This is a genomic window from Escherichia sp. KTE52 (genome assembly GCF_000408325.1).
In the GTDB taxonomy this organism is placed as follows: domain Bacteria; phylum Pseudomonadota; class Gammaproteobacteria; order Enterobacterales; family Enterobacteriaceae; genus Escherichia; species Escherichia marmotae.
In genome coordinates this window covers 807,410-864,421 of sequence record NZ_KE138677.1, presented here as the reverse complement: position 1 = coordinate 864,421, position 57,012 = coordinate 807,410, and the positions used below count along the sequence as shown (strand labels likewise).

General features: G+C 51.0%; 56 protein-coding genes, 6 tRNA genes and 1 pseudogene (2 of these 63 only partly in view). 37 read left to right on the top strand and 26 right to left on the bottom strand.

The annotated features are described in order from the left end of the window. The 5 genes in view from eutB to eutR are tightly spaced (at most 45 nt apart) and all read left to right on the top strand, a layout consistent with a single transcriptional unit that may run on beyond the window. Positions 1-604: the final stretch of an ethanolamine ammonia-lyase subunit alpha gene (gene eutB, locus A1SC_RS12955; protein WP_001516843.1), read on the top strand. 758 nt of this gene lie to the left of the window's left edge; only the last 604 of its 1,362 coding nucleotides appear in the window; its start codon lies off the left edge, out of view; the stop codon is at positions 602-604. A 20-nt stretch (positions 605-624) separates the two neighbouring features. Next, a complete protein-coding gene (eutC, locus tag A1SC_RS12960; protein WP_000372306.1) occupies positions 625-1,512 on the top strand; it encodes an ethanolamine ammonia-lyase subunit beta in 888 nt (295 codons plus the stop codon). Positions 1,513-1,521: 9 nt separating this feature from the next. Continuing rightward, on the top strand, positions 1,522-2,181 hold the full coding sequence (gene eutL / locus A1SC_RS12965; protein ID WP_001111029.1) for an ethanolamine utilization microcompartment protein EutL: 660 nt from the start codon (positions 1,522-1,524) through the stop codon (positions 2,179-2,181). Between the two features lie 12 nt (positions 2,182-2,193). After that, positions 2,194-2,682, top strand: a complete 489-nt coding sequence (gene eutK, locus A1SC_RS12970; protein ID WP_001516840.1) for an ethanolamine utilization microcompartment protein EutK — start codon at positions 2,194-2,196, stop codon at positions 2,680-2,682. A 45-nt stretch (positions 2,683-2,727) separates the two neighbouring features. Beyond that, positions 2,728-3,780, top strand: coding sequence for an HTH-type transcriptional regulator EutR (gene eutR / locus A1SC_RS12975; RefSeq protein WP_001516839.1), 1,053 nt, complete (start codon positions 2,728-2,730; stop codon positions 3,778-3,780). Positions 3,781-3,785: 5 nt separating this feature from the next. Here eutR and hemF read toward each other — a convergent pair whose 3' ends face one another. Together hemF and amiA are read right to left on the bottom strand one after the other, a co-directional pair. After that, a complete protein-coding gene (gene hemF, locus A1SC_RS12980; protein WP_016262236.1) occupies positions 3,786-4,685 on the bottom strand; it encodes an oxygen-dependent coproporphyrinogen oxidase in 900 nt (299 codons plus the stop codon). 3 nt (positions 4,686-4,688) lie between these two features. Continuing rightward, positions 4,689-5,558, bottom strand: coding sequence for an N-acetylmuramoyl-L-alanine amidase AmiA (amiA, locus tag A1SC_RS12985; RefSeq protein WP_000102901.1), 870 nt, complete (start codon positions 5,556-5,558; stop codon positions 4,689-4,691). A 213-nt stretch (positions 5,559-5,771) separates the two neighbouring features. Here amiA and A1SC_RS12990 point away from each other — a divergent pair, with 213 nt between their 5' ends. From A1SC_RS12990 to yfeX, 4 genes are all read left to right on the top strand, one after another. Then, complete coding sequence (locus A1SC_RS12990; protein ID WP_000405994.1) at positions 5,772-6,197, top strand: GNAT family acetyltransferase; 426 nt, start codon at positions 5,772-5,774, stop codon at positions 6,195-6,197. Continuing rightward, entirely contained in the window at positions 6,184-6,633 is a 450-nt protein-coding gene (locus tag A1SC_RS12995) for a DUF2919 domain-containing protein (RefSeq protein ID WP_010379003.1), read from the top strand. Before A1SC_RS12990 ends, A1SC_RS12995 begins: the two co-directional genes overlap by 14 nt. Positions 6,634-6,693: 60 nt before the next feature. Further along, the gene (locus A1SC_RS13000; RefSeq protein ID WP_016262235.1) at positions 6,694-7,269 is read left to right on the top strand and encodes an RpoE-regulated lipoprotein; all 576 of its coding nucleotides are present in this window, start codon (positions 6,694-6,696) and stop codon (positions 7,267-7,269) included. A 93-nt stretch (positions 7,270-7,362) separates the two neighbouring features. Next, positions 7,363-8,262, top strand: a complete 900-nt coding sequence (yfeX, locus tag A1SC_RS13005) for a porphyrinogen peroxidase (RefSeq protein WP_000084587.1) — start codon at positions 7,363-7,365, stop codon at positions 8,260-8,262. Positions 8,263-8,527: 265 nt separating this feature from the next. Here yfeX and murQ read toward each other — a convergent pair whose 3' ends face one another. Beyond that, entirely contained in the window at positions 8,528-9,424 is an 897-nt protein-coding gene (gene murQ / locus A1SC_RS13010; RefSeq protein ID WP_001175637.1) for an N-acetylmuramic acid 6-phosphate etherase, read from the bottom strand. A gap of 229 nt (positions 9,425-9,653) precedes the next feature. Here murQ and ucpA point away from each other — a divergent pair, with 229 nt between their 5' ends. The 6 genes from ucpA to cysM all read left to right on the top strand — a co-directional run bounded on the left by ucpA (position 9,654) and on the right by cysM (position 15,459). After that, a complete protein-coding gene (gene ucpA, locus A1SC_RS13015) occupies positions 9,654-10,445 on the top strand; it encodes an SDR family oxidoreductase UcpA (protein ID WP_000517453.1) in 792 nt (263 codons plus the stop codon). Positions 10,446-10,602: 157 nt separating this feature from the next. Further along, positions 10,603-11,619 carry a thiosulfate/sulfate ABC transporter substrate-binding protein CysP gene (cysP, locus tag A1SC_RS13020; protein ID WP_016262234.1) on the top strand — a complete coding sequence of 339 codons (1,017 nt, stop codon included), beginning with the start codon at positions 10,603-10,605 and terminating at the stop codon, positions 11,617-11,619. Continuing rightward, positions 11,619-12,452, top strand: coding sequence for a sulfate/thiosulfate ABC transporter permease CysT (gene cysT / locus A1SC_RS13025; RefSeq protein WP_000458417.1), 834 nt, complete (start codon positions 11,619-11,621; stop codon positions 12,450-12,452). The genes cysP and cysT overlap by 1 nt, the downstream gene beginning before the upstream one ends. Then, the gene (gene cysW, locus A1SC_RS13030) at positions 12,452-13,327 is read left to right on the top strand and encodes a sulfate/thiosulfate ABC transporter permease CysW (protein WP_016262233.1); all 876 of its coding nucleotides are present in this window, start codon (positions 12,452-12,454) and stop codon (positions 13,325-13,327) included. Before cysT ends, cysW begins: the two co-directional genes overlap by 1 nt. After that, positions 13,317-14,414, top strand: coding sequence for a sulfate/thiosulfate ABC transporter ATP-binding protein CysA (gene cysA / locus A1SC_RS13035; RefSeq protein ID WP_000021087.1), 1,098 nt, complete (start codon positions 13,317-13,319; stop codon positions 14,412-14,414). Before cysW ends, cysA begins: the two co-directional genes overlap by 11 nt. A gap of 133 nt (positions 14,415-14,547) precedes the next feature. Then, the gene (gene cysM, locus A1SC_RS13040) at positions 14,548-15,459 is read left to right on the top strand and encodes a cysteine synthase B (RefSeq protein WP_001516829.1); all 912 of its coding nucleotides are present in this window, start codon (positions 14,548-14,550) and stop codon (positions 15,457-15,459) included. Between the two features lie 196 nt (positions 15,460-15,655). On the opposite strand, the pseudogene A1SC_RS24530 reads toward cysM, so the two are convergent. Then, a pseudogene (locus A1SC_RS24530) lies at positions 15,656-15,745 on the bottom strand (WGR domain-containing protein); the annotation flags it as partial. A gap of 32 nt (positions 15,746-15,777) precedes the next feature. Then, positions 15,778-16,152: a YfeK family protein gene (locus tag A1SC_RS13045; RefSeq protein WP_016262231.1), complete on the bottom strand. Its 375-nt coding sequence runs from the start codon at positions 16,150-16,152 to the stop codon at positions 15,778-15,780. Positions 16,153-16,256: 104 nt separating this feature from the next. Here A1SC_RS13045 and pdxK point away from each other — a divergent pair, with 104 nt between their 5' ends. Then, positions 16,257-17,108 (top strand): pyridoxine/pyridoxal/pyridoxamine kinase, encoded by an 852-nt coding sequence (gene pdxK, locus A1SC_RS13050; protein ID WP_016262230.1) that lies wholly within the window; start codon positions 16,257-16,259, stop codon positions 17,106-17,108. Between the two features lie 42 nt (positions 17,109-17,150). On the opposite strand, the gene crr is transcribed toward pdxK, so the two are convergent. From crr to cysZ, 5 genes are all read right to left on the bottom strand, one after another. Further along, a complete protein-coding gene (crr, locus tag A1SC_RS13055) occupies positions 17,151-17,660 on the bottom strand; it encodes a PTS glucose transporter subunit IIA (RefSeq protein ID WP_000522247.1) in 510 nt (169 codons plus the stop codon). A 40-nt stretch (positions 17,661-17,700) separates the two neighbouring features. Further along, positions 17,701-19,428, bottom strand: a complete 1,728-nt coding sequence (gene ptsI / locus A1SC_RS13060; protein WP_000623129.1) for a phosphoenolpyruvate-protein phosphotransferase PtsI — start codon at positions 19,426-19,428, stop codon at positions 17,701-17,703. Positions 19,429-19,472: 44 nt separating this feature from the next. Further along, on the bottom strand, positions 19,473-19,730 hold the full coding sequence (ptsH, locus tag A1SC_RS13065) for a phosphocarrier protein Hpr (RefSeq protein ID WP_000487600.1): 258 nt from the start codon (positions 19,728-19,730) through the stop codon (positions 19,473-19,475). Between the two features lie 382 nt (positions 19,731-20,112). Continuing rightward, positions 20,113-21,084, bottom strand: a complete 972-nt coding sequence (gene cysK, locus A1SC_RS13070) for a cysteine synthase A (protein ID WP_000034402.1) — start codon at positions 21,082-21,084, stop codon at positions 20,113-20,115. Positions 21,085-21,267: 183 nt separating this feature from the next. Further along, positions 21,268-22,029 (bottom strand): sulfate transporter CysZ, encoded by a 762-nt coding sequence (gene cysZ, locus A1SC_RS13075; protein WP_000626012.1) that lies wholly within the window; start codon positions 22,027-22,029, stop codon positions 21,268-21,270. Positions 22,030-22,258: 229 nt separating this feature from the next. Between cysZ and zipA the strand changes: the two genes are divergently transcribed. The 3 genes from zipA (at position 22,259) to A1SC_RS13090 (ending at position 25,557) form a co-directional block, all read left to right on the top strand. After that, positions 22,259-23,251, top strand: coding sequence for a cell division protein ZipA (gene zipA / locus A1SC_RS13080; RefSeq protein ID WP_016262229.1), 993 nt, complete (start codon positions 22,259-22,261; stop codon positions 23,249-23,251). Positions 23,252-23,321: 70 nt separating this feature from the next. Further along, a complete protein-coding gene (gene ligA / locus A1SC_RS13085; RefSeq protein ID WP_000443718.1) occupies positions 23,322-25,337 on the top strand; it encodes an NAD-dependent DNA ligase LigA in 2,016 nt (671 codons plus the stop codon). A 1-nt stretch (position 25,338) separates the two neighbouring features. Next, positions 25,339-25,557 (top strand): DUF3820 family protein, encoded by a 219-nt coding sequence (locus A1SC_RS13090; protein ID WP_000410201.1) that lies wholly within the window; start codon positions 25,339-25,341, stop codon positions 25,555-25,557. Here the strand turns inward: A1SC_RS13090 and A1SC_RS13095 are convergent. Next, positions 25,554-26,549, bottom strand: coding sequence for a bile acid:sodium symporter family protein (locus tag A1SC_RS13095; RefSeq protein ID WP_000765619.1), 996 nt, complete (start codon positions 26,547-26,549; stop codon positions 25,554-25,556). The two genes, A1SC_RS13090 and A1SC_RS13095, sit on opposite strands and share 4 nt — an antisense overlap. An 89-nt stretch (positions 26,550-26,638) precedes the next feature. Between A1SC_RS13095 and A1SC_RS13100 the strand changes: the two genes are divergently transcribed. Next, positions 26,639-27,565 carry a LysR family transcriptional regulator gene (locus A1SC_RS13100; protein ID WP_001109778.1) on the top strand — a complete coding sequence of 309 codons (927 nt, stop codon included), beginning with the start codon at positions 26,639-26,641 and terminating at the stop codon, positions 27,563-27,565. A gap of 38 nt (positions 27,566-27,603) precedes the next feature. On the opposite strand, the gene A1SC_RS13105 is transcribed toward A1SC_RS13100, so the two are convergent. Beyond that, on the bottom strand, positions 27,604-28,368 hold the full coding sequence (locus tag A1SC_RS13105) for a nucleoside-specific channel-forming Tsx family protein (protein ID WP_016262228.1): 765 nt from the start codon (positions 28,366-28,368) through the stop codon (positions 27,604-27,606). A gap of 248 nt (positions 28,369-28,616) precedes the next feature. Between A1SC_RS13105 and xapA the strand changes: the two genes are divergently transcribed. From xapA to xapR, 4 genes are read left to right on the top strand one after another with little or no spacing between them, the layout of a single operon-like run. Beyond that, complete coding sequence (xapA, locus tag A1SC_RS13110; protein WP_016262227.1) at positions 28,617-29,450, top strand: xanthosine phosphorylase; 834 nt, start codon at positions 28,617-28,619, stop codon at positions 29,448-29,450. Between the two features lie 59 nt (positions 29,451-29,509). Beyond that, a complete protein-coding gene (xapB, locus tag A1SC_RS13115; RefSeq protein ID WP_016262226.1) occupies positions 29,510-30,766 on the top strand; it encodes a xanthosine/proton symporter XapB in 1,257 nt (418 codons plus the stop codon). A gap of 52 nt (positions 30,767-30,818) precedes the next feature. Beyond that, positions 30,819-30,977, top strand: coding sequence for a DUF1427 family protein (locus tag A1SC_RS0121600; RefSeq protein ID WP_000651752.1), 159 nt, complete (start codon positions 30,819-30,821; stop codon positions 30,975-30,977). A 40-nt stretch (positions 30,978-31,017) separates the two neighbouring features. Beyond that, positions 31,018-31,902, top strand: a complete 885-nt coding sequence (xapR, locus tag A1SC_RS13120) for a DNA-binding transcriptional regulator XapR (RefSeq protein ID WP_001516822.1) — start codon at positions 31,018-31,020, stop codon at positions 31,900-31,902. 109 nt (positions 31,903-32,011) lie between these two features. Here xapR and A1SC_RS13125 read toward each other — a convergent pair. From A1SC_RS13125 to A1SC_RS13140, 4 genes are all read right to left on the bottom strand, one after another. Beyond that, positions 32,012-32,087: transfer RNA gene (locus tag A1SC_RS13125), tRNA-Val, on the bottom strand. A 46-nt stretch (positions 32,088-32,133) separates the two neighbouring features. After that, a tRNA-Val gene (locus A1SC_RS13130) sits at positions 32,134-32,209 on the bottom strand. Positions 32,210-32,253: 44 nt separating this feature from the next. Next, positions 32,254-32,329: transfer RNA gene (locus A1SC_RS13135), tRNA-Val, on the bottom strand. A 46-nt stretch (positions 32,330-32,375) separates the two neighbouring features. After that, a tRNA-Val gene (locus A1SC_RS13140) sits at positions 32,376-32,451 on the bottom strand. 258 nt (positions 32,452-32,709) lie between these two features. Between A1SC_RS13140 and gltX the strand changes: the two genes are divergently transcribed. Next, positions 32,710-34,125 carry a glutamate--tRNA ligase gene (gene gltX / locus A1SC_RS13145; RefSeq protein ID WP_001516821.1) on the top strand — a complete coding sequence of 472 codons (1,416 nt, stop codon included), beginning with the start codon at positions 32,710-32,712 and terminating at the stop codon, positions 34,123-34,125. Positions 34,126-34,182: 57 nt separating this feature from the next. Here the strand turns inward: gltX and A1SC_RS13150 are convergent, their stop codons facing one another. Then, the gene (locus A1SC_RS13150) at positions 34,183-34,575 is read right to left on the bottom strand and encodes a MerR family transcriptional regulator (protein ID WP_000826489.1); all 393 of its coding nucleotides are present in this window, start codon (positions 34,573-34,575) and stop codon (positions 34,183-34,185) included. A gap of 1 nt (position 34,576) precedes the next feature. Beyond that, on the bottom strand, positions 34,577-34,936 hold the full coding sequence (locus A1SC_RS13155) for a YfeC-like transcriptional regulator (protein ID WP_000472019.1): 360 nt from the start codon (positions 34,934-34,936) through the stop codon (positions 34,577-34,579). Between the two features lie 220 nt (positions 34,937-35,156). Between A1SC_RS13155 and A1SC_RS13160 the strand changes: the two genes are divergently transcribed. The 3 genes from A1SC_RS13160 (at position 35,157) to A1SC_RS13170 (ending at position 37,744) form a co-directional block, all read left to right on the top strand. Next, positions 35,157-35,232: transfer RNA gene (locus A1SC_RS13160), tRNA-Ala, on the top strand. A gap of 39 nt (positions 35,233-35,271) precedes the next feature. Continuing rightward, positions 35,272-35,347, top strand: a tRNA-Ala gene (locus tag A1SC_RS13165). Positions 35,348-35,554: 207 nt separating this feature from the next. After that, positions 35,555-37,744 carry a bifunctional diguanylate cyclase/phosphodiesterase gene (locus tag A1SC_RS13170; RefSeq protein WP_001516819.1) on the top strand — a complete coding sequence of 730 codons (2,190 nt, stop codon included), beginning with the start codon at positions 35,555-35,557 and terminating at the stop codon, positions 37,742-37,744. 53 nt (positions 37,745-37,797) lie between these two features. Here A1SC_RS13170 and nupC read toward each other — a convergent pair whose 3' ends face one another. After that, positions 37,798-39,000, bottom strand: a complete 1,203-nt coding sequence (gene nupC / locus A1SC_RS13175; protein WP_001516818.1) for a nucleoside permease NupC — start codon at positions 38,998-39,000, stop codon at positions 37,798-37,800. Between the two features lie 338 nt (positions 39,001-39,338). Here nupC and A1SC_RS13180 point away from each other — a divergent pair, with 338 nt between their 5' ends. Then, positions 39,339-40,577, top strand: a complete 1,239-nt coding sequence (locus A1SC_RS13180; protein WP_000186376.1) for an Nramp family divalent metal transporter — start codon at positions 39,339-39,341, stop codon at positions 40,575-40,577. A gap of 142 nt (positions 40,578-40,719) precedes the next feature. On the opposite strand, the gene ypeC is transcribed toward A1SC_RS13180, so the two are convergent. Both ypeC and A1SC_RS13190 read right to left on the bottom strand, forming a co-directional pair. Next, complete coding sequence (gene ypeC, locus A1SC_RS13185; protein WP_000490087.1) at positions 40,720-41,046, bottom strand: DUF2502 domain-containing protein YpeC; 327 nt, start codon at positions 41,044-41,046, stop codon at positions 40,720-40,722. Positions 41,047-41,160: 114 nt separating this feature from the next. After that, positions 41,161-42,417 carry an ion channel protein gene (locus A1SC_RS13190; RefSeq protein WP_000903162.1) on the bottom strand — a complete coding sequence of 419 codons (1,257 nt, stop codon included), beginning with the start codon at positions 42,415-42,417 and terminating at the stop codon, positions 41,161-41,163. A gap of 203 nt (positions 42,418-42,620) precedes the next feature. On the opposite strand from A1SC_RS13190, the gene glk reads away from it, so the two are divergent. From glk to ptsP, 6 genes are all read left to right on the top strand, one after another. Further along, a complete protein-coding gene (glk, locus tag A1SC_RS13195) occupies positions 42,621-43,586 on the top strand; it encodes a glucokinase (RefSeq protein WP_000170363.1) in 966 nt (321 codons plus the stop codon). A gap of 218 nt (positions 43,587-43,804) precedes the next feature. Continuing rightward, positions 43,805-44,131, top strand: coding sequence for a PTS fructose transporter subunit IIB (locus tag A1SC_RS13200; RefSeq protein ID WP_000038452.1), 327 nt, complete (start codon positions 43,805-43,807; stop codon positions 44,129-44,131). A 20-nt stretch (positions 44,132-44,151) separates the two neighbouring features. After that, positions 44,152-45,399 carry a PTS fructose transporter subunit IIC gene (locus tag A1SC_RS13205; protein WP_016262225.1) on the top strand — a complete coding sequence of 416 codons (1,248 nt, stop codon included), beginning with the start codon at positions 44,152-44,154 and terminating at the stop codon, positions 45,397-45,399. Positions 45,400-45,413: 14 nt separating this feature from the next. Beyond that, positions 45,414-46,499: an aminopeptidase gene (gene ypdF, locus A1SC_RS13210; RefSeq protein ID WP_016249032.1), complete on the top strand. Its 1,086-nt coding sequence runs from the start codon at positions 45,414-45,416 to the stop codon at positions 46,497-46,499. Further along, positions 46,499-47,536: an aminopeptidase gene (gene ypdE, locus A1SC_RS13215; protein WP_000366068.1), complete on the top strand. Its 1,038-nt coding sequence runs from the start codon at positions 46,499-46,501 to the stop codon at positions 47,534-47,536. Before ypdF ends, ypdE begins: the two co-directional genes overlap by 1 nt. Before the next feature lie 24 nt (positions 47,537-47,560). Next, positions 47,561-50,056 (top strand): phosphoenolpyruvate--protein phosphotransferase, encoded by a 2,496-nt coding sequence (ptsP, locus tag A1SC_RS13220; protein WP_016262224.1) that lies wholly within the window; start codon positions 47,561-47,563, stop codon positions 50,054-50,056. A 2-nt stretch (positions 50,057-50,058) separates the two neighbouring features. Here the strand turns inward: ptsP and A1SC_RS13225 are convergent, their stop codons facing one another. Genes A1SC_RS13225 through ypdA form a run of 3 tightly spaced genes read right to left on the bottom strand, consistent with a single transcriptional unit; the run spans position 50,059 to position 53,376 of the window. Continuing rightward, positions 50,059-50,916, bottom strand: coding sequence for an AraC family transcriptional regulator (locus tag A1SC_RS13225; protein WP_000648321.1), 858 nt, complete (start codon positions 50,914-50,916; stop codon positions 50,059-50,061). A gap of 13 nt (positions 50,917-50,929) precedes the next feature. Further along, the gene (gene ypdB / locus A1SC_RS13230; protein WP_001516812.1) at positions 50,930-51,664 is read right to left on the bottom strand and encodes a two-component system response regulator YpdB; all 735 of its coding nucleotides are present in this window, start codon (positions 51,662-51,664) and stop codon (positions 50,930-50,932) included. 14 nt (positions 51,665-51,678) lie between these two features. Next, on the bottom strand, positions 51,679-53,376 hold the full coding sequence (gene ypdA / locus A1SC_RS13235) for a two-component system sensor histidine kinase YpdA (RefSeq protein WP_000544386.1): 1,698 nt from the start codon (positions 53,374-53,376) through the stop codon (positions 51,679-51,681). Between the two features lie 376 nt (positions 53,377-53,752). Here ypdA and alaC point away from each other — a divergent pair, with 376 nt between their 5' ends. Next, complete coding sequence (gene alaC / locus A1SC_RS13240; RefSeq protein ID WP_000785926.1) at positions 53,753-54,991, top strand: alanine transaminase; 1,239 nt, start codon at positions 53,753-53,755, stop codon at positions 54,989-54,991. Positions 54,992-55,054: 63 nt separating this feature from the next. Here alaC and ypdK read toward each other — a convergent pair whose 3' ends face one another. After that, entirely contained in the window at positions 55,055-55,126 is a 72-nt protein-coding gene (ypdK, locus tag A1SC_RS24520; protein ID WP_010723117.1) for a membrane protein YpdK, read from the bottom strand. A gap of 355 nt (positions 55,127-55,481) precedes the next feature. Beyond that, positions 55,482-56,402, bottom strand: coding sequence for a kdo(2)-lipid IV(A) palmitoleoyltransferase (gene lpxP / locus A1SC_RS13245; RefSeq protein WP_000484419.1), 921 nt, complete (start codon positions 56,400-56,402; stop codon positions 55,482-55,484). A gap of 385 nt (positions 56,403-56,787) precedes the next feature. On the opposite strand from lpxP, the gene A1SC_RS13250 reads away from it, so the two are divergent. After that, positions 56,788-57,012: the 5' portion of a YfdY family protein gene (locus A1SC_RS13250; RefSeq protein ID WP_000639873.1), read on the top strand. Its footprint extends 18 nt past the window's final position; 225 of the gene's 243 nt are visible here — the first part of the coding sequence; it begins with the start codon at positions 56,788-56,790; the stop codon falls past the right edge of the window.

Here is a 57,012-nt window from a genome sequence, read left to right as displayed (position 1 = left end):
AGGGCTGAAAGAGTTCGGCGTGGAACTGGCAATGCTGGACGAAGCCCGCGCAGTGGGCGCAGAGTTCAACCGTATCGCCGGGGAAAACTGCCTCTACTTCGAAACCGGACAAGGTTCTGCACTCTCCGCTGGTGCCAACTTCGGTGCAGATCAGGTGACGATGGAAGCGCGTAACTACGGGCTGGCGCGTCATTACGATCCGTTTATCGTCAACACCGTGGTCGGTTTTATTGGGCCGGAGTATCTCTACAACGACCGGCAGATTATCCGTGCGGGCTTAGAAGATCACTTTATGGGCAAGCTGAGCGGCATTTCTATGGGCTGTGACTGCTGCTACACCAACCACGCTGACGCTGACCAGAACCTCAACGAAAACCTGATGATCCTGCTCGCTACCGCAGGCTGCAACTACATCATGGGGATGCCACTGGGTGACGACATCATGCTCAACTACCAGACCACGGCGTTCCATGACACCGCTACTGTGCGTCAGTTACTGAATCTGCGTCCGTCACCGGAGTTTGAACGCTGGCTGGAAAGCATGGGCATTATGGCAAACGGTCGCCTGACCAAACGGGCGGGCGATCCGTCACTGTTCTTCTGATGACGCGGAGATAACACATCATGGATCAAAAACAGATTGAAGAAATTGTACGCAGCGTGATGGCGTCAATGGGACAAGCGGCCGCCGCGCCGTCAGAAGCAAAATGCGCCACCACAACCTGTGCAACACCGGTGACCTCGGAAAGCTGCGCGCTGGATTTAGGTTCTGCTGAAGCGAAGGCGTGGATTGGCGTTGAAAATCCGCATCGCGCAGACGTATTAGCCGAACTGCGCCGCAGCACCGTGGCCCGCGTCTGTACCGGTCGTGCCGGTCCGCGTCCGCGTACCCAGGCGCTGTTGCGTTTCCTGGCCGACCACTCGCGCTCTAAAGATACGGTGCTGAAAGAGGTGCCGGAAGAGTGGGTGAAAGCGCAGGGGCTGCTGGAAGTACGTTCTGAAATTAGCGACAAAAACCTTTATCTGACGCGCCCGGATCTGGGACGTCGTCTGTGTGCGGAAGCCGTCGAGGCTTTGAAAGCGCAATGTGTCGCCAATCCTGACGTGCAGGTCGTTGTCTCCGATGGTCTGTCTACGGATGCCATCACTGTGAACTACGAAGAAATTCTGCCGCCGCTGATGGCGGGCTTGCAACATGCGGGGCTAAAAGTCGGCACGCCGTTTTTTGTGCGTTATGGTCGCGTGAAAATTGAAGACCAGATTGGCGAGCTTCTTGGCGCGAAAGTGGTGATCCTGCTGGTGGGCGAACGTCCGGGGTTAGGGCAGTCAGAGAGCCTCTCCTGCTACGCCGTTTACTCACCGCGTATGGCAACTACCGTGGAAGCCGATCGCACCTGTATCTCTAACATTCACCAGGGCGGCACGCCGCCGGTTGAAGCCGCAGCCGTCATTGTGGATTTGGCGAAACGTATGCTGGAGCAGAAAGCATCCGGCATCAACATGACCCGATAAGGAGGCATCATGCCAGCTTTAGATTTGATTCGACCGTCGGTCACTGCCATGCGGGTGATTGCCTCCGTTAACGCTGATTTTGCGCGTGAACTGAAATTGCCGCCGCATATTCGTAGCCTCGGGCTGATTTCCGCCGATTCTGATGATGTCACCTACATTGCGGCTGATGAAGCGACAAAACAGGCGATGGTTGAAGTGGTGTATGGTCGCTCGCTGTATGCCGGCGCGGCGCACGGCCCGTCACCGACTGCCGGTGAAGTATTGATTATGCTCGGCGGGCCAAACCCGGCGGAAGTGCGTGCCGGTCTGGATGCGATGGTCGCGCATATTGAAAACGGCGCGGCGTTCCAGTGGGCGAACGATAAGCAAGATACGGCATTCCTCGCTCATGTGGTTTCGCGTACCGGTTCTTATCTCTCTTCCACTGCAGGCATTACGCTCGGTGATCCGATGGCGTATCTGGTGGCACCGCCGCTGGAAGCGACCTACGGCATTGATGCTGCGTTGAAATCTGCTGATGTGCAACTGGTGACTTATGTTCCGCCACCGTCAGAAACCAACTATTCAGCGGCATTTTTGACCGGTAGCCAGGCAGCGTGTAAAGCGGCCTGTAACGCCTTTACTGATGCAGTGCTGGAAATCGCGCGTAATCCAATCCAACGTGCGTAACGGAGGTTGCCGATGAACAATGCACTGGGTTTGTTGGAAGTTGACGGCATGGTCGCCGCAATCGATGCGGCAGATGCCATGCTGAAAGCGGCAAACGTGCGTCTGCTCAGTCATGAAGTGCTTGACCCCGGTCGCTTAACGCTGGTGGTGGAAGGCGATCTGGCGGCGTGTCGTGCGGCGCTGGATGCCGGTTATGCCGCCGCAATGCGTACCGGGCGAGTTATCAGCCGCAAGGAAATTGGTCGACCTGATGATGACACCCAGTGGCTGGTTGCTGGCTTTAACCGACAGCTAAAGCAACCTGGCGCGCCAGCGATCGTCACGGAATCTGCCGACGAGTTGTTGGCGTTGTTAACATCAGTACGTCAGGGAATGACGGTCGGAGAAGTTGCCGCCCACTTTGGCTGGCCGCTGGAAAAAGCCAGAAATGCGCTCGAACAGCTCTTTTCTGCCGGGACGTTGCGTAAACGCAGTAGTCGTTATCGTCTCAAGCCCCATTAACCTGTCGGAGGTGCCGGGTGTCATATAACACCCGGCATTAACATCATGAAAAAGACCCGTACAGCCAACTTGCACCATCTTTATCATGAACCCTTACCCGAAAATCTGAGGCTCACGCCGAAGGTTGAAGTGGATAATGTTCATCAACAACAGACAACAGATGTCTATGAACATGCTTTGACAATTACCGCCTGGCAGCAGATTTATGATCAACTGCATCCGGGAAAGTTTCATGGTGAATTTACGGAAATCCTGCTTGATGATATTCAGGTTTTCCGTGAATACACCGGTCTGGCGCTGCGCCAGTCGTGTCTGGTCTGGCCGAACTCATTCTGGTTTGGTATTCCGGCGACGCGCGGTGAACAGGGATTTATCGGTTCGCAATGTCTGGGAAGCGCAGAAATAGCCACGCGGCCCGGCGGCACTGAGTTTGAATTAAGTACGCCGGACGATTACACCATTCTTGGCGTGGTGATCTCGGAAGATGTCATTTCCCGTCACGCAAACTTTCTGCATAACCCGGAAAGGGTGCTGCATATGTTGCGTAATCAGTCGGCGCTGGAAGTGAAGGAGCAGCATAAAGCCGCACTGTGGGGCTTTGTTCAACAGGCGCTGGCGACGTTTTGCGAGAACCCGGAGAACTTACATCAATCCGCTGTGCGTAAAGTGCTTGGCGATAACTTGTTGTTGGCGATGGGAGTGATGCTGGAAGAAGCGCAGCCAATGGTGACGGCGGAAAGCATCAGCCATCAGGGCTATCGACGATTGCTTTCCCGCGCCCGCGAATATGTGCTGGAGAATATGTCCGAACCGGTAACGGTGCTGGACTTGTGCAATCAACTGCACGTCAGTCGCCGCACCTTACAAAACGCATTTCACACTATTTTGGGCATTGGCCCGAACGCGTGGCTGAAACGCATTCGCCTGAACGCCGTGCGCCGCGAGCTGATAAGCCCGTGGTCGCAAAGTCTGACGGTAAAAGACGCCGCCATGCAGTGGGGATTCTGGCATCTTGGGCAATTTGCGACGGATTATCAGCAACTGTTTGCCGAGAAGCCATCACTGACGCTGCATCAGCGGATGCAGGAGTTAGGGTGATGAAATTACACCCAATCCCTGACCTGAATAAATTTACTCAACGCCGCTTCCGGGCTGCCTTCTTCCGGTTGATAATCGTACTCCCAGCGTACCAGTGGCGGCATTGACATCAGGATTGATTCGGTGCGCCCGCCGGTTTGTAAGCCAAACAGCGTACCGCGATCCCAGACCAGGTTGAATTCGACATAACGACCGCGACGGTAGAGCTGGAAATTGCGCTCGCGCTCGCCATATGCCATTGCTTTACGTCGCTCAACAATCGGCAAGTATGCGTCGGCGTAACCTTTGCCTACCGCCTGCATAAAGGCGAAGCAGTGGTCGAAGTCTGGCGTGTTCAGGTCATCAAAGAACAGCCCGCCAATGCCGCGCTGTTCATTGCGATGTTTAAGGTAGAAGTATTCGTCGCACCACTTTTTGTAGCGTGGATAAACATCTTCGCCAAATGGCAGGCACAGGTCGCGGGCGGTGCGGTGCCAGTGAATGGCGTCTTCTTCAAAGCCATAGAAAGGGGTTAAGTCAAAACCACCGCCAAACCACCAGACGGGATCGACACCCGGTTTTTCGGCAATAAAAAAGCGCACATTGGCGTGGCTGGTGGGAACATACGGATTATGCGGATGCACTACCAGCGATACACCCATCGCCTCGAAACTGCGCCCGGCAAGTTCCGGGCGATGAGCAGTGGCAGAAGCGGGCATCGCGTCGCCGTGGACGTGAGAAAAGTTGACGCCCGCCTGTTCGAAAACACCACCATTACGCAACACCCGGCTACGCCCGCCGCCACCAGCTTCGCGCTGCCAGCTATCTTCGGCAAACTGTGTGCCATCTACGGCGCTCAGTTGCTGGCAAATTGTATCCTGAAGGTTGAGCAGGAACTGTTTAACCTGGTGTGCGTCGGGCTTCATAACTTACCGTTTTTTCGAGTGTGCTTTCTGGTTGTCAAACCAATGGAAATAACTGATCACGCCTTCGGCAATGGCAGAGGCGATTTTCTGACGAAACGCCGCCGTGCCTAACAGTCGCTCTTCTTCCGGGTTGGTGATAAATGAGGTTTCCACCAGCACCGAAGGAACCGACGGTGATTTCAACACCACAAACGCGGCTTGTTCGGTGTTGCGGCTGTGCAGCTTATGCACTGGTTTAATCTTCTTCAGAATATGCGAGCCAAGCGTCAGGCTGTTTTTAATGGTATCTGTTTGCACCAGATCAAACAGCACTTGCTGCAATAGATGATCCCTGTCAGTCGCTTTTTTCCCGGCGACTTCATCAGCGCGGTTTTCGCGTTCCGACAAATATTTTGCCATCGCACTACTCGCGCCACGGTTGGAGAGGGCAAAGACCGATGCCCCCGCGGCTTTCGGGTTGGTGAAGCCGTCGGCGTGAATTGACATAAACAGATCTGCGCCATGCTTATGGGCGATTTCAACGCGATCGTACAGTGGAATAAACGTATCGCCAGAACGCGTTAAACGCGCATCAATGCCATGATTGCGCAAAATAGAACGGACATTTTTGGCGATTGCCAGCACCACGTGTTTTTCTTTTGATCCGTTGCGACCAATCGCACCGGTATCAATCCCGCCGTGACCTGGATCGAGAACGACTACCCGTTTGCCTCCGGCTTTTTTGGCTTTCGGCTTACTGTGTCCGTTACTGGTTTTTAAAGGTTCTTCTTTGGCGATGGCTTGCGACATTCCTGACAACGTCAGGGCAGCCAATCCGGCTTTCAGCACCTGGCGGCGCGAAGTGAGTGTTTTTAGTGGTTTAAAAGTGCTCATACGGCCTGAGTTGTAATAATAAAGTTCCAGATGTTATATCGTATCGCGTAATCCGTTACGACGGTTTGCTGGTGAGAATTGTTTTACTTTTCATTTCAATAAATGACAACGCGTCATTATGCCACTTTTTCAACCGATTTTCGTCAGATATTGGCTAATTCGGTCGTTCACGCCATAATCACCCTTTTAACCCCCAAAAAGGTAACTCATACCATGGAGATACGCGTATTTCGCCAGGCAGATTTCGAAGAGGTCATCACCCTTTGGGAGCGTTGCGACTTGCTGCGTCCGTGGAACGATCCGGAAATGGACATCGAGCGCAAGATGAACCATGACGTCAGTTTGTTCCTGGTCGCGGAAGTTAACGGCGAAGTAGTGGGAACGGTGATGGGCGGTTATGACGGGCATCGCGGGTCTGCTTATTATCTTGGCGTGCATCCGGAGTTTCGCGGGCGTGGAATTGCCAATGCATTGCTTAATCGGCTGGAGAAAAAGCTTATTGCTCGCGGCTGTCCGAAAATTCAGATCAATGTACCGGAAGACAACGATATGGTACTCGGAATGTACGAACGCCTGGGATATGAACACGCCGATGTGCTGAGTCTGGGTAAGCGTTTGATTGAAGATGAAGAGTACTGAGTTTCATCCTGTCCATTATGATGTGCACGGACGCCTGCGTTTACCCTTCCTCTTCTGGTTTGTGCTATTGCTTCAGGCGCGAACCTGGGTGCTGTTTGTCATTGCCGGTGCGTCGCGCGAGCAGGGCACTGCGCTGCTGAATCTGTTTTATCCCGATCACGATAATTTCTGGCTGGGGTTGATACCGGGCATTCCGGCGGTGCTGGCATTCTTACTGAGTGGTCGGCGGGATACGTTTCCCCGTATCTGGCACGTGCTCTATTTTCTGTTGCTGTTGGCGCAGCTCGTTTTGCTTTGTTGGCAACCGTGGCTGTGGCTAAATGGTGAATCCGTCAGCGGTATCGGTCTGGCGCTGGTTATCGCGGATATTGTGGCGTTAATCTGGCTGTTGACCAATCGACGTTTACGCGCTTGTTTTGTGGAAGAAAAAGAATAACGGCACTTTTTTGCAAATTCGCACTCCAAGCAACGTTATTGAATAACCAAAGGAAGTGACATGAAATCGCTGCGTTTAATGTTATGCGCTATGCCGTTGATGCTGACCGGCTGTTCCACCATGTCGTCAGTTAACTGGTCTGCCGCTAATCCGTGGAACTGGTTTAGCTCGTCCACTAAAGTGAGCGAGCAAGGCGTTGGCAAATTAACGGCGTCCACGCCACTACAAGAACAAGCCATTGCCGATGCGCTTGATGGTGATTATCGGCTGCGCAGCGGAATGAAAACCGCGAACGGTAATGTGGTGCGCTTTTTTGAAGTGATGAAGGGCGACAGCGTGGCGATGGTTATCAACGGTGATCAAGGTACAATCAGCCGCATTGATGTCTCAGATAGCGATATTCCTGCTGACACGGGGGTTAAAATCGGTACACCGTTTAGTGACCTTTACAGCAAAGCATTTGGCAATTGCAAAAAAGCAGACGGTGATGATAATCGTGCCGTCGAATGTAAAGCCGAAGGCAGTCAACATATTAGCTACCAGTTTAGCGGTGAGTGGAGTGGTCCTGAAGGGTTAATGCCTTCTGACGATACCCTGAAAAACTGGAAAGTCAGTAAAATCATCTGGCGGCGTTAATTTGCGTCTGAACAAACCGTCGCCACAAAAAACACGTAAAATAGCGCTCAACAATGCCACGGATTGCGTGGCATTCTTATTTCAGGAGGAACAATGTCTCAGGTTCAGAGTGGCATTTTGCCAGAACATTGCCGCGCGGCGATTTGGATCGAAGCCAACGTAAAAGGGGAAGTTGATGCCCTGCGTGCGGCCAGTAAAAACTTTGCCGATAAACTGGCAACCTTTGAAGCAAAATACCCGGACGCGCATCTTGGCGCGGTTGTCGCCTTTGGCAACAACACCTGGCGTGCTCTGAGCGGCGGCGTGGGAGCCGAAGAGCTAAAAGATTTTCCGGGTTACGGAAAAGGTCTTGCGCCGACGACCCAGTTCGATGTGTTAATCCACATTCTTTCTCTGCGTCACGACGTAAACTTCTCCGTGGCCCAGGCGGCGATGGAAGCCTTTGGCGGCTGCATTGAGGTAAAAGAAGAGATCCACGGCTTCCGTTGGGTGGAAGAGCGTGACCTGAGCGGCTTTGTTGACGGCACGGAAAATCCGGCGGGTGAAGAGACGCGTCGCGAAGTGGCGGTCATCAAAGACGGTGTGGATGCGGGCGGCAGCTATGTGTTTGTGCAGCGCTGGGAACACAACCTGAAGCAACTCAACCGTATGAGCGTTCACGATCAGGAAATGATGATCGGCCGTACTAAAGAGGCCAACGAAGAGATCGATGGCGATGAGCGTCCGGAAACTTCTCACCTGACCCGTGTTGATCTGAAAGAAGATGGCAAAGGCCTGAAGATTGTTCGCCAGAGCCTGCCATATGGCACCGCCAGCGGCACGCACGGCCTGTACTTCTGCGCTTACTGTGCACGTTTGCATAACATTGAGCAGCAGTTGCTGAGTATGTTTGGCGATACCGATGGCAAACGTGACGCAATGTTACGTTTTACCAAACCAGTCACTGGCGGCTATTACTTTGCACCGTCGCTGGACAAACTGATGGCGCTGTAAGTTTTACTCACGCACTTGTAGCGTCTTGCCGGATGCGGCGTAAATGCTTAATCCGGCGTGTAAGATCGTTCAAACTTAATAAATTGCAGTCAACCTGTAGGCCCGATAAGCGTAGCGCATCGGGCTGTTTTGTCTCTAAGCTACTGCTTAGTCCAGATTGACGTTATGGCAGCCAAAGAGCGTGGTGTAAACAGCACGGCACAACTGAGCGGATCACTGCTCAGGTGTATGAACAGCCAGGAGATGTCTTCAAATTTGTCATGGGTTATTCCCTGTCTAAAACCTGACGAATAAAGCCATTGTATTGATCCAGTTGTTTTTTCGCTTCTGCGGCATCGAGATTTTTCAGCACCATCACAATGGCCGTTTTGCAGTGACGGTCGCAGGCAATCAATGCCGCTTCCGCTTGTTCCTCGCTACATCCGGTCGCGTTTTTGACGATATTGATCTGGCGCACGTGCAATTTTTCGTTGGTGGCGACCACATCGACCATCAGGTTGCCAAACACTTTGCCTGACTTAATCATCAGCCCGGTGGAGAGCATGTTGAGCACCAGTTTCTGCGCCGTACCTGCTTTCATCCGCGAAGAACCGGTAACCACTTCAGCCCCGACGACTGGCGTAATAGCAAACTCTGCGGTGGTGGAAACCGCGCTTCCCGGATTACAGGAAATACCGACCGTACGGCAACCCAACTGGCGCGCGTATTCCAACCCGGCAATCACATATGGCGTGCGTCCACTGGCGGCAATACCAACCACCACATCCTGCGCCGTTAAAGTAATATTTTTCAGATCGTTGATGCCGCCTTCCCGGCTGTCTTCCGCGCCTTCCACCGCGTGCTGGATGGCATATTCGCCGCCAGCAATCAAACCAACGACCAGACCTGGTTTCACGCCGTAAGTGGGGGGGCACTCGCTGGCATCGAGAATACCCAGACGACCGGAAGTTCCCGCGCCGAGATAAATCAGACGACCGCCGCCGCTCACCTGGGTGTGGATAACATCAATCGCCGCTGCGATATCCGGTAGTACGCGCTCAACGGCGAGCGGTACGGTTTTATCTTCTTCGTTAATGATCCGACACATTTCCAGCGTCGATACGCGGTCAATTTCAGCAGAGGCATTGTTGGAGCCTTCAGTAATCATCTTTTCAAGTTGCATAGGCAATCACCTTAAATATTTGTCTTCAAATAATTTCATCTGGCGTGAATCATATCTCCCTGCCTGATTATGTACAGCAGTGAATTCGCGCAATGGCTGAGTTGTGGTTATGGGTGATTTTACTTAAGATTTCCCTGAATTTAGATCCACTCCTCAGCATTGATCTGTCATTCAGGTATGGTAGGGACAATAGGGCGTAATGCTCTGTATTCAAAAGGAGAAACTTGAAATGGGTAAACTCACGGGCAAGACAGCACTGATTACGGGCGCATCGCAAGGTATTGGCGAAGGTATTGCCAGAACCTTTGCGCGTCATGGCGCAAACCTAATCTTGCTGGATATCTCCCCTGAGATTGAAAAGCTGGCAGACGAGCTGTGTGGTCGCGGTCATCGCTGTACGGCGGTAATTGCCGATGTACGCGACCCGGCGTCGGTTACGGCAGCGATCAAGCGCGCGAAGGAAAAAGAAGGGCGCATTGATATTCTGGTGAATAACGCAGGTGTTTGCCGTCTGGGTAGTTTTCTGGAAATGAGCGATGACGATCGCGATTTCCATATTGATATCAATATCAAAGGCGTGTGGAACGTCACGAAGGCAGTTCTACCGGAGATGATTGCCCGCAAAGATGGTCGCATTGTGATGATGTCTTCGGTTACTGGCGATATGGTGGCCGATCCGGGCGAAACGGCGTATGCCTTGTCGAAAGCGGCGATTGTTGGCCTGACCAAATCGCTGGCAGTGGAGTATGCTCAGTCGGGGATTCGCGTTAACGCAATCTGCCCTGGTTACGTGCGCACGCCAATGGCGGAAAACATCGCTCGCCAGTCGAATCCGCAAGATCCGGAATCAGTACTGACTGAAATGGCGAAAGCAATTCCGCTGCGTCGCCTCGCTGATCCGCTGGAAGTAGGCGAGCTGGCAGCCTTTCTGGCGTCGGATGAGTCCAGCTATTTAACGGGTACACAGAATGTGATCGATGGCGGCAGCACACTGCCAGAGACGGTCAGCGTCGGCATCTGATTCACCTCTGTTTCCTCCCTGCATCAGTGGGGAGGATTTCGCCTTATTCTCTTTTTAACTTCCAAATCACCAAACGGTATATAAAACCGTTACTCCTTTCACGCCCGTTATAAATATGATGGCTATTAGAAAGTCATTAAATATATAAGGGTGCGCAATGGCCGTTAACTTACTGAAAAAGAACTCTCTCGCGCTGGTCGCTTCTCTGCTGCTGGCTGGCCACGTGCAGGCAACGGAACTGCTGAACAGTTCTTATGACGTCTCCCGCGAGCTGTTTGCCGCCCTGAATCCGCCGTTTGAGCAACAATGGGCAAAAGATAACGGCGGTGACAAACTGACGATAAAACAATCTCATGCCGGGTCATCAAAACAGGCGCTGGCGATTTTGCAGGGCTTAAAAGCCGATGTTGTAACTTATAACCAGGTGACCGACGTGCAGATCCTGCACGACAAAGGCAAGCTGATCCCGGCGGACTGGCAGTCGCGCCTGCCGAATAACAGCTCGCCGTTCTACTCCACGATGGGTTTCCTGGTGCGTAAGGGCAACCCGAAGAATATCCACGACTGGAACGATCTGGTGCGTTCCGACGTGAAGCTGATTTTCCCGAATCCGAAAACCTCCGGTAACGCGCGTTATACCTACTTAGCAGCGTGGGGCGCAGCCGATAAAGCGGACGGCGGCGATAAAGCCAAAACCGAACAGTTTATGACCCAGTTCCTGAAAAACGTTGAAGTCTTCGATACCGGCGGTCGTGGCGCGACCACAACCTTTGCCGAGCGTGGCCTGGGCGATGTACTGATTAGCTTTGAATCGGAAGTGAACAACATCCGCAAACAGTATGAAGCGCAGGGTTTTGAAGTGGTGATTCCGAAAACCAATATTCTGGCGGAATTCCCGGTGGCATGGGTGGATAAAAACGTGCAGGTCAACGGTACGGAAAAAGCCGCAAAAGCTTATCTGAACTGGCTCTACAGCCCGCAGGCGCAAACCATCATCACCGACTATTACTACCGCGTGAATAATCCGGAAGTCATGGACAAGCTGAAAGATAAATTCCCGCAGACCGAACTGTTCCGCGTGGAAGATAAGTTTGGCTCCTGGCCAGAAGTGATGAAAACCCACTTTACCAGCGGCGGTGAGTTAGACAAGCTGTTGGCTGCGGGGCGTAACTGATGTTTGCAGTTTCTTCAAGACGCGTGCTGCCGGGCTTTACCTTAAGCCTTGGCACCAGTCTGCTGTTTGTGTGCCTGATATTGTTACTGCCGCTTTCCGCGCTGGTGATGCAGCTTTCTGAGATGAGCTGGGCGCAGTACTGGGAGGTGATCACCAATCCGCAGGTGGTCGCGGCCTACAAAGTGACGCTGCTGTCAGCGTTTGTGGCATCGATTTTTAACGGCGTTTTCGGTCTGTTAATGGCGTGGATCTTAACCCGCTATCGCTTTCCGGGGCGCACGCTGCTTGATGCGCTGATGGATTTACCCTTCGCGCTACCGACAGCGGTCGCGGGTTTAACCCTGGCGTCGCTCTTTTCCGTGAACGGTTTTTACGGCGAATGGCTGGCGAAGTTTGATATCAAAGTGACCTATACCTGGCTGGGGATCGCGGTGGCGATGGCCTTTACCAGCATTCCGTTTGTAGTGCGAACCGTGCAGCCGGTACTGGAAGAATTAGGGCCGGAATACGAAGAAGCGGCAGAAACGCTCGGCGCAACACGTTTACAGAGTTTCCGCAAAGTGGTGCTGCCGGAGCTTTCTCCGGCGCTGGTGGCGGGCGTGGCGCTGTCGTTTACCCGTAGTCTTGGTGAGTTTGGCGCGGTGATATTTATCGCCGGGAACATCGCCTGGAAGACGGAAGTAACGTCGCTGATGATTTTTGTTCGCTTACAGGAATTTGATTACCCGGCGGCGAGCGCGATTGCTTCGGTGATCCTCGCAGCATCGCTGCTGCTGCTGTTCTCTATTAACACTCTGCAAAGTCGCTTCGGTCGGCGTGTGGTAGGTCATTAATGGCGGAAGTTACACAGTTGAAGCGTTATGACGCGCGCCCGATTAACTGGGGCAAATGGTTTTTGATTGGCACCGGGATGCTGGTGTCGGCGTTCATCCTGCTGGTGCCGATGATTTACATCTTTGTGCAGGCATTCAGCAAGGGAATCATGCCGGTATTACAGAACCTGGCAGACCCGGACATGCTGCACGCCATCTGGCTGACGGTGATGATTGCGCTGATTGCTGTGCCGGTGAACCTGGTGTTCGGCATCCTGTTGGCCTGGCTGGTGACGCGTTTTGATTTTCCGGGGCGTCAGTTGCTGCTGACGCTGCTGGATATTCCGTTTGCGGTGTCGCCGGTAGTCGCCGGTCTGGTGTATCTGCTGTTCTACGGCTCCAACGGCCCGCTGGGCGGCTGGCTTGACGAACATAATCTGCAAATTATGTTCTCCTGGCCGGGAATGGTGCTGGTGACTATCTTCGTGACGTGTCCGTTTGTGGTGCGTGAACTGGTGCCGGTGATGTTAAGTCAGGGCAGCCAGGAAGACGAAGCGGCGATTTTGCTTGGCGCGTCTGGCTGGCAGATGTTTCGCCGCGTTACGTTGCCGAACATCCGCTGGGCGCTGCTGTATGGTGTGGTGCTGACTAACGCCCGCGCGATTGGCGAGTTTGGTGCGGTATCGGTGGTTTCCGGCTCGATTCGCGGCGAAACCCTGTCGCTGCCATTACAGATTGAATTGCTGGAGCAGGACTACAATACCGTCGGCTCCTTTACCGCCGCCGCGCTGTTGACGCTGATGGCGATTATCACCCTGTTTTTAAAGAGTATGTTGCAGTGGCGTCTGGAGAATCAGGAAAAACGCGCGCAGCAGGAGGTACATCATGAGTATTGAGATTGCCAGGATTAAGAAGTCATTTGGTCGCACCCAGGTGTTGAACGATATCTCACTGGATATTCCTTCTGGTCAGATGGTCGCGTTACTGGGGCCGTCCGGCTCCGGGAAAACCACGCTGCTGAGGATTATCGCCGGGCTGGAGCATCAAACCAGCGGGCATATTCGCTTCCACGGCACCGACGTCAGCCGCCTGCACGCGCGCGATCGTAAAGTGGGATTTGTGTTCCAGCATTACGCGCTGTTCCGCCATATGACGGTGTTCGACAACATCGCCTTTGGCCTGACGGTGCTGCCGCGTCGAGAGCGCCCAAATGCGGCGGCGATCAAAGCGAAAGTCACCCAGTTACTGGAGATGGTGCAGCTTGCTCATCTGGCAGATCGTTATCCGGCGCAGCTTTCTGGTGGTCAGAAACAGCGTGTGGCGCTGGCGCGTGCGCTTGCCGTGGAACCGCAAATTCTGTTGCTTGATGAACCGTTTGGCGCGCTGGATGCGCAGGTGCGTAAAGAACTGCGTCGCTGGCTGCGTCAGCTTCACGAAGAGTTGAAATTTACCAGTGTGTTCGTCACTCACGATCAGGAAGAGGCGACTGAAGTTGCCGATCGTGTGGTCGTGATGAGCCAGGGCAATATCGAACAGGCGGATGCGCCGGATCAGGTCTGGCGTGAACCGGCGACCCGCTTTGTGCTCGAATTTATGGGCGAAGTGAACCGCTTACAGGGAATTATTCGCGGCGGGCAGTTCCACGTTGGCGCGCATCGCTGGCCGCTGGGGTATACGCCTGCATATCAGGGGCCGGTGGATCTCTTCCTGCGTCCGTGGGAAGTGGATATCAGTCGCCGCACCAGCCTCGATTCGCCGCTGCCGGTACAGGTACTGGAAGCCAGTCCGAAAGGACACTACACCCAATTAGTCGTACAACCGCTGGGGTGGTACAACGAACCGCTGACAGTTGTGATGCATGGCGATGACGCCCCGCAACGCGGTGAGCGTTTATTCGTTGGCCTGCAACATGCGCGCTTGTATAACGGCGATCAGCGTATTGAAACCCGCGATGAGGAGCTTGCTCTCGCACAAAGCGCCTGATAGGTTGAGTAAATGTTAAACGCCCGGAGGCGCATCCCGCGATCCGGGCTTTTTAATGGCAAGGTTTGTAACCTGTAGGCCTGATAAGACGCGCAAGCGTCGCATCAGGCAACACCACGTATGGACAGAGATCGTGAGTACATTAGAACAAACAATTGGCAATACGCCTCTGGTGAAGTTGCAGCGAATGGGGCCGGATAACGGCAGTGAAGTGTGGTTAAAACTGGAAGGGAATAACCCTGCGGGTTCGGTGAAAGACCGCGCGGCATTATCAATGATTGTCGAGGCGGAAAAGCGTGGGGAAATTAAACCCGGTGATGTGTTAATCGAAGCCACCAGTGGTAACACAGGCATTGCGCTGGCAATGATCGCCGCGCTAAAAGGCTATCGCATGAAATTGCTGATGCCCGACAACATGAGCCAGGAACGTCGCGCGGCGATGCGTGCCTACGGTGCGGAACTGATTCTTGTCACCAAAGAGCAGGGCATGGAAGGTGCGCGCGATCTGGCGCTGGAGATGGCGAATCGTGGTGAAGGCAAGCTGCTCGACCAGTTCAATAACCCCGATAATCCTTATGCGCATTACACCACCACCGGGCCGGAAATCTGGCAGCAAACCGGCGGTCGCATTACGCATTTTGTCTCCAGCATGGGGACGACTGGCACCATCACCGGCGTGTCACGGTTTATGCGCGAACAATCCAAACCGGTAACGATTGTTGGCCTGCAGCCGGAAGAGGGTAGCAGCATTCCGGGGATTCGCCGCTGGCCAGCGGAATATCTGCCGGGCATCTTTAACGCTTCTCTGGTGGACGAGGTACTGGATATTCACCAGCGCGACGCGGAAAACACCATGCGCGAACTGGCCGTGCGGGAAGGGATTTTCTGCGGCGTCAGCTCCGGCGGCGCGGTTGCCGGTGCGATACGCGTGGCAAAAGCCAACCCTGGCGCAGTGGTGGTAGCGATCATCTGCGATCGTGGCGATCGCTACCTTTCCACCGGGGTGTTTGGCGAAGAACACTTTAGCCAGGGGGCGGGGATTTAAGGATTAATAGCATTGGAGGCTGATGACAAACGCAAAACAGCCTGATGCGCTACGTTTATCAGGCCTACAAGGTTCCTGTAATATATTGCATTAGCAATATTTTGTAGGCCGGATAAGGCGTTTACGCCGCATCCGGCTAAACAAAGTGCACTTTGTCAATAATCTGATTTGTCGGCAGTTGTTGCTGCCGACAAATGCCATAGTTGACAGCTAAACTATCCCCTTCGTAATCTATCCACCAAAATTTACTCGATTTTTCATCGTTATAAATAAAGCATTTTTTCATGTTACCTCCTGTAAATGCCTTGCCAAAGCGGATTAATTCCCTTCCTCAGGCACTGTTTTATCCGTCTGCGCAATCAGCGCATGTAAAAAAGGTTGCGCATTTTCATCGCTCTTACCGGGCATCTTCACGATGTAAGGCTTACCGGTAATCGATGATGACGAAGCCACCTTATCAATAAACTGCTCGGCGGTATCAATGCGGTTGCGTGTGTTGCCGAGCTTCAACTTCAGATGCGAAACTGCTTCATCACAAGTATGTTGATCGCCATTGCGTATGAATATCAAATCCTTATGCTGCGCTAATCCTTCCAGCATGGCGTTAATTCTGACTTCTTCGTGGGCAGTTAACTTCGCGTAAGCGGGGAGTGCCATCAGCAGTGTGATGACCAGACAAATGATTTTCTTCACTGAATTGCCTTATCCTTGTGTTGTATTAGCCGATTTGACTGCCAGAATCAGGTAAAGTTTCGGTTGGGGTACGATGAGGATCATCGGCAAGGAGAAATTATTAAATGAGTAGTTTGTTGTTGTTTAACGATAAGAGCAGGGCGTTGCAGGCGGATATCGTCGCCGTGCAGTCGCAGGTGGTGTATGGCAGCGTAGGCAACAGCATTGCCGTGCCTGCCATTAAACAGAACGGCCTGAATGTCTTTGCCGTACCGACCGTGTTGCTGAGTAATACGCCGCATTATGACACGTTCTACGGTGGTGCGATTCCGGACGAGTGGTTTAGCGGTTATTTGCGCGCACTGAAAGAGCGTGATGCGCTGCGTAAGTTACGTGCGGTGACTACGGGCTATATGGGGACAGCGTCACAAATTAGAATCCTTGCCGAATGGCTGACAGTCTTACGCGAAGAGCATCCTGACTTGCTGATTATGGTCGATCCGGTGATTGGCGATATTGATAGTGGTATTTACGTCAAACCTGACCTTCCCGATGCGTATCGGCAATATTTACTGCCACTGGCGCAGGGGATTACGCCAAATATCTTTGAGCTGGAAATCCTGACCGGTAAAAACTGCCGCGATCTCGACAGCGCCATTGCCGCAGCAAAAAGTTTGCTTTCAGAGACATTAAAATGGGTGGTTATTACCAGCGCTTCCGGCAATGAAGACAATCAGGATATGCAGGTGGTGGTGGTCAGTGCCGATAGCGTGAATGTCATTTCCCACTCTCGGGTAAAAACGGATCTTAAAGGTACTGGCGATCTGTTTTGCGCTCAACTTATCAGTGGATTACTGAAAGGGAAGGCGTTAACCGACGCAGTGCACAGCGCAGGTTTACGCGTGCTGGAGGTGATGTGTTATACCCAGCAGTATGAAAGCGATGAATTGATTTTGCCGCCGCTGGCGGAAGCATAAAAAAATGGCGCCCACGGGCGCCATTTTTCACTGTGGCAAGAATTACTTCTTGATGCGGATAACCGGGGTTTCACCCACAGTCACGCTACCGGACAGTTTGATCAGTTCTTTGATTTCGTCCATGTTGGAGATAACAACCGGAGTCAGGGTTGACTTGGCTTTCTCTTCCAGCAGCGGCAGATCGAATTCAATAACAGTATCGCCAACTTTTACGCGCTGACCTTCTTCAGCAATACGCTTGAAGCCTTCGCCTTTCAGTTCAACGGTGTCGATACCGAAGTGGACGAACAACTCAACGCCGCTATCAGATTCGATAGAGAACGCGTGGTTGGTTTCAAAGATTTTACCAATGGTGCCGTCAACCGGAGCTACCATTTTGTTGCCAGTTGGTTTGATAGCAATACCATCACCAACGATTTTTTCCGCAAAAACGACATCCGGCACGTCTTCGATATTGACGATCTCGCCAGAGAGCGGAGCAATGATCTCAATAGTTCCGGTATCTTTTTTGTCATCAGAAACCAGAGATTTCAGTTTATCGAACAAACCCATGATCTTCTCCTAAGCAGTAAATTGGGCCGCATCTCGTGGATTAGCAGATTGTTTTTTCTTCAATGAACTTGTTAACCAGCGTCATTAACTCGTCCGTTGTCGGTTGAGCAAGAGCCTGCTCTGCTAACACCTTCGCATCTTCGAAGTTCGTGTTACGGATAATCTTCTTAATGCGCGGGATAGAAATGGCGCTCATAGAGAATTCGTCCAGACCCATCCCCAGCAACAGAAGTGTAGCACGTTCATCGCCAGCAAGCTCACCACACATGCCAGTCCATTTGCCTTCAGCATGAGAAGCATCAATAACTTGCTTGATCAAGTTCAGCACGGACGGTGACATTGGCTGGTAAAGGTGTGAAATCATATCATTACCACGGTCAACTGCCAGAGTGTACTGCGTTAAATCATTGGTGCCGATACTAAAGAAATCAACTTCTTTGGCTAAATGACGCGCAATTGTTGCGGCAGCCGGTGTTTCCACCATCACGCCAATTTCAATTGATTCGTCAAACGCTTTACCTTCGTCGCGCAGTTCCTGTTTGTAGATTTCAATCTCTTTGCGTAGTGCGCGTACTTCTTCAACAGAGATGATCATCGGGAACATGATGCGCAATTTGCCGAAAGCAGAGGCACGCAGGATAGCGCGGAGCTGATCGCGCAGAATCTCTTTACGATCCATCGCGATACGGATAGCACGCCAGCCGAGGAACGGGTTCTCTTCTTTCGGGAAGTTCATATACGGCAGCTCTTTGTCGCCGCCAATGTCCATGGTACGAACAATAACCGCCTGCGAGCCACACGCTTCAGCCACAGCTTTGTAGGCCGCGAACTGTTCTTCTTCAGTCGGCAGCGCGTCGCGGTCCATGAACAGGAATTCGGTGCGATACAGACCAACGCCTTCAGCGCCATTACGTTCTGCACCTTCAACGTCACGAACAGTACCGATGTTAGCGCACACTTCTACCTGGTGACCGTCCAGCGTAATGGCTGGCAGATCTTTCAGCTTAGCAAGCTCTGCTTTTTCAGAAGCTACTTGCTCCTGAACAGCGCGCAATTTATCGATAACTTCGTTGGTTGGATTGACGTAAACCTGATTATTTACGGCATCCAGAATCAGATAGTCGTCATTTTTCACCTGAGAGGTGACGCTACCAGTACCCACAATGGCTGGCAGTTCCAGAGAGCGTGCCATGATTGAGGTGTGGGAAGTACGGCCACCCGCGTCGGTGATGAAACCCAGTACCTTCTTCAGGTTCAACTGTGCGGTTTCGGACGGCGTCAGGTCAGCGGCAACAAGAATGACTTCATCCTGAATCGCGCTCAGGTCGATAATCTTCAGACCCAGGATGTTGCGCAGCAGGCGCTTACCGATATCACGCACGTCAGCCGCACGTTCTTTCAGGTATTCATCATCCAGTTCTTCCAGGGCAGAAGCCTGACCTTCAATAACTTCATGAGCAGCAGCGTCAGCCGTCATGTGCTTATCTTTAATCAGGGCTATGATTTCCTGCTCCAGCTCCTCATCTTCGAGTAGCATGATATGCCCTTCAAAGATGGCTTCTTTTTCTTCACCGAACGTTTCACCAGCTTTCGTTTTGATCGTTTCAAGCTGGGCTGATGCCTTGGCACGACCGCTCAGAAAACGTTCAACTTCCTGATCAACCTGGTCGGCAGAAATTTTTTTCCGGTCAATGACGATTTCGTCTTCTTTCAGAAGCAGAGCTTTACCGAAAGCGATACCCGGGGATGCTAAAATGCCTGAAATCATAACCCTACCTTACTTGTGACTGATTTTTAAAAGAACCCGGGAAATTACTCGAGTTCCGCCATCAGTTTAACCAGATGTTCAACCGCTTTCTGTTCGTCTTCGCCTTCAGCGGAGATAGTCACAACGGTCCCTTGAGTCAGGCCCAGAGTCTGCAGTTTAAACAGGCTTTTTGCGCTGGCGCTTTTGCCGTTGGAAGTCACAGTAATTTCAGAAGTGAAGCCCTTAGCTTCTTTTACAAACTGGGCAGCAGGGCGGGTGTGCAGACCGTTCGGAGCGGTAATGGTAACTTCTTGCTGGAACATTGTATTTCCCCAACTTATAGGTTTAGTGTTGTGGAACTAAAGTCTAGCCTGGCGGTTTGACTTTAGCCTGTATTGTTAGCGCCAGTTTTAACAGACGCGACGCACGAAGTGTTCTATGCAGTCCATTGCTGGCGGATGTTGGCCGCTGACGTTTCGTTCATCATTAAACATTATGCCGCTAAAGGAAGAATTGAACCAAATCATAAAATCGATTCAGCTAAGGCTTTTCCTGTAACGATTAATTTCGCGCATCAAAATAATTAGTCAGGTTAAATACCAGTTCCGACAGGCTGAATCAATGCCAGGAGGGGCGAAAATTTGAAGTAGGCCACAAAAAAGCACCTAAAAAGGTGCTTTTTTACGCATTTCTAACAACCTGGCATTACTGTTGCAATTCTTTCTCGGTAAAGAGATCGGCAAATAATGCAGTGCTTAAATAACGTTCACCCGATGATGGCAGAATAACCACAATATTCTTATTGGTAAAGCTTTCATCTTCTTGCAGCTTCAATGCAGCGGCAACCGCCGCGCCAGAAGAGATCCCAGCAAGAATGCCTTCTTCTTCCATCAGACGACGTGCGGTAGAGATAGCTTCTTCATTGGTGATGCCAATAACTTTATCGACCAGTTTAAGATCAAGGTTAGCCGGGATAAAGCCAGCACCTATGCCCTGGATTTTATGCGGGCCGGGTTTGATTTCTTCACCTGCCAGCGCCTGGGCGATAACGGGAGAGTCGGTTGGCTCAACGGCGACAGAGATGAGATCAGTCTTGCCTTTGGTGCCTTTAATGTAGCGGCTGACGCCGGTCAGCGTACCGCCAGTACCGACACCAGCAATAAATACATCAACCTGACCATCGGTATCTTCCCAGATCTCCGGACCGGTGGTTTTTTCATGAATTTCTGGATTCGCCGGGTTGCTGAATTGTTGCAGCAGCAGATATTTTTCTGGGTTGCTGGCGACAATTTCTTCTGCTTTTTGAATTGCGCCTTTCATGCCTTTCGCGCCTTCGGTCAACACCAGGTTTGCGCCCAGAGCTTTCAGCAGTTTGCGGCGTTCAATACTCATGGTTTCTGGCATGGTCAGGGTGAGTTTGTAACCGCGAGCGGCAGCCACATAAGCCAGAGCAATACCTGTGTTGCCGCTGGTTGGTTCAACCAATTCAACGCCGGGTTTCAGCACGCCGCGTTTTTCGGCATCCCAAATCATATTGGCACCGATACGGCACTTAACGCTGAAGCTGGGGTTACGAGATTCCACCTTCGCCAGAATACGTCCGTTACCGATGCGATTCAGGCGAACCAGCGGTGTGTGACCGATAGTCAGCGAGTTATCTTCAAAAATCTTACTCATGGCCTGTCCTTAACTGTATGAAATTGGGATACAACAGGTAGCATACCCGCTCAGAGAATATGCGGAAGTAAGGATTTAGCATATCTATATGCAGAAGGGAAATAATGGCTTGCAAGATGGAATAAGGGTGGCATAAGCCACCCCTCTTCCATACAAAAAGTTTACAAAATAACCAGGAGACTGTTACTTCCACAATGCATGTTTAGCGCGATAACAATCGACCCACATTGCTGTCGCGCCACAGACGGCTACTGGCATGATGAACAGGTTGAGCACCGGGATCATCGTGAACAGGCTGGTTAATGCGCCAAACTGCATATTGGTGATTTTGCGCGTGCGCAGGGCAGTGCGCATCTCTTTGAACGGCACTTTGTGGTTGTCGAACGGATAGTCGCAGTACTGAATGGCTAACATCCAGGCACTGAACAGGAACCACAGTACTGGCGCGACGGTTTGCCCGATGCCCGGGATGAAGTAGAGGATCAGCAATACGATGGCGCGTGGCAGATACCAGGCAAATTTTTGCCATTCGCGTTTCATAATTCGCGGCACATCTTTCATGATGCCAAAGATGCCGGTATCCGGCGGCGTAGCGCCTGTCAGCCTGGCTTCCAACTGTTCAGCCAATAAACCGTTAAATGGTGCGGCAATCCAGTTCGCAATAGTTGAGAAAAAATAGCCAAAAACCAGTAGAACGGAGATAACCGCGACAGGCCACAGCAAATAGCTCAACCATTGCAGCCAGTCAGGCACGTGGCTCATTAATGATGGGATCCAGGCATCCAGTTGAGTAAAGAGCCACCAGAATGCACTTCCCATCAACAAAATATTGACCAACAGAGGTAAAATAACAAAACGCCGAATCCCGGGTTGCGAGACGAGCTTCCAGCCTTGCGCAAAATAGTAAAAACCGCTGCGTGGGGAAGATGTGAATGTTGAAATCATAATCAGGATATGCTCCTTTTGACCAATCCCAGGAAAATTCTGCGTATTTTACCGGGTAATTGCGCAATGGACAGTTAGGATATGTTCGAAAAAACAGCAAAAAGCACGATTTCATCTATCTTTGTGCTGTGAAAGTTAAGAGTGCACTTGCACTTGAGGTAATCGGCAAATACTCTTAGTGAGTAAATGTTTGCCGTGGTGGCAAGGTGTTAGAACAACAGAGAATATAATGATGCAGGATTTGCGTCTGATATTAATCATTGTTGGCGCGATCGCCATAATCGCTTTACTGGTACATGGTTTCTGGACCAGCCGTAAAGAACGATCTTCTATGTTCCGCGATCGGCCATTAAAACGAATGAAGTCAAAACGTGACGACGATTCTTATGACGAGGATGTCGAAGATGATGAGGGCGTTGGTGAGGTTCGTGTTCACCGCGTAAATCATGCCCCGGCTAACGCCCAGGAGCATGAGGCTGCTCGTCCGTCGCCGCAACACCAGTACCAACCGCCTTATGCGTCTGCGCAGCCGCGTCAACCGGTTCAGCAGCCGCCTGAAGCGCAGGTATCGCCGCAACATGCTCCGCATTCAGCGCATCCTGTTCAGCAACCACAGCCAGTACAGCAGCCGGCCTACCCGCCGCAGCCTGAACAGCCTGTTGCTTCGCAGGTACAGTTAGCTCCGCAGCCGACACAGCCAGCGCCACAACCGGCGCAGCAGGCTTTCCAGACTGCGGAACCCGTAGCAGCACCGCAGCCTGAGCCTGTGGCTGAACCGGTGCCTGTCATGGATAAGCCGAAGCGCAAAGAAGCGGTGATCATTATGAACGTCGCAGCGCATCACGGTAACGAGCTGAACGGTGAACTGCTTCTTAACAGCATTCAGCAGGCGGGCTTTATCTTTGGCGATATGAATATTTACCATCGTCATCTTAGCCCGGACGGCAGTGGCCCGGCGTTATTCAGCCTGGCGAATATGGTGAAACCGGGAACATTTGATCCTGAAATGAAGGATTTCACTACACCGGGTGTCACTATCTTTATGCAGGTGCCGTCTTATGGTGATGAACTGCAAAACTTCAAGCTGATGCTGCAATCTGCGCAGCATATCGCTGATGAAGTGGGCGGCGTGGTGCTTGATGATCAGCGCCGTATGATGACTCCGCAGAAACTGCGCGAGTATCAGGACATCATCCGCGAAGTGAAAGACGCTAACGCCTGATACACTTAAATTAAATCAACTTCTCTTCGAACCCCCGCTTGTCGGGGGTTTTTAGCATTGATGGTGCGATATGGAATCAATCGAACAACAACTGACAGAACTGCGAACGGTGCTTCGTCATCATGAATATCTTTATCATGTGATGGATGCGCCGGAAATTCCTGACGCTGAATACGATCGCCTGATGCGCGAACTGCGCGAGCTGGAAGCCAAACATCCAGAACTGATTACCCCTGATTCACCCACTCAACGTGTAGGTGCAGCACCGTTAGCGGCTTTCAGCCAGATCCGTCATGAAGTACCGATGCTGTCGCTGGATAACGTTTTTGATGAAGAGAGTTTTCTTGCTTTCAACAAACGCGTTCAGGATCGTCTGAAAAGTAACGAAAAAGTGACCTGGTGCTGTGAGCTGAAGCTCGATGGCCTTGCCGTCAGCATACTGTATGAGAATGGCGTATTGGTGAGTGCAGCAACCCGTGGCGATGGCACTACCGGGGAAGACATCACATCTAACGTCCGTACTATTCGCGCCATTCCGCTGAAACTACACGGTGAGAATATCCCGGCGCGTCTGGAAGTGCGTGGTGAAGTGTTCCTGCCGCAGGCGGGCTTCGAAAAGATCAACGAAGATGCGCGACGCACGGGCGGAAAAGTGTTTGCTAACCCACGTAATGCGGCGGCAGGTTCATTGCGTCAGCTTGATCCGCGTATCACAGCCAAGCGGCCGCTCACTTTCTTCTGCTACGGCGTTGGCGTGCTGGAAGGCGGTGAGCTGCCAGATACTCATCTTGGTCGTTTACTGCAATTTAAAAAGTGGGGATTACCGGTCAGCGATCGCGTCACGTTATGCGAATCGGCGGAAGAGGTGCTGGCGTTCTACCATAAAGTAGAAGAAGACCGCCCGACGCTGGGCTTTGATATCGACGGCGTGGTAATTAAGGTCAACTCCCTGGCGCAGCAGGAACAGCTTGGCTTTGTTGCGCGCGCCCCTCGTTGGGCAGTGGCGTTTAAATTTCCGGCACAGGAGCAGATGACTTTTGTGCGTGACGTCGAGTTTCAGGTTGGGCGTACTGGCGCGATTACGCCTGTTGCACGTCTCGAACCTGTCCATGTCGCGGGTGTGCTGGTGAGCAACGCCACCCTACACAATGCCGATGAAATCGAACGTCTTGGCTTACGTATTGGCGATAAAGTGGTGATTCGCCGTGCTGGCGACGTGATCCCGCAAGTGGTTAACGTGGTGCTTTCTGAACGCCCGGAAGATACTCGTGAGGTAGTATTCCCGACGCATTGCCCGGTATGCGGTTCTGACGTGGAACGAGTGGAAGGCGAGGCTGTGGCTCGCTGTACTGGTGGTTTGATTTGCGCCGCCCAGCGTAAAGAGTCGCTGAAACACTTTGTTTCCCGTCGCGCGATGGACGTTGACGGTATGGGAGACAAAATCATCGACCAGTTGGTTGAAAAAGAATATGTCCATACGCCTGCGGATCTGTTCAAGTTAACGGCGGGTAAGCTCACCGGGCTGGAGAGAATGGGGCCGAAATCGGCGCAAAACGTGGTTAACGCACTGGAAAAAGCGAAAGAAACCACCTTTGCCCGCTTCCTTTATGCGCTTGGCATCCGCGAAGTCGGTGAGGCAACGGCATCAGGTCTGGCGGCATATTTCGGCACGCTGGAAGCGCTGGAAGCGGCTTCGATTGAAGAGCTGCAAAAAGTGCCCGATGTTGGAATTGTCGTCGCATCTCATGTGCACAACTTCTTTGCCGAAGAAAGTAACCGTAATGTCATCAGTGAACTGCTGGCGGAAGGCGTTCACTGGCCTGCGCCGGTAGTCATCAACGCGGAAGAGATCGACAGCCCGTTTGCTGGTAAAACGGTGGTGCTCACGGGTAGCTTAAGTCAGATGTCGCGTGATGACGCTAAAGCTCGCCTGGTCGAACTGGGCGCGAAAGTGGCGGGCAGCGTGTCGAAGAAAACCGACCTGGTGATTGCCGGAGAAGCCGCAGGTTCTAAACTGGCGAAAGCGCAGGAACTGGGCATTGAAGTGATCGACGAAGCTGAAATGCTGCGTTTGTTGGGCAACTGAGATGGAAAAAGAGCAGTTGATTGAAATAGCCAATACGATAATGCCGTTTGGCAAGTACAAAGGGCGTCGCTTAATTGACCTGCCGGAGGAGTATCTGCTGTGGTTTGCCCGCAAAGATGAATTTCCGGCAGGGAAACTCGGTGAGCTAATGCAAATCACGCTGCTGATTAAAACGGAGGGGCTGACGCAACTGGTCCAGCCCCTGAAGCGCCCGCTTTAAACCTTTCCGTGGCTTTCCTGCTGCGACTGTAACTGCCCGGTCTGGCGCTTGTAACGACGCGCCAGTACCGCGCAAACCATCAGTTGGATCTGATGGAAAATCATCAATGGCAGCACCATCATACCGATCACCGATGTCGGGAACAGAATGTTTGCCATTGGGATACCATTCGCCAGACTCTTTTTCGAGCCACAGAAGACGATAGTGATTTCATCCGCCTTATTGAAACCCAGTCGGCGCGCCATAAAGACGTTAATCACAATCACAATAGCCAACAGCACGCAACTAACCACCACAATAAACAATAGCGATCCCCAGCCGACTTTATGCCAGATACCGTTAACGACTGCTTCGCTAAATGCCGTATAAACCACCAACAGAATGGATGTCTGATCGGTTTTCGCAATCCACTTTTTATTGCGCGCCACCCAGTTACCAATCCACGGGCGGGAAAGATGCCCCAACACAAACGGCAGCAACAGTTGCAGCATAATCTTACCGACCTGCTCGAGGCTACCCTCTGCACCGTGAACATTCATCACCACACCAACCAGCAACGGCGAAAGGAAAATCCCCAGCAGACTGGATGCTGACGCAGAGCAAACTGCAGCCGCGACATTACCACCCGCCATTGAGGTAAAGGCAATTGCGGACTGCACGGTAGCCGGAAGAATGCACAGATAGAGAAAACCGGAGTAGAGCATCGGGTCGACATTTACCGGTTTCCACCAGGCAAACAGTACGCCCAGAATTGGGAACAGCACGAAGGTGCTGCACATTACCCACAAATGTAGCCGCCAGTGACTACCGCCAGCGATAATCGCTTCACGCGACAATTTTGCGCCGTGCATAAAGAACAGCAGGGCAATAGCTGCCGTAGTCAGATTTTCAAAGAACGGGACGAAATCGCCTCTGGCCGGGAAGAAGGAAGCCAGTAATACCACTGTGATCAGGGTTAAGGTGAAAGGATCGAGGATACGAAAAAGTTTCATAAAGACTCCAGATGATCGATGGTTCTATTGTGCTTCTTCCAGTTTGAGAAATAAAATTGATTTATTGCATCCATTTATGAAGAAAATAGATGAATTATTCTTTAAAACAATTAAAGGTTTTCGTCACAGTAGCGCAGGAGAAAAGTTTTAGTCGCGCAGGAGAGCGTATTGGCCTGAGCCAGTCGGCAGTGAGTCACAGTGTGAAGGAGCTGGAAAACCATACGGGTGTTCGCCTGCTGGACAGAACCACGCGTGAAGTGGTGCTTACAGATGCTGGGCTGCAGTTGGCTTTGCGTCTTGAGCGACTGCTGGATGAACTAAACAGCACGTTGCGCGATACCGGGCGTATGGGGCAACAACTGAGCGGAAAAGTTCGGGTCGCTGCCAGCCAGACCATTTCCGCGCATCTTATTCCGCAATGCATTGCTGAAAGCCATCGCCGCTATCCAGATATTCAGTTTGTCCTGCACGATCGTCCGCAGCAGTGGGTGATGGAAAGTATTCGCCAGGGAGATGTCGATTTTGGCATCGTCATCGATCCAGGCCCAGTGGGCGATCTGCAATGTGAAGCGATTCTTTCCGAGCCTTTCTTCTTGCTTTGCCATCGCGATAGCTCTCTGGCCGCGGAAGATTATGTAGCCTGGCAGGCATTACAGGGAGCGAAACTGGTGTTGCAGGATTACGCGTCAGGCAGTCGACCGCTGATTGATGCAGCGCTGGCGCGCAACGGTATTCAGGCGAATATTGTGCAGGAGATTGGTCATCCGGCGACGTTGTTCCCGATGGTAGCCGCAGGCATCGGCATCAGTATTCTTCCCGCACTGGCGCTGCCATTACCTGAAGGTAGCCCACTGGTGGTAAAGCGTATTACGCCGGTGGTGGAACGCCAGTTGATGTTGGTGCGCAGGAAGAACCGTTCACTTTCCACTGCCGCTGAAGCGTTATGGGATGTGGTACGAGACCAGGGTCATGCGCTAATGGCTGAGCGGGAAGGGGATCCGTTGTATCAGATATAGAATGAATTCATACTGCCGGGAGCCCCGGCAGTAATTAATCAGAAGTTAAATTTGATGGAGTAGATTATCGCATCCTGGTAAAAATCTTCGCCCAGTTTGTCATCCGCATATCGATACTGAATCCCCGTAGTGATGTGTGATGTTGCATTCCACCACAGTGCAACTGCGCCGTTCAGCCCTTCTTTACCGCCATTACCCGTCGCATAGGTAGCGTCACGGTCAAACTCGTACTCGTTCCAGTTGGTGAGAGTGAATTTCTCACTGCCCAGCATAAAGTTGTAACCTGCAACCCAGCCGGCTACATAGCCGTTGTTGCCAGTGTAATAGGTTTGATCTGTATAACGCTTAGCAAAGAACGGTTTGAACCACCAACCGCTGCCGGTGAAATTGTAGCCGACACCGTACAGGAACATATCGTCGTGGAAATTCACGCGATTTGCAGATCCGTAGGTACCATACGCGTGCAGGTAAAGATTAAATCCGGTGTCACCCAGGTAAATACGGTTGGTATTTTTAAAGGTATAACGCTGCTCGCTACCTGGTTTATTATGGCGACCGTTATAGAAGTTTTCCCAGTCGAAGAACCCGTACATTTCTCCCCAATTAAAGTTAGCGCCACCTTCAATTTCAAGATAACCAAAATCATCTTTGTGTGATTTTGTTGACGATTTTTCGGTAGTCCGACTGGTCCAGTCCAGATAATGCACGCCGATATCTGCAAAACCGCCTTTAAATTCTGCATGAGATATAACAGGTATCGCTAATATAGAGGATAGAGTCAGAGTTAAAAGATATTTTTTCATAGCATAAATCCCTATGCTGATCGTTATTAGTAGATTGCTTAATAAAGTGGTTTGTTAAAAACGATATATTGTTAATGCAAAGGAATTAATATCGCCAATACAGTTTTTACCATTGATTAATAGAGAAAAGATATAAATCCATCGATATCGAATCGCTATTGAATGCGTGAGAAAAGTGTATTGGTAAGAACCGGGACAACCTCGCTATAAAAAGGCGTTAGATTCCACCCTACAGAAAAAGGATATATATGTCTCAGGTTCAATTTTCTCATAACTCGCTGTTTTGCGTAGATATTATCAAGACTTATAAACCTAATTTCACGCCACGAGTGGCCTTTATTTTAGGTTCCGGGCTGGGCGCGCTGGCCGATCAGATTGAGAACGCTGTCGCAATTTCCTACGAAAAGCTGCCAGGTTTCCCGGTAAGTACGGTACATGGTCATGCGGGGGAGTTAGTGCTGGGCCATCTCCAGGGCGTACCGGTGGTATGTATGAAAGGTCGCGGACATTTCTACGAGGGTCGTGGAATGACCATCATGACTGACGCAATTCGTACCTTTAAGCTGCTGGGCTGCGAGTTACTGTTCTGCACCAATGCGGCAGGCTCACTGCGTCCGGAAGTGGGGGCAGGCAGCCTGGTCGCATTGAAAGATCATATCAACACCATGCCAGGTACGCCGATGGTGGGTCTTAACGATGATCGTTTTGGAGAGCGTTTCTTCTCACTGGCAAATGCCTACGATGCGGAATACCGCGCACTGTTACAAAAAGTGGCGAAAGAAGAGGGATTCCCTCTGACGGAGGGCGTGTTCGTCTCGTATCCGGGGCCGAATTTCGAGACTGCGGCGGAAATTCGCATGATGCAAATTATTGGTGGGGATGTTGTTGGTATGTCTGTGGTGCCTGAGGTTATTTCAGCTCGCCATTGCGACCTTAAAGTAGTTGCGGTCTCTGCGATTACCAATATTGCGGAAGGTTTAAGCGATGTGAAATTGTCACATGCCCAAACGCTGGCGGCTGCGGAGCTCTCTAAGCAGAACTTCATCAACCTTATTTGCGGCTTTCTGCGCAAAATTGCCTGAGAAAAACAATAAGAAACGGCCTCGCGGGTGAGGCCATATGATGCGACAAGGAAACGATTATGAGCATCTCTATGCGCTTAAAGGTAATGTCCTTTTTGCAATATTTTATCTGGGGGAGCTGGTTGGTTACCCTTGGATCTTACATGATTAATACCCTTCATTTCACCGGCGCGAACGTCGGTATGGTCTATAGCTCCAAAGGTATCGCCGCGATCATTATGCCCGGTATTATGGGGATCATCGCGGACAAATGGCTGCGCGCTGAACGTGCATATATGCTGTGTCATCTGGTGTGCGCTGGTGTACTTTTTTATGCGGCGTCGGTGAGTGATCCGGATACGATGTTTTGGGTGATGTTAATTAATGCGATGGCATTTATGCCGACTATCGCATTATCGAACAGCGTCTCGTATTCCTGTCTTGCTCAGGCAGGGCTTGACCCCGTATCTGCTTTCCCGCCCATTCGCGTTTTTGGTACGGTAGGATTTATTGTCGCGATGTGGGCGGTCAGCTTACGGCATCTGGAATTGAGCAGCCTGCAGTTGTATGTTGCGTCTGGTGCGTCATTGCTGCTGTCGGCTTATGCGCTGACTTTGCCTAAGATTCCGGTTGCGGAGAAAAAATCGACCACGTCGCTTGCCAGCAAGCTGGGTCTGGATGCTTTCGTGCTGTTTAAAAATCCACGCATGGCCATCTTTTTCCTCTTTGCCATGATGCTGGGTGCGGTACTGCAAATTACCAACGTTTTTGGTAATCCATTCCTGCATGATTTCGCCCGTAACCCGGAGTTTGCTGATAGCTTCGTGGTGAAATATCCCTCCATTTTACTGTCAGTTTCACAGATGGCTGAAGTCGGTTTCATTTTGACGATTCCGTTCTTTTTGAAGCGTTTTGGCATCAAAACCGTCATGCTGATGAGTATGGTGGCCTGGACGCTGCGCTTTGGCTTCTTCGCCTATGGAGATCCGTCACCAACCGGCTTTATTTTGCTGCTGCTGTCGATGATTGTTTACGGCTGTGCATTTGATTTCTTCAATATTTCTGGTTCGGTATTTGTCGAACAGGAAGTTGATTCCAGCATCCGTGCCAGCGCGCAGGGGCTCTTTATGACCATGGTAAATGGTGTCGGCGCATGGGTTGGCTCGATTCTGAGTGGTATGGCAGTAGATTACTTCTCGGTAGATGGCGTAAAAGACTGGCAAACTATCTGGCTGGTGTTTGCAGGATATGCTCTTTTTCTCGCAGTGATATTTTTCTTTGGGTTTAAATATAATCATGACCCTGAAAAGATAAAGCATCAAGCGGTGACTCATTAAAAGGATTCGCAGCTCTGCTCTTCAGAGCTGCTTTTATGATAAAGGTTAATTAGTGAAAGATATTTTATTTTCTTCCGGCGTTGGTTTTGGTATTGGTGCTTTATTTACAATCGTGCGCTTGCCTATTCCTGTACCAAATGTATTACCGGGTATATTATCCATTGTGTTTATGTATGTCGGATATCTGGTGGTGAAATACTTTATGCCATGATAATTTAATACGATGTATTTATTATATGGAGCACTTAATTATGGAACGCGTATACAGAACAGATCTTAAGTTGCTCCGTTATTTTCTTGCCGTAGCGGAAGAGTTGCATTTTGGCCGCGCAGCAGCGCGTTTAAATATGTCTCAGCCTCCGCTCAGTATTCATATTAAAGAGCTGGAAAATCAACTCGGCACGCAGCTTTTTATTCGCCATTCGCGCAGCGTCGTACTGACACACGCGGGCAAAATCTTGATGGAAGAATCGCGTCGATTGCTGGTGAATGCAAATAATGTATTGGCTCGGGTTGAACAAATAGGTCGGGGAGAAGCAGGGCGGATTGAACTCGGCGTAGTGGGAACGGCAATGTGGGGACGGATGCGCCCGGTTATGCGGCGATTCCTCAGGGAAAATCCTAACGTTGAAGTTCTTTTTCGCGAAAAGATGCCCGCGATGCAAATGGCCCTGCTGGAACGACGTGAACTCGATGCCGGGATCTGGCGAATGGCGACAGAACCACCGGCAGGTTTTACCAGCTTACGGTTGCATGAATCGGCGTTTCTGGTGGCGATGCCTGAAGAGCATCATCTCTCATCATTTTCCACCGTCCCACTGGAGGCGCTACGTGACGAGTATTTTGTTACAATGCCGCCTGTGTACACTGACTGGGATTTTTTGCAGCGAGTTTGCCAGCAGGTGGGATTTTCACCGGTTGTTATTCGCGAAGTTAATGAACCGCAAACGGTACTCGCCATGGTCAGTATGGGTATTGGTATCACATTGATAGCGGACAGCTACGCACAAATGAACTGGCCAGGTGTCATTTTCCGTCCGCTCAAAGAGCGCATCCCTGCGGATTTATATATTGTTTATGAAACACAGCAGGTGACGCCTGCGATGGTTAAGCTGTTGGCAGCATTGACACAGTAGGTGAGGGGACAGGAATTGCCGGAAATAGTAGGTGTGATAAGTGAAGCGCATCAGGCAATTTCGCAAATCACAGATAGCAAAAAAGCGCCTTTAGGGCGCTTTTTTACATTGGTGGGTCGTGCAGGATTCGAACCTGCGACCCCCTCCTTGTAAGGGAGGTGCTCTCCCAGCTGAGCTAATCACCCACTTCGGTACTTCACATTTTTACAAGAAATTTAGCTGGCGAGAAAGTGGTGGGTGATGACGGGATCGAACCGCCGACCCCCTCCTTGTAAGGGAGGTGCTCTCCCAGCTGAGCTAATCACCCATTTCTCAATTTCTTGCTACACGGCGGAGACTACATAAAGTAGTTGGTGGGTGATGACGGGATCGAACCGCCGACCCCCTCCTTGTAAGGGAGGTGCTCTCCCAGCTGAGCTAATCACCCACTTCGGTACTTCACATTTTTACAAGAAATTTAGCTGGCGAGAAAGTGGTGGGTGATGACGGGATCGAACCGCCGACCCCCTCCTTGTAAGGGAGGTGCTCTCCCAGCTGAGCTAATCACCCCCGCTGTGTGGAGTCGCATTATAGGGAGAGTTCAAAATGAGTCAACGCCTTTTCCAAAGAAATTGTTCGTTCGTCGTAAATTTAAGCAGGATGATCGCAAAACAGACCGTGTTGCGCAATTTCTCAACGAAAACAATAATGCATCATGTAGCAACCCGAACTACATTGAGGAATCAGGCTGGAGTGATAGAATATCGCCCACTCAATTTTTCCAGGATTTGCCGGTTGTCGGCATCTTTCTAAACGTAAGGCCATTTCATGAAAATCAAAACTCGCTTCGCGCCAAGCCCAACAGGCTATCTGCACGTTGGCGGCGCGCGTACTGCTCTTTACTCCTGGCTTTTTGCACGTAACCACGGTGGTGAGTTTGTGCTGCGTATTGAAGACACCGATCTTGAGCGTTCCACGCCGGAAGCTATCGAAGCCATTATGGATGGCATGAACTGGCTGAGTCTGGAGTGGGATGAAGGTCCGTACTTCCAGACCAAACGTTTTGATCGCTATAACGCGGTTATCGATCAGATGCTGGAAGAGGGGACGGCCTATAAATGCTACTGCTCTAAAGAGCGTCTGGAAGCACTGCGTGAAGAGCAGATGGCAAAAGGCGAGAAGCCGCGTTATGACGGTCGCTGCCGCCACAGTCATGAACATCATGCTGATGATGAACCGTGCGTCGTGCGTTTTGCTAATCCGCAGGAAGGTTCCGTTGTTTTTGACGATCAGATCCGTGGTCCGATCGAGTTCAGTAACCAGGAGCTGGATGATCTGATTATCCGCCGTACCGATGGTTCTCCGACCTATAACTTCTGTGTGGTTGTTGATGACTGGGATATGGAAATCACCCACGTAATCCGTGGTGAAGACCATATCAACAATACACCGCGTCAGATCAACATTCTGAAAGCCCTGAAAGCGCCAGTACCTGTTTACGCGCACGTTTCTATGATCAACGGTGATGACGGTAAAAAACTGTCCAAACGCCACGGTGCGGTCAGCGTAATGCAGTATCGCGACGATGGTTACCTGCCAGAAGCGTTGCTGAACTATCTGGTACGTCTGGGCTGGTCCCACGGCGATCAGGAAATCTTCACCCGTGAAGAAATGATCAAATACTTCACCCTGAACGCGGTTAGCAAATCTGCCAGTGCGTTTAACACAGACAAACTGCTGTGGCTAAACCATCATTACATTAACGCGTTGCCGCCGGAGTATGTCGCTACTCATTTACAGTGGCATATCGAGCAGGAAAATATTGATACCCGCAACGGCCCGCAACTGGCGGAACTGGTGAAACTGCTGGGTGAACGCTGCAAAACCCTGAAAGAGATGGCACAAAGTTGCCGTTATTTCTACGAAGATTTTGCCGAGTTTGATGCTGATGCAGCGAAAAAACATCTGCGCCCGGTCGCTCGCCAGCCGCTGGAAGTGGTACGTGACAAACTGTCTGCAATTACTGACTGGACGGCTGAAAATGTTCACCACGCTATTCAGGCAACAGCGGATGAGCTGGAAGTGGGTATGGGAAAAGTCGGTATGCCGCTGCGCGTAGCTGTTACCGGTGCGGGCCAGTCTCCGGCGCTGGATGTTACGGTTCACGCAATTGGCAAAGCACGCAGCATTGAGCGCATCAATAAAGCGCTGGCATTTATTGCTGAACGCGAAAACCAGCAGTAATTAATACTTAAAAGATAAACGGCAGGAGATAATATCCTGCCGTTTTTTACTTATTATTTATGCTGATTCGTCAATGTCGAGACGGGCAAGGAAATTGCGAATCCCTTCACGCGATAAAAACTGCGCAACTTTTTCTTGCTCACTATGAGTCATATTGTCTATCGCGCTGATTATTTGCCGGTAAGCCGGAGTTCGCATACCAGGTGCGTATTCAGCAAGAGGTTCTTCGGCCTCGAGAAAAACCGGCGTGTTATGGAAGGCCGGTGTGTTTTGAATAAACTCGCAAACCTGCGTATCGATCAGAATAAGTCTGGCACGGCCGCCCTTCACGCCGGGAAATTTTTCCGTTTTCCAGCCTTTTTCTCTAATCCAGCGGTTAACGGTTTGTTTAGCCACGCCGAGGCATTCCGCCAGTTCTTCGGTGGTCATTTTATTGCGTAATCTTTTCATATTATTTGCTGTTGCGAATCCCTAAGCGTTGTAATAACCCGATAATCCCTTCCCGCAGAAGCAAGGATGTAAACTGTTTTTGTTCAGTTGCCGTCATCTCTTTCGCCAGCGTCGCTAACAGCACTTCAAGCGGCGCATCGCCAGACAGGGCAGGTATTTCTCCCTGACACTGTGGGCGTTCTGCATTGCGAATATATTCACGAACCTGTTCATTGATGTGTACCAGTCTGGCCTTGCCACCCTGGACGCCTGGTTTTGGTGATGTCGTCCAGCCTTCCTTGCGTACCCATTTATTAATGGTCTGGCGGCTATAACCGGTCAGTCTGGCAAGTTCATCTGGCGTCATCCTCTCCTTGAACATAACAATTCCCTGAATAGTTGTGGGTCTATTAAGTGTTCATTTTATAGCATCAATTTACAGGAAACCGTGATATGAATAACTACTGAATGCGAGACGTAATCCAAAAATGTTCATTTGCCTGATTTTTCAGCGATTGAAACCAGGTGCTGCAATTTGCCGTTGACACATAAGGGCGGAATTCATATGATGCCGCCCGTCAACTCGACAAGCTTTACGTGACGGGGCTATAGCTCAGCTGGGAGAGCGCTTGCATGGCATGCAAGAGGTCAGCGGTTCGATCCCGCTTAGCTCCACCAAATTTTGCACCCAGCAAATTTGGTACGTAAACGCCTCGTGGGGCTATAGCTCAGCTGGGAGAGCGCTTGCATGGCATGCAAGAGGTCAGCGGTTCGATCCCGCTTAGCTCCACCAAATTTCAAACCCTCGCTGCGAAGCGGGGGTTTTTTGTCTCTGCTTTTTGCCGCTTTTGTAATACAGTCTACGCCCGGGTTAGCGCCGCCTGGTGAAAACATCACTGGACAAAAAAACAGCAGCAGGCCGGCCCCTGTTTGCTTCGCGATGCGAATAAACTTATTATTTGTGTGCCTGAAAAACCCGATCAGTGAGAGTAGTGTACTCATGTTTGTGGAGCATAACCTGATAAAAAATATCAAGATATTCACACTGGCGTTTACGCTCACCGTGGTACTTATTCAGCTATCTCGTTTTATTTCGCCACTTGCAGTTATCCATTCCAGTTATATCTTTCTGGCGTGGATGCCTCTGTGCGTAATGCTGTCAATAGTGTTCATCTTTGGCTGGCGTGGTGTCGTTCCCGTTTTATGCGGGATGTTTTGCACTAATCTGTGGAATTTTCATCTCTCATTTTTGCAAACCGCTGTCATGCTTGGCAGCCAGACTTTCGCTGTGTTGTGTGCCTGTGCAATATTACGCTGGCAGTTGGGAACGCGTTGGCGTTATGGCTTGACCACCCGAAACGTCTGGCAACGTCTCTTCTGGCTTGGTTTGGTGACGCCGATCGGCATCAAATGCAGCATGTATCTTGTAGGCAACTTCTTTGATTTCCCGCTAAAAATATCGACATTTTTCGGGGATGCAGATGCTATTTTCACTGTCGTTGATTTGCTTAGCCTTTTCACTGCGGTGTTGATTTACAACATGTTCTTTTACTATCTCACTCGCATGATTGTAAGTCCCCACTTTGCGCAGATATTGTGGCGCAGAGATATCGCACCGTCACTGAACAAAGAGAAACGTGCATTTACCTTAAGCTGGCTTGCTGTTCTTACCGTGCTGCTACTTCTGATGTGTACGCCTTATGAAAACGACTTCATTGCCGGTTATCTGGTGCCCGTTTTCTTTATCATCTTTACTCTTGGTGTCGGTAAGCTTCGCTATCCGTTTTTAAATCTCACCTGGGCTGTCTCGACTCTTTTCCTCCTGAATTACAACCAGAACTTTTTACAAGGGGTGGAAACAGAATATTCGCTGGCATTTATTCTGGCGGTACTGATTTCTTTTAGCGTTTGCCTGCTCTACATGGTGCGCATTTATTATCGTAGTGAATGGCTTAACCGTCGCTGGCATTTGCAGGCGCTGACCGACCCTTTAACGCTATTACCCAACTTTCGCGCGTTGGAGCAATCGCAAGAGCAAGAGGCCGGAAAGAGTTTTTGCTGCCTGCGTATTGATAATCTTGAGTTTATGAGTCGTCATTACGGTCTGGTGATGCGCGTTCATTGCATCCGCTCAATTTACCGTACACTGCTACCGTTGATGCAGGAAAACGAAAAGTTGTATCAACTACCGGGCAGTGAATTGCTGCTGGTACTGACCGGGCCGGAAACGGAAGGGCGGCTACAGCATATGGTTAATGTCCTCAATAGTCGGCAGATTCACTGGAACAACACCGGCCTGGATATGGGCTACGGCGCGGCCTGGGGGCGTTTTGATGGCAATCAGGAAACCCTGCAGCCCATGCTGGGGCAGTTAAGCTGGCTGGCGGAACAATCCTGCGTTCATCATCACGTTCTGGCGTTGGATAATCGAGAGGAGATGGCGTCCGGGCAGACTACCAAACAGGTGCTATTGCTGAACACCATTCGTAAAGCATTAGATAATGGTGATTTGCTTCTCTACGCCCAGCCCATTCGTAACAAAGAGGGACAAGGCTATGATGAGATCCTTGCTCGTCTGAAATATGACGGCGGCATTATGACGCCGGATAAATTTCTGCCACTTATCGCCCAGTTTAACCTAAGCGCGCGTTTCGATTTGCAGGTGCTGGAATCCCTGTTGAAGTGGCTGGCAACTCACCCTTGTGACAAAAAAGGACCGCGATATTCGGTAAATTTAATGCCGCTCACTCTGCTACAAAAAAATATCGCCGGACGGATTATTCGCCTGTTTAAGCGTTATCACATCTCCCCGGAGGCTGTCATTCTCGAAATCACCGAGGAGCAGGCGTTTTCTAACGCAGAAAGCAGTATGTATAACATTGAACAACTGCATAAATTTGGCTTCCGTATTGCGATTGATGACTTTGGCACTGGCTATGCCAACTACGAGCGGTTAAAACGTTTGAAGGCCGATATCATCAAGATTGATGGCGTCTTTGTGAAAGATATCGTCACGAACACGCTGGATGCGATGATTGTGCGCTCGATTACCGATCTGGCGAAAGCGAAGTCGTTAAGTGTGGTTGCAGAGTTTGTAGAGACGCAACAGCAGCAAGCGCTATTGCATAAACTTGGGGTGCAATATCTGCAAGGATATTTAATTGGTCGCCCGCAGCCATTAGTTGATTAGCAGGGATAAAAAAGCCGGGGATAAATAATCCCCGGCTTTTTTAATGGATTGCCTTACAGCACCAGTGCTGCGATTGATGCAGAAAGCACACTCACCAGCGTAGAACCATAAACCAGTTTCAGACCGAAACGAGAAACCACGTTACCTTGCTCTTCGTTCAGACCTTTAACCGCGCCCGCGATAATCCCGATAGAAGAGAAGTTAGCGAAGGATACCAGGAACACAGAGATGATGCCTTCAGCACGCGGAGAGAGCGTGGAGGCAATTTTCTGCAGATCCATCATCGCAACGAATTCGTTGGAAACCAGTTTGGTCGCCATGATGCTGCCTACTTGCAGTGCTTCACTGGAAGGAACACCCATCACCCATGCAATCGGATAGAAGATGTAGCCCAGGATGCCCTGGAAGGAGATGCTGTAGCCAAACCAGCCAGTCACGGTAGCAAACAGGGCGTTCAGTGCTGCGATCAAGGCGATAAAGCCGATTAGCATTGCTGCAACGATAATGGCTACTTTGAAGCCCGCCAGAATGTACTCACCCAGCATTTCGAAGAAGCTCTGACCTTCGTGCAGGTTGGACATCTGAATGTTTTCTTCGCTGGCATCAACACGGTACGGGTTGATCAGCGACAGTACGATAAAGGTGCTGAACATGTTCAGTACCAGCGCTGCAACCACGTATTTCGGTTCCAGCATCGTCATGTATGCGCCAACGATGGACATCGACACGGTGGACATCGCCGTGGCTGCCATAGTGTACATACGATTACGGGAGATTTTGCCGAGGATATCTTTATAGGCGATAAAGTTCTCGGACTGACCCAGAATCAGGGAGCTGACGGCGTTAAAAGATTCCAGCTTGCCCATTCCGTTGACTTTGGAAAGCAGGAAGCCAATCGCGCGGATAATCACCGGCAACACGCGAATGTGCTGGAGAATACCGATCAATGCAGAGATAAAGACGATTGGGCACAGCACTTTCAGGAAGAAGAATGCCAGGCCTTGATCATTCATGCTACCAAAGACAAAGTTAGTTCCTTCGTTGGCAAACCCGAGCAGTTTTTCAAACATTTCGGAGAAGCCTTTCACGAAGCCCAGACCAACGTCAGAGTTCAGGAAGAACCACGCCAGTAACACTTCGATAACAAGCAGTTGAATTATATAACGGATACGAATTTTTTTGCGGTCGCTGCTTGCCAGCAATGCGAGAATCGCAACAACGGCTAGTGCCAGTACAAAATGAAGGACGCGGTCCATATTTGCTCCAAATATGAGGCAGGTTAAGTTTCCGTGCACATTCTATGTAACATGGTTAAGGAAAACGAGATCTGACACACACTATAATGATGTCCTGTGACAAGCTTCAAAAATAGTGAGCTGTTATACATTTCTGCTATGTTGTGTATGGAAGCTGAAAGTTATGTAAATGTGCTAACATTAAACATAATCATAACATTTAACTCATCAATCTTTTCGTAGTCATAATCCTGACCTATCAGAGAAATCACCCTAATCCAATCAAATGAATTTGATAATCATTCTCGTTTAGCATAGCATGAAACATAGCAAAGGCTATGTTTTAGAGGCACAACAAGATGACAAACTATCGCGTTGAGAGTAGCAGTGGACGGGCGGCGCGCAAGATGAGGCTCGCATTAATGGGACCTGCGTTCATTGCAGCGATTGGTTATATCGATCCCGGTAACTTTGCGACCAATATTCAGGCGGGAGCCAGCTTCGGCTATCAACTGCTATGGGTTGTTGTCTGGGCGAACCTGATGGCGATGCTGATTCAGATTCTTTCAGCCAAACTGGGGATAGCCACCGGTAAAAATCTGGCAGAGCAAATCCGCGATCACTACCCGCGCCCCGTAGTGTGGTTCTATTGGGTTCAGGCGGAAATTATTGCGATGGCGACCGACCTGGCGGAATTTATTGGCGCAGCGATCGGTTTCAAACTGATTCTTGGTGTTTCGTTGTTGCAGGGGGCGGTGCTGACGGGTATCGCGACTTTCCTGATTTTAATGCTGCAACGTCGCGGGCAAAAACCGCTGGAGAAAGTGATTGGCGGGCTACTGCTGTTTGTTGCCGCGGCTTACATTGTCGAGCTGATTTTCTCTCAGCCTAACCTGGCGCAGTTGAGTAAAGGGATGGTGATTCCGAGTTTACCAACCTCGGAGGCGGTCTTCCTGGCGGCTGGCGTGTTAGGGGCGACGATTATGCCGCACGTGATTTATTTGCACTCTTCGCTCACTCAGCATTTACATGGTGGTTCGCGTCAACAACGTTATTCCGCCACCAAATGGGATGTGGCTATTGCCATGACTATTGCCGGTTTTGTTAATCTGGCGATGATGGCAACGGCTGCCGCCGCGTTCCATTTTTCCGGTCATACGGGGGTCGCTGATCTTGACGAAGCCTACCTGACGCTGCAACCGCTGTTAAGCAATGCTGCCGCGACGGTCTTTGGTTTAAGTCTGGTGGCGGCGGGGCTTTCGTCAACGGTGGTGGGAACATTGGCGGGGCAGGTAGTGATGCAGGGATTCATTCGCTTCCATATTCCGCTGTGGGTGCGCCGTACCGTGACCATGTTGCCATCTTTTATTGTTATTCTGATGGGGCTGGATCCGACGCGGATTCTGGTCATGAGTCAGGTGCTGCTAAGTTTTGGTATTGCCCTGGCGCTGGTGCCACTGTTGATTTTCACCAGTGACAGTAAGTTGATGGGCGATCTGGTTAACAGCAAATGGGTTAAACAAACCGGTTGGGTGATTGTAGTACTGGTGGTCGCGTTGAATATCTGGCTGCTGGTGGGAACGGCACTAGGGTTGTAGTTCAACTGGCGTCGCATGTGGTGCCACTGGCGGATGCGGCGTAAACACCTTATCCGCCCTACGTGTTTAATGGCGCGGGTTTGTAGGCCTGATAAGACGCTCCAGCGTCGCATCAGGCATCGTACTCCATTGGCGAATGTGTTTAATGACGGTGCCCATGTCCACGACCTTTTCCGCGATGATCATCACGGTCGCGCCAGCCTTCGCGGTAGCCTCGTTCATACGCTTTACGCTTATCCCAGCCACGGTGGTATCCATTATCGTGACGCCACCAGCGGTTTTTACGCCATTCGTAATTACGGTGCCAGTAATCACGGTCGCGCCAGTGACCACCGTCCCAATAATTACCGTAATGATCGCGATCGCCAATTTGTAATTTTATCGATGGCAGTAGGGTAATTTCACCTGCGTTTGCCGCAAGTGGGGTAAATACCATCAGGGCGGCCGCCAGAAACAGTGACCTGAACATTGTTATTCTCCTTCACGATCGAAGCCGTCAGCGGCCTGTTAACGCAATATTACGGGGAGGTAAAGCCCCGTTTCATCGCCATAACTCTTAAATCGTGAGGGAGAGCATTTTTTGTTAAAGCTTATCGTGGGGGGGCTGTTGCTTCGGGCGATTCACAATCATCATTGGTTTACCTGCCAGCAATAGCCACGCCGGAAGCATGACGATACAAAGCAGCGGTAGCAAAGTGGTATCAGGTACAACGACCGCCGCCATAAACAGACTTAACCAGCCATCGCGCGTCACCACCAGTACTATGCCGAGAATAGCGCAGGAAACGGTAATCGCCGCCGGGACTGCGGGAACATGTTCATGCAGCATCAACCCTAACGCTACGCCAACAAACACGGCCGGGAAGATTCGCCCACCACGAAATCCGCTGGCGGCGGCAATAACCAGGGCGGCAAGTTTAATGAGCGCCAGCAAAAAGTAATCGCTGGCGCTCAAAGCCTGATTCATCACCATTTGCTGCATCTCATCCAGTCCTTTAAACAGTGAGACAGGTCCGCCGATGACGCCCAGAATACCCAGCATAAAACCGCCAACTCCCAGCATGAGTACTGGGTTTTTAATCTGATGCATCATCGCGTGCAACCGTGGCAGACACCACACAGCAACCATCCCCGCAGCGATGGCAATCGTCGCCACAATGGCACCGCTGATGATGTCGGTCATCTGCATCTGTTCGTAATGCGCAATGGGTAGCGAAAAATGAGGATGAAAAAATAGACTTGTGGTCAGAGCACCAGTCGCCGCCGCCATTAACGGTGCAAAGAGCCGATCCCATAGCGGGACTTCATTACTGCCATTTAAGGTTTGCGAAAATATCAACGCTGCCGCAACAGGTGTACCAAACAGCGCGCCGATAGTTCCGGCTGAGGCTAAAATAGTCCACTCCATCCGGTGAACTCGTGGTAACAGACGAGTGCCAATCGCCACTGCGAGAGCGATATTAACGGTCATGATCGGATGTTCCGGCCCGAGGCTGACGCCACCAGCAAGACCGAGAATTAATGCCAGGATCAGTCCCGGTAGCGCAGAGGGGGGAACCGGTGCGCCGATCAGTGGTTCACTGGCCGGATCTGGCCCGGCATGACCCTGGCTGAAACGGATAACCAGTCCTACCGCGATCCCTGTCAGCGTTAATATTCCGATGATCCACAGCGGTGAGTCCTGAGCTAACCCCAGACTTTCCGGTAGTCGTTGCCAGAGCAAACTCTGTAATACCGAGGCGATTTTCATCACTACAATCAGAATAAGACTGGACGCAATCCCAATTGCCACTGCGGGAAGCGATAATAACAACATGGTTCTGGCTCGCGGATGGAGCATGTTCTATTCCTTATGCGGGATCAGATACTTAGTTTGCCCAGCTTGCATAAAGGCATCGCTGCAATTGGTGCTGAAACGATAAAGTAATTGTGTGACCCAGATCGATATTTACAGGGAGCCAGCCTTTCCGGCGTTGTTGTTATGCCCCCAGGTATTTACAGTGTGAGAAAGAATTCTTTTGACTTTAGCGGAGCAGTAGAAGAATGACAAAGTATGCATTAGTCGGTGATGTGGGCGGCACCAACGCACGTCTTGCCCTGTGTGATATTGCCAGTGGCGAAATCTCGCAGGCTAAAACCTATTCAGGGCTTGATTATCCCAGCCTGGAAGCGGTCATTCGCGTTTATCTCGAAGAACATAAGGTTGAGGTGAAAGACGGCTGTATTGCCATCGCTTGCCCAATCACCGGTGACTGGGTGGCAATGACCAACCACACCTGGGCATTTTCGATTGCTGAAATGAAAAAGAGCCTCGGTTTTAGCCATCTGGAAATTATCAATGATTTTACGGCGGTTTCGATGGCGATCCCGATGCTGAAAAAAGAGCACCTGATCCAGTTTGGCGGAGCAGAACCAGTAGAAGGTAAACCAATCGCGGTGTACGGTGCCGGAACAGGGCTTGGGGTTGCGCATCTGGTCCATGTAGATAAACGCTGGATCAGCCTGCCGGGTGAGGGCGGTCACGTTGATTTTGCGCCAAATAGCGAAGAAGAGGCCATTATCCTCGAAATACTGCGTGCGGAAATTGGCCATGTCTCGGCGGAGCGCGTGCTTTCTGGCCCTGGGCTGGTGAATCTGTATCGTGCGATTGTGAAAGCCGATAACCGCCTGCCGGAAAATCTCAAGCCGAAAGATATTACCGAACGTGCACTGGCCGACAGTTGCACCGATTGTCGTCGGGCATTGTCGCTGTTTTGCGTCATAATGGGACGTTTTGGCGGCAATCTGGCGCTCAATCTCGGGACATTTGGCGGTGTGTATATTGCAGGCGGTATCGTGCCGCGTTTCCTCGAGTTCTTCAAAGCTTCTGGTTTCCGCGCCGCTTTTGAAGACAAAGGCCGCTTTAAAGAATATGTCCATGATATTCCGGTTTATCTCATTGTCCATGACAATCCGGGACTTCTCGGTTCGGGCGCACATCTACGCCAGACCTTAGGCCACATCCTGTAAAACCTTCCTGTCATATCGGGAGGAATCTCTCCCGATAGTCATTTAAATCATAGAGTTAATTAGATTTTTCTTTGTGTTTCATCACAAGGCCGACCTGCGTCACACTTCCGTATAACGGGATTAATTATCCAGTAAAAGCATTATTTGTCTGGTAACAGCGATTTGTTTTGCACGTTCATAATTTCACTTGCTAACTATAACCAAGCGAGGAAATAACGATGAGTAAGAAACTGATTGCCCTGTGTGCTTGCCCGATGGGGCTGGCGCACACCTTTATGGCTGCCCAGGCGCTGGAAGAAGCGGCGGTAGAAGCAGGCTATGAAGTGAAAATTGAAACCCAGGGCGCAGATGGCATCCAGAACCGTCTTACGGCGCAAGATATCGCAGAGGCGACCATCATCATCCACTCCGTGGCGGTTACCCCGGAAGATAACGAACGTTTTGAGTCACGCGACGTTTATGAAATCACTTTGCAGGACGCAATTAAAAACGCTGCGGGCATCATCAAAGAAATCGAAGAGATGATTGCCGCTGAACAGGCGTAATTTTTTACAGGGATATTGTTATGGCCATTAAAAAACGCAGTGCAACCGTTGTGCCTGGCGCATCCGGTGCGGCAGCGGCAGTTAAGAATCCGCAGGCCTCTAAAAGCAGCTTCTGGGGTGAACTCCCGCAGCACGTGATGTCAGGGATTTCACGCATGGTGCCGACCTTAATTATGGGCGGTGTGATCCTCGCTTTCAGCCAGTTGATTGCTTATAGCTGGCTGAAAATTCCCGCTGACATTGGCATTATGGATGCGCTCAATAGTGGGAAATTTACCGGTTTCGACCTCTCGTTACTGAAATTTGCCTGGCTGTCGCAGTCGTTTGGCGGTGTGCTATTTGGCTTTGCCATTCCGATGTTCGCCGCCTTTGTGGCTAACTCCATTGGTGGCAAACTGGCGTTCCCGGCAGGGTTTATCGGCGGGTTGATGTCTACCCAGCCCACGCAACTGCTGAATTTTGACCCCAGCACCATGCAGTGGGCGACCTCTTCGCCCGTGCCGTCCACCTTCATTGGCGCGCTGATTATTTCTATTGTCGCGGGTTACCTCGTGAAATGGATGAACCAGAAAATCCAGATGCCGGATTTCCTGTTAGCGTTCAAAACCACTTTTTTATTACCAATTCTTTCCGCCATTTTTGTCATGCTGGCGATGTATTACGTGATCACGCCGTTTGGTGGCTGGATCAACGGTGGCATTCGCGCCATGTTGACGGCAGCAGGTGAAAAAGGCGCGCTGATGTACGCAATGGGAATTGCCGCAGCAACGGCAATTGACCTGGGGGGGCCAATCAACAAAGCGGCAGGTTTCGTTGCCTTCAGCTTTACGACAGACCACGTACTACCCGTCACCGCGCGTTCTATCGCTATTGTTATTCCGCCGATTGGTCTGGGCCTGGCGACCATTATCGACCGTCGTTTAACCGGCAAACGCCTGTTCAACGCCCAGCTTTATCCACAGGGCAAAACCGCCATGTTCCTTGCGTTTATGGGTATCAGTGAAGGTGCTATTCCGTTCGCGCTGGAAAGTCCCATCACCGCCATTCCGTCCTATATGGTAGGTGCGATTGTTGGTTCCACCGCCGCTGTCTGGCTGGGTGCAGTGCAGTGGTTCCCGGAATCTGCTATCTGGGCATGGCCGCTGGTTACTAACCTCGGCGTCTATATGGCGGGGATCGCGTTGGGGGCAATCATCACTGCGCTGATGGTGGTGTTCCTGTGTCTGATGATGTTCCGCAAAGGCAAATTGTTAATCGATAGCCTGTAAGAAGGACAATCCTGATGACATTACTCGCTTCGCTGCGCGACTGGCTTGCGGAACAACAGCTTGATGCGGTGCTTCTCTCTTCACGGCAGAACAAGCAGCCACATCTGGGACTCTCCACCGGATCAGGCTATGTGGTGATTAGCCGTGAGAGCGCGCACATTCTGGTGGACTCACGCTATTACGCGGATGTGGAAGCCCGTGCGCAAGGCTACCAGCTACATTTACTCGATGCGGCGCAGACGCTTGCAACCATCGTCAATCAGCTCATTGCCGATGAGCAACTGCAAACGCTTGGTTTTGAAAGCCAGCAGGTGAGTTGGGAAAGCGCACATCGCTGGCAGACTGAACTCAATGCAACGTTGGTCAGCGCCACGCCGGACGTACTGCGGCAAATCAAAATGCCGGAGGAGGTAGAGAAAATCCGCCTCGCCTGTGGGATTGCCGATCGCGGTGCGCAACATATCCGCCGGTTTATACAGGCGGGGATGAGCGAGCGTGAGATAGCCGCTGAACTGGAGTGGTTTATGCGCCAGCAGGGCGCGGAAAAAGCCTCTTTTGACACCATTGTTGCCAGTGGCTGGCGTGGGGCGCTACCGCACGGCAAGGCCAGCGACAAGATTGTTGCCGCGGGCGAGTTTGTCACTCTCGATTTCGGTGCGCTGTATCAGGGCTACTGTTCTGATATGACGCGCACCTTTCTGGTGAATGGCGAAGGGGTGAGCGCCGAATCTCACCCGCTGTTTAACGTGTATCAGATTGTCCTGCAGGCGCAACTGGCGGCAATCTCTGCGATTCGCCCCGGTGTGCGTTGTCAGCAGGTTGACGACGCCGCGCGTCGGGTGATTACCGAGGCTGGTTATGGCGAGTATTTCGGTCATAACACCGGTCACGCCATCGGTATTGAAGTGCATGAAGATCCGCGCTTTTCACCGCGGGACAGCACGATGCTCCTGCCAGGCATGTTACTGACCGTGGAGCCGGGGATTTATTTGCCAGGGCAAGGGGGCGTGCGCATCGAAGATGTCGTGCTGGTTACCCCGCAAGGCGCAGAAGTGCTGTACGCCATGCCGAAAACAGTGTTGCTCACGGGAGAGGCATAATGGATTTATCGCTATTAAAAGCGTTGAGCGAGGCAGATGCGATCGCCTCCTCGGAACAGGAAGTGCGGCAGATCCTGCTGGAGGAAGCGGATCGCCTGCAAAAAAAGGTCCGTTTTGATGGTCTGGGATCGGTGCTGATCCGCCTCAATGAATCGACAGGTCCGAAGGTGATGATCTGCGCGCATATGGACGAAGTGGGATTTATGGTACGCAGCATCTCCTGTGAGGGTGCTATCGACGTGCTGCCGGTTGGTAATGTGCGCATGGCCGCCCGCCAGCTTCAGCCGGTGCGGATCACCACCCGTGAAGAATGCAAAATTCCAGGCCTGCTCGATGGCGAAAGGCAGGGAAATGACGTTAGCGCAATGCGCGTGGACATTGGCGCACGTTCTTATGACGAAGTCATGCAGGCGGGAGTTCGTCCGGGCGATCGCGTCACCTTCGATACCACTTTTCAGGTTCTCCCTCACCAACGGGTAATGGGCAAAGCCTTTGATGACCGCCTCGGTTGCTACCTGCTGGTGACTTTACTGCGCGAGCTGCACGACGCCGAACTCCCTGTGGAAGTCTGGCTGGTGGCCAGTTCCAGCGAAGAGGTTGGCTTACGCGGCGGGCAAACCGCCACCCGCGCAGTGTCGCCGGACGTCGCCATTGTGCTGGATACCGCCTGCTGGGCGAAAAACTTTGATTATGGCGCGGCTAACCATCGCCAGATTGGTAACGGCCCGATGCTGGTGTTAAGTGATAAATCGCTGATTGTGCCGCCAAAATTCATCGCGTGGATTGAAAGCGTGGCGGCAGAAATTGGTGTGCCGTTGCAGGCGGATATGCTCAGCAACGGCGGCACGGACGGTGGAGCGATTCACTTAACCGGCACAGGCATACCCACAGTGGTGATGGGCCCTGCCACCCGCCACGGCCATTGTGCCGCGTCGATTGCCGATTGCCGCGACATTTTGCAAATGCAGCAACTTTTATCTGCACTTATTCAACGTATTACGCGTGAGACCGTTGTTCAACTGACGGATTTCAGATGATCTCCTGATTAACTCGGAGCGGTTATGTTAACGATTCAATTTCTTTGCCCTTTGCCTAACGGTCTTCATGCTCGCCCGGCGTGGGAACTTAAAGAACAGTGCAGCCAGTGGCAAAGTGCAGTGACCTTCATCAACCATCGCCAGAATGCGAAGGCCGATGCAAAAAGCTCGCTGGCACTGATTGGCACCGGAACCTTATTTAATGACAGTTGCAGCCTGAACATTAGCGGCAGCGATGAAGAGCAGGCGCGGCGCGTGCTGGAAGAATATATCCAGGTGCGCTTTATCGACAGCGACAGCGTCCAGCCGACGCAGGCAGAGCTGATGGCACATCCGTTACCGCGTTCATTAAGCCGCCTGAATCCAGATTTGTTGTATGGAAATGTGCTGGCGAGCGGTATCGGCATTGGTACACTGACCTTATTACAGAGCGATAATCTCGACAGTTATCGCGCGATCCCCGCCTGTGCACAAGATTCCACCCGACTGGAACACAGCCTGGCAACGCTTGCCGAGCAACTGAACCAGCAACTGCGTGAGCGTGACGGCGAAAGCAAAACTATTCTCAGCGCCCATTTGTCACTGATTCAGGATGACGAGTTTTCAGGCAATATCCGTCGGCTGATGGCTGAACAGCATCAGGGGCTGGGCGCGGCGATCATCAGTAATATGGAACAGGTTTGCGACAAACTTTCTGCCTCTGCCAGCGATTATCTGCGTGAGCGGGTCAGCGATATCCGCGATATCAGCGAACAGTTGTTGCATATCACCTGGCCGGAGCTGAAGCCACGCAATAATCTGGTGCTTGAAAAACCGACCATTCTGGTTGCTGAGGATTTAACGCCAAGCCAGTTTTTGAGCCTTGATCTAAAAAATCTCGCGGGCATGATTCTGGAGAAAACCGGGCGCACCTCGCATACCCTGATTCTGGCACGTGCTTCGATGATCCCCGTTCTTAGCGGCCTGCCGCTGGATGCGATAGCACGCTATGCCGGACAACCGGCGGTGCTTGATGCCCAGTGCGGCGTGCTGGCGATTAATCCTGATGGCGCGGTGAGTGGTTATTACCAGGTGGCACAGACGCTGGCGGATAAACGTCAGCAGCAACAAGCACTTGCCGCTGCGCAACAGGCGTACTCCCGCGATCACAAGCGTATTGATATTGCTGCGAATATTGGCACTGCTCTGGAAGCACCAGGCGCGTTTGCTAACGGCGCGGAAGGCGTCGGGCTGTTCCGTACCGAAATGCTGTATATGGATCGCGATAGTGCGCCGGACGAGCAGGAACAGTTTGAAGCCTACCAGCAGGTGTTACTGGCAGCGGGCGAAAAGCCGATTATCTTCCGTACGATGGACATCGGCGGCGATAAAAGCATTCCTTACCTCAACATTCCCCAGGAAGAGAACCCGTTCCTCGGCTATCGTGCGGTACGTATTTACCCGGAATTTGCTGGTCTGTTCCGCACTCAACTGCGGTCTATTTTGCGTGCTGCCAGTTTTGGCAACGCGCAGTTGATGATCCCAATGGTGCACAGTCTCGATCAGATCTTATGGGTAAAGAGTGAGATCCAGAAGGCAATCGTTGAGCTTAAACGCGATGGCCTGCGCCATGCAGAATCGATCCCGCTTGGGATCATGGTGGAAGTGCCGTCGGTGTGTTACATCATCGACCACTTCTGTGATGAGGTCGATTTCTTCAGTATCGGCTCCAACGATATGACCCAGTATTTGTATGCGGTCGATCGTAATAATCCGCGCGTATCGCCGCTGTATAACCCGATTACGCCATCATTCCTGCGCATGTTGCGGCAGATCATTACCACTGCGCATCAGCGGGGCAAATGGGTGGGAATTTGCGGGGAGCTGGGTGGCGAAAGCCGCTATCTGCCGCTACTGCTTGGGCTGGGTCTGGATGAGTTAAGTATGAGTAGCCCACGCATTCCGGCGGTGAAAAACCAGCTTCGGCAACTGGATAGCGAGGCGTGTCAGGAACTGGCGCGTCAGGCGTGCGAGTGCCGCAGCGCGCAGGAAATTGAAGCGTTACTCACTGCGTTTACACCGCAAGAAGACGTTCGTCCGCTGCTGGCGCTGGAGAATATCTTCGTTGATCAGACTTTTAGCAATAAAGAGCAGGCTATTCAGTTCCTGTGCGGCAACCTTGGCGTTAACGGGCGTACTGAGCATCCGTTCGAGCTGGAAGAAGATGTCTGGCAGCGTGAGGAGATTGTCACCACTGGCGTTGGTTTTGGCGTGGCGATCCCGCACACCAAATCTCAGTGGATCCGCCATTCCAGTATCAGTATTGCCCGCCTGGTGAAACCTGTCGACTGGCAGTCAGAGATGGGCGATGTCGAACTGGTGATCATGTTGACGCTGGGCGCTAGCGAAGGAATGAACCATGTGAAAGTCTTTTCTCAACTGGCGCGCAAACTGGTGAATAAAAACTTCCGCCAATCGCTGTTTGCCGCCAAAGATGCTCAAAGTATTCTGACACTGCTCGAAACAGAGCTAACTTTTTAAATTTAGCCCTGAAAACGGGCGCTGTACTCTCCTGGCGTCAGACCAAACTGACGCCGGAAGACGCGACAAAAATAGTCGCTATCCGGAAAGCCGCAGCGTTGTGCTACTTCATGAATTGACAGGTGGTATTTCTGCAAAATCATCCTCGCCTTCGCCATCCGCACCCAACGCACATACTCGATAAATCGCATCGTCCCATGCAGCGCAAACAGTTTTGACAGGTGATTTGGCGTGATATTAAAAAACTGCGCCACATTCTCGCGGGTGAGCGGCTGGGCATAATTATCCTGAACCCAGTTACAAATGCTGTGATAGAGAAAATCGCCGCGCGGCTGCGAATGACCCGGCGGCATATTTACCACGTTGCGGCAAAGATGCAGCAAACTGAGTACCAACGGTTGAATGATATTCTGCTCCAGCGGCGAACGGCTGAGATGGGTGAGGGCGGTGAGTATTGCTTCACCTTCACCGCGTTGCAGGCTGGGAAGCTGGAGCTGGCGAACCGGATGTAACAGTGTGGTGGTGCGGCTATCGTAAAACGACAACCCCAGCCATGTTGGTGCAAACACCAGGCTTAACAACATAACAGGTTTGTTGTTGACCGGTAAATTAGCCGCGCGCGCCGGAATAAACAGTATTTCCCCTTCCACCATGCGTTGCTGTTTTGCTGCCAGTTGATTGCCGTATTCGCCGCGCAGCACAATATCCAGCCGGGGGAAATCAATACATAAACTGCCCACCGGCAACGAGGCGGGCTGGCTGGCAAACCAGACGCGCCCCAGTCGCTGTGGGTTAAGCACCAGGCCGCTGAACAGATCTGCGAAAAATTGTTGATCGGCGGGCAAGCCTGTTGCTTTCATGGATATCCCCGATTTATAGATGCATTAATTGTCTGAATTCTTTAACTTTGCTGCGGCTGACAGGCACTTCAAAATCCAGATCTTTCAGTCGCAGAATGTAGGTGTTATTAAACCACGGTTCGATTTCGCGGATTTTGTTCAGATTGACACAAAATGAGCGATGGCAGCGGAAAAAATGCGACGGCGGCAATTTGCTGCAAAACTCGGTGATGTTCATCGGCATCACGTAGGATTCACGCCGCGTATAGACAAAGGTCATTTTTTCGTGCGCTTCGGCGTAATAGATATCATTAATTGGCGTGACGATAATTCGCTCATCTTTCACCAGATTAATGGTGTCATTCTCCCGCGTTACTGTTACCGCAGGCGTACTGCTGGTTTGCTGTTGCTGCCAGGCCGCTTCCAGTTTTTGTAGCATCCCGGTGATGCGTGATTCCTGATACGGTTTGAGAATGTAGTCAAACGCCTCCAGTTCAAACGCTTCTACCGCATGTTCTTTCCACGCGGTGATAAACACAATAAACGGTTTATGGGCGAACTGGCTGATGTTTTGCGCCAGCAGCACGCCATCCAGCGACGGAATATTGATATCCAGAAAAATGGCGTCGACGCGGTTATGTTGCAAAAACTTCAACACGTCCAGACCGTCGTCAAAGGTGCCGACAATCTCCATCTGGCTATGCTCTTTAATTAGCCAGCTCAGTTCCTGTTGCGCCAGGAATTCGTCTTCAACAATGATGACTTTCACAATATCACTCCGGCTCAAAGCAATAACGTAGCCTGTGAGGCGACAGGGGTGCGTTGGTTAGGAATGTAAAACGCAATTTCCGTTCCGGGTTCCAGACGGCGGATATGCAACCCCTCGCCATACAATAACTTCACGCGATGATGCACATTCAACAGGCCTATTTTATTACCTGGCATTTCGTTCGCTTCGACTCGTTCAATCACTTGTGGATCGATGCCATGCCCGGTATCTCTGACCGCAATGCGGACCCGATTACCGCACTCTGCGACGCTAATAGTTACAACACCTTTTCCTTTACAGGGTTGAATGCCGTGGACAATGGCGTTCTCCACCAACGGCTGAATCAGCAGGCTGGGAATACAGCAATTCACCTCTTCATCAATATCATAGATAACCGTCAGCTTGTCACCAAAGCGGGCCTGCTCAATGGCGATATAGTCTTTGATTTGATATAGCTCTTTTTTAATATCGATTTGCTCATCGTCTTTTAATTCAATGTTATAGCGTAGATAACGCGACAGATTAAAGATCAACTGGCGAGCGGTATCTGGATTCAGACGAATCGATGAGGAGATTGCGTTCAGTGCGTTAAACAGGAAATGGGGATTAATTTTACTTTGCAGGGCGCGAAGCTCTGCCTTATTTGCCATTTCACGTAACTGCTCGGCACGGGAAACCTCCAGTTGGGTGGAGATAATTTGCGACAGTCCTACCGCCATCTCCTGTAATGAGGACGTAATCTGGTGCGCGTGGCAGTAGTAAATTTTCAGCGTTCCGGTCACAACGCCTTTCTCCCACAATGGGATCACCAGCATCGAGTGGATTTCCGGTGTGCGGTGGGCTTCATCATTGTTTTTAATGATGATTTTCCCATAATTCATCGCCTGACGCGTCGTTGGGCTAATGAAGTCATCGCCATTCTGGTAGTTATGCTCGCCCACACCGACATAGGCCAGTACATGCTCGGTATTGGTAATCGCCACCGCGTCGGCGTGAATATCGTCACGGATAATTTCACAGACTTTACGTAACGATTCGCTATTCACGTGACGAAACAGCGGCAGGGTTTTATTGGCAATATCCAGCGCCAGCTTGGCCTGTCGCGCAGCGCTGGCCTCTTTTTCGCCTTCAACGCTTTGCACCAGCAGTACAATAAAGCCGATACAGACACTGCCGAGGATCATCGGAATCCCGATTTTGGAGACGATATCCAGCCCCAGCTCGGTGGTTGGTGCCCAGACAATCACCAGAATCATGGTTAGTGTTTCGCAGAGCATACCGCCCAGAATACCGACGCGCCAACGCTGCGCTTTGGGGATTTTCAGGTTAATCCAGCCAGAAATACAGCCCGCCAGAATACTGGTGATAAAGCAGGGGATCGCCGTCACGCCTCCAATATCAATAAGATAGCGGTGAATCCCGGCTATTACGCCGGTAATGATGCCCACCCACGGGCCAAATAAAATCCCGCCTGACATTACCGCAATAATACGCACGTTAACCAGTGAGCCTTCCACCGGCACGCCGGACCAGGTGCTGAACAGGGCGAACAACGAGAAAATGGCGGTAACGGCAAGCAACTCTTTTGGTGAGTGCGCCGACTTGTGTAACAACTCGCGAAACAGGCGGATACGAATAAGGAAGAACAGGCAGATAAGCATTAACGCTGCCCGATCGAAGACCGCCAGCAGCATGTTGAATATTTCGTGCACGGGTAACTCTGGATAAGGATTAAACCTCTATGATAGGTAACCTGAGGGCTGATGACCAGCAGACCATTTTTGAGGAAAAACCACAAATTTAAAAGGGGATTGTCAGGTAAATGGTGCATTGGCAATACATATCTTAATAATGCACATCAGGTTGGTAAATTTATTGAAATTATAATGTTAATTAATGTGGTGGTGTTTTCTTGGGAAAAGGTGAGAATTTCCTATTTTATTACTGATGTTCCTCTTTTATGGCAGCAAAAATTTTTTTGCTAAAACGCTCGACAGACAGATTTTATTCAGGCTATTTTCAAAACAGCCACCTATCGTGGTAGCGTCGCTCGGACGGTCCGGGCGCTCACGTTAATCTGAGGAAATTATGGCTGACACTCGCCCTGAACGTCGCTTTACGCGTATTGATCGTCTCCCGCCTTACGTTTTTAACATTACCGCTGAACTGAAAATGGCTGCGCGTCGGCGCGGCGAAGATATTATCGATTTCAGTATGGGTAACCCTGACGGCGCAACTCCGCCGCATATTGTTGAAAAGTTATGCACTGTAGCACAGCGCCCGGATACGCACGGTTACTCCACTTCACGCGGCATTCCACGGTTACGTCGCGCCATTTCTCGCTGGTATCAGGATCGTTACGACGTTGAAATCGACCCGGAATCAGAAGCCATCGTCACCATTGGCTCGAAAGAGGGGCTGGCGCACCTGATGCTGGCGACGCTGGATCACGGTGACACGGTGCTGGTGCCTAATCCCAGCTACCCGATTCATATCTACGGTGCGGTGATTGCCGGGGCGCAGGTACGTTCAGTACCGCTGGTGGAGGGTGTTGATTTTTTCAATGAACTGGAACGTGCTATTCGCGAGAGTTATCCGAAACCGAAGATGATGATCCTCGGCTTCCCGTCGAACCCAACCGCGCAATGCGTGGAACTGGAGTTCTTCGAAAAGGTTGTTGCGCTGGCGAAACGCTACGATGTGCTGGTGGTTCATGACCTGGCTTATGCCGATATCGTCTACGATGGCTGGAAAGCGCCGTCAATTATGCAGGTTCCGGGCGCACGCGACGTAGCTGTCGAGTTCTTTACGCTGTCGAAAAGTTACAACATGGCAGGCTGGCGTATCGGCTTTATGGTTGGCAACAAAACGCTGGTCAGCGCGTTGGCACGCATCAAAAGCTATCACGATTACGGCACCTTTACACCGTTGCAGGTGGCGGCTATTGCGGCGCTGGAAGGCGATCAGCAGTGTGTGCGCGACATTGCCGAACAGTATAAGCGCCGTCGCGATGTGCTGGTAAAAGGGCTGCATGAAGCGGGCTGGATGGTCGAAATACCGAAAGCCTCAATGTATGTTTGGGCAAAAATCCCGGAACCATATGCAGCGATGGGCTCTCTGGAATTTGCCAAAAAGCTGCTCAATGAAGCGAAGGTTTGCGTCTCGCCGGGTATCGGTTTTGGTGACTACGGTGACACCCATGTACGCTTTGCGTTAATTGAAAACCGTGACCGCATTCGTCAGGCTGTCAGAGGCATCAAAGCAATGTTCCGCGCTGATGGCTTACTGCCAGCCAGCAGTAAACATATTCACGAAAACGGCGAATAAATGTATTCTCAGAAAAGCAAACAGGAGCCAGACGGCTCCTGTTTTTCATTGCACAGTTTGCTTTTAGATCATCAGGGCAAAAGTACCGGCCCAAACGATGACCATAAAAGAAATGCCCATAAAGAAATATTTCACTTTACATCTCTCCGCGTAATTACTGTTACGCCTGAATGACTTCACTACATCTGGTACAGTGAGTTGACACCGGGCAAAACGACCTTAAAAGTCCTCAGCTTTGCCGTGGGCATCATCCCAGAATTCTGAGCTGATTTGCTCGAGACGGCGCTAATGTACGCCTAAAACTAAATTGAAACAAGTGGCATTTTCTTATTTACTTTTAGTAACTTACGAGTGTCTCATATCGACGACAGTTTAATTTCTGCCAGTAATAATTCACGATTTAGCGAAGGGAAAAGCCTTAAGAAAAAAGCCATAAAAACCATTGAGTTATTGTGGCTAATTTGAAGAGGGAAAGAGAACGGGTCGTTTGTTAAACGTATAACGACGCTTCACCCACCGGACGTGTTTTGAAGCGGCGGTGGATCCAGAGATATTGCTCCGGTGCACGCATAATCTCTTTCTCAATAACCTTGTTCATATAAGCGGCAGCCTGACATTCATCAGTCGGGTAACCTTCCATTTCTGGGGTGATATACAAACGGTATCCGCTGTAATCGGCTTTTCGAACCATTGTCACAGTCAACATGGCGGAACCTGAAAGGCGAGACAATACGTAGGTGCCATTGGTTGTTGCGACATTTTCTACCGCAAAGAACGGGGCGAAGGAGCTACCCTTACGACCATAATCCTGGTCGGGGGCAAACCATACGGCTTCACCTTTTTTCAAAGCGCCGACAATACCGCGCAGATTATTTCTGCCGATCATCGCTTTGTTAGAGCGCATGCGACCACGAGTCTGTACCCATTCCATCAACTGGTTATTATGCGGACGATAAGTTGCCATCATTGGCTGGCAAAGTCCCATTACGCGGCCACCCAGTTCCAGCGACATAAAATGTACGCCGACGACCATTACGCCACGATTTTGCATTTGTGCGCGTTGCAGGTTATCCAGGCCTTCGACATCAAACCACTTACGCACGCGACGATCGGGCCAGAACCACGCCATTCCGGTTTCAACCAGCGCCATACCAAGCGAGCGAAAGTTTTCGGCAATGATCTTCTCGCGTTCTTCAGAAGAATGCTGCGGGAAACAAAGTTCAAGGTTTTTACGCGCGATGGATTCGCGACGTTTCAGAAATGGTCTGGCCATCGTGCCGATACGTGTGCCAAGAAAGCACAGAACAGGATAAGGAAGTTGTACCCAAAGCCAGAGTACGCCAAGACCAAACCACGTGAGCCAGTAGCGAGGATGGAGAAACTCGCGGGAAAATTTGCGTTGTGGAAACATAGTTACCTTCTGTAGATACTAATTGTTGTATCGCAGAAGATTCCATGTCGACAGCGGTACACTCAATATATTAGGCCATCATGTACGACAATGGTTCCTGTAAAGAGTGTAAAGACTAGCCAGGACAAAACCACGAGGAGCATGAATGCGGTACTTCTACTGTAACACTGGCAGATCGTTTTCAGCCACTTTTTATTAATCATGCTGAATAAATATTTTTCCACCTGACAAAGAACTGTTTGTAACACCTTGTTTTAACTCCACTGCTGGTCGGGTAAGAGAAGGATGTTGATAAATTGTTGCATAAATTGCAAGTATATAAGGATTGTCTTACTATAAAAGTAACTGAAGTTACAGGTTTTTTAGCACGGCAGGAGGTTGAGCTATGATTTATTTATGGATGTTTCTCGCGCTTTGCATTGTCTGTGTTAGTGGGTATATCGGTCAGGTACTGAATATAGCATCTGCCGTTTCTTCTTTTTTTGGCATGGTGATCCTTGCCGCACTCATTTATTACTTCACTATGTGGTTAACTGGCGGTAATGAGCTGGCAACGGGGATATTTATGTTTCTTGCCCCGGCTTGTGGCTTGATGATCCGCTTTATGGTG

Coding starts and splice junctions, on each gene's coding strand:
- eutC (WP_000372306.1), top strand. CDS start 625: ATGGATCAAAAACAGATTGAAGAAATTGTACGCAGCGTGATGGCGTCA.
- eutL (WP_001111029.1), top strand. CDS start 1,522: ATGCCAGCTTTAGATTTGATTCGACCGTCGGTCACTGCCATGCGGGTG.
- eutK (WP_001516840.1), top strand. CDS start 2,194: ATGAACAATGCACTGGGTTTGTTGGAAGTTGACGGCATGGTCGCCGCA.
- eutR (WP_001516839.1), top strand. CDS start 2,728: ATGAAAAAGACCCGTACAGCCAACTTGCACCATCTTTATCATGAACCC.
- hemF (WP_016262236.1), bottom strand. CDS start 4,685: ATGAAGCCCGACGCACACCAGGTTAAACAGTTCCTGCTCAACCTTCAG.
- amiA (WP_000102901.1), bottom strand. CDS start 5,558: ATGAGCACTTTTAAACCACTAAAAACACTCACTTCGCGCCGCCAGGTG.
- A1SC_RS12990 (WP_000405994.1), top strand. CDS start 5,772: ATGGAGATACGCGTATTTCGCCAGGCAGATTTCGAAGAGGTCATCACC.
- A1SC_RS12995 (WP_010379003.1), top strand. CDS start 6,184: ATGAAGAGTACTGAGTTTCATCCTGTCCATTATGATGTGCACGGACGC.
- A1SC_RS13000 (WP_016262235.1), top strand. CDS start 6,694: ATGAAATCGCTGCGTTTAATGTTATGCGCTATGCCGTTGATGCTGACC.
- yfeX (WP_000084587.1), top strand. CDS start 7,363: ATGTCTCAGGTTCAGAGTGGCATTTTGCCAGAACATTGCCGCGCGGCG.
- murQ (WP_001175637.1), bottom strand. CDS start 9,424: ATGCAACTTGAAAAGATGATTACTGAAGGCTCCAACAATGCCTCTGCT.
- ucpA (WP_000517453.1), top strand. CDS start 9,654: ATGGGTAAACTCACGGGCAAGACAGCACTGATTACGGGCGCATCGCAA.
- cysP (WP_016262234.1), top strand. CDS start 10,603: ATGGCCGTTAACTTACTGAAAAAGAACTCTCTCGCGCTGGTCGCTTCT.
- cysT (WP_000458417.1), top strand. CDS start 11,619: ATGTTTGCAGTTTCTTCAAGACGCGTGCTGCCGGGCTTTACCTTAAGC.
- cysW (WP_016262233.1), top strand. CDS start 12,452: ATGGCGGAAGTTACACAGTTGAAGCGTTATGACGCGCGCCCGATTAAC.
- cysA (WP_000021087.1), top strand. CDS start 13,317: ATGAGTATTGAGATTGCCAGGATTAAGAAGTCATTTGGTCGCACCCAG.
- pdxK (WP_016262230.1), top strand. CDS start 16,257: ATGAGTAGTTTGTTGTTGTTTAACGATAAGAGCAGGGCGTTGCAGGCG.
- crr (WP_000522247.1), bottom strand. CDS start 17,660: ATGGGTTTGTTCGATAAACTGAAATCTCTGGTTTCTGATGACAAAAAA.
- ptsI (WP_000623129.1), bottom strand. CDS start 19,428: ATGATTTCAGGCATTTTAGCATCCCCGGGTATCGCTTTCGGTAAAGCT.
- ptsH (WP_000487600.1), bottom strand. CDS start 19,730: ATGTTCCAGCAAGAAGTTACCATTACCGCTCCGAACGGTCTGCACACC.
- cysK (WP_000034402.1), bottom strand. CDS start 21,084: ATGAGTAAGATTTTTGAAGATAACTCGCTGACTATCGGTCACACACCG.
- cysZ (WP_000626012.1), bottom strand. CDS start 22,029: ATGATTTCAACATTCACATCTTCCCCACGCAGCGGTTTTTACTATTTT.
- zipA (WP_016262229.1), top strand. CDS start 22,259: ATGATGCAGGATTTGCGTCTGATATTAATCATTGTTGGCGCGATCGCC.
- ligA (WP_000443718.1), top strand. CDS start 23,322: ATGGAATCAATCGAACAACAACTGACAGAACTGCGAACGGTGCTTCGT.
- A1SC_RS13090 (WP_000410201.1), top strand. CDS start 25,339: ATGGAAAAAGAGCAGTTGATTGAAATAGCCAATACGATAATGCCGTTT.
- A1SC_RS13095 (WP_000765619.1), bottom strand. CDS start 26,549: ATGAAACTTTTTCGTATCCTCGATCCTTTCACCTTAACCCTGATCACA.
- A1SC_RS13100 (WP_001109778.1), top strand. CDS start 26,639: ATGAATTATTCTTTAAAACAATTAAAGGTTTTCGTCACAGTAGCGCAG.
- A1SC_RS13105 (WP_016262228.1), bottom strand. CDS start 28,368: ATGAAAAAATATCTTTTAACTCTGACTCTATCCTCTATATTAGCGATA.
- xapA (WP_016262227.1), top strand. CDS start 28,617: ATGTCTCAGGTTCAATTTTCTCATAACTCGCTGTTTTGCGTAGATATT.
- xapB (WP_016262226.1), top strand. CDS start 29,510: ATGAGCATCTCTATGCGCTTAAAGGTAATGTCCTTTTTGCAATATTTT.
- xapR (WP_001516822.1), top strand. CDS start 31,018: ATGGAACGCGTATACAGAACAGATCTTAAGTTGCTCCGTTATTTTCTT.
- gltX (WP_001516821.1), top strand. CDS start 32,710: ATGAAAATCAAAACTCGCTTCGCGCCAAGCCCAACAGGCTATCTGCAC.
- A1SC_RS13150 (WP_000826489.1), bottom strand. CDS start 34,575: ATGAAAAGATTACGCAATAAAATGACCACCGAAGAACTGGCGGAATGC.
- A1SC_RS13155 (WP_000472019.1), bottom strand. CDS start 34,936: ATGTTCAAGGAGAGGATGACGCCAGATGAACTTGCCAGACTGACCGGT.
- A1SC_RS13170 (WP_001516819.1), top strand. CDS start 35,555: ATGTTTGTGGAGCATAACCTGATAAAAAATATCAAGATATTCACACTG.
- nupC (WP_001516818.1), bottom strand. CDS start 39,000: ATGGACCGCGTCCTTCATTTTGTACTGGCACTAGCCGTTGTTGCGATT.
- A1SC_RS13180 (WP_000186376.1), top strand. CDS start 39,339: ATGACAAACTATCGCGTTGAGAGTAGCAGTGGACGGGCGGCGCGCAAG.
- ypeC (WP_000490087.1), bottom strand. CDS start 41,046: ATGTTCAGGTCACTGTTTCTGGCGGCCGCCCTGATGGTATTTACCCCA.
- A1SC_RS13190 (WP_000903162.1), bottom strand. CDS start 42,417: ATGCTCCATCCGCGAGCCAGAACCATGTTGTTATTATCGCTTCCCGCA.
- glk (WP_000170363.1), top strand. CDS start 42,621: ATGACAAAGTATGCATTAGTCGGTGATGTGGGCGGCACCAACGCACGT.
- A1SC_RS13200 (WP_000038452.1), top strand. CDS start 43,805: ATGAGTAAGAAACTGATTGCCCTGTGTGCTTGCCCGATGGGGCTGGCG.
- A1SC_RS13205 (WP_016262225.1), top strand. CDS start 44,152: ATGGCCATTAAAAAACGCAGTGCAACCGTTGTGCCTGGCGCATCCGGT.
- ypdF (WP_016249032.1), top strand. CDS start 45,414: ATGACATTACTCGCTTCGCTGCGCGACTGGCTTGCGGAACAACAGCTT.
- ypdE (WP_000366068.1), top strand. CDS start 46,499: ATGGATTTATCGCTATTAAAAGCGTTGAGCGAGGCAGATGCGATCGCC.
- ptsP (WP_016262224.1), top strand. CDS start 47,561: ATGTTAACGATTCAATTTCTTTGCCCTTTGCCTAACGGTCTTCATGCT.
- A1SC_RS13225 (WP_000648321.1), bottom strand. CDS start 50,916: ATGAAAGCAACAGGCTTGCCCGCCGATCAACAATTTTTCGCAGATCTG.
- alaC (WP_000785926.1), top strand. CDS start 53,753: ATGGCTGACACTCGCCCTGAACGTCGCTTTACGCGTATTGATCGTCTC.
- lpxP (WP_000484419.1), bottom strand. CDS start 56,402: ATGTTTCCACAACGCAAATTTTCCCGCGAGTTTCTCCATCCTCGCTAC.